Raw genomic sequence first — 57,671 nt, forward strand, 5'->3', positions numbered from 1 at the left:
GGCGGGCGCCAATACCCGCGACAAACATATTCCGGGCCTGCGTGCGCAGCCGGGCGTGGAGGTGTTGAGCGTGGTGAACAGCTCGCGCGCCTCGTCGGAGAAGGTGGCTCGCGAACTGTCCATCCCGCAGGTGGCGGACAGCTGGCGCGCGCTGGTGGAGGATTCCGGCATCGACGCGGTGATGATCGGCACCTGGCCATACCTGCATTGCCCAATCACGCTGGCCGCATTGGCGGCGGGCAAACACGTGCTGACAGAAGCGCGCATCGCCATGAATGCGGCCGAGGCGCGCCAGATGTTCGTGGCGGCGCAGGCCCGGCCTGACTTGATCGCCCAGGTGGTGCCGGCGCCTTACACGCTGGGCGTGGATCGCACGGTGCAACGTCTGCTGCGCGAAGGTTTTCTCGGTCGCTTGCTGACGATTGAAGTGCGCGTGGCTGACGGCAAATTCCTCGATTCCGCTGCGCCGCTGAACTGGCGGCAGGATGCGGATCTGTCCGGCCTGAACATGATGAGTCTGGGGATCTGGTATGAAAGCGTGATGCGCTGGGTCGGCGAGGCCAATTCGGTGACCGCCAAAGGCCGGACTTTCGTCACCCAGCGCGTCGATGCGGCAGGGCGTCTGCGTGCCGTGCGGGTGCCGGAACACGTGGTGGTGCTGGCTGACATGGTGTGTGGCGCACAGGCTACTTTCACGGTATCGGCCGTTACGGGCCTGATGAAATCCAGCGAGATCGTGCTGTGCGGCTCGGAAGGCACGCTGCGCTTTGCGGACGGCCACCTGTATGGCGCACGCAAGGGCGATGCGGCCTTGCAAGCCGTGCCGATTCCGGCGGACGAAGCCGGGGGCTGGCGTGTGGAAGAGGAGTTCATCAACGCGATTCGTGGTATCGAGCCGGTCAGCCACACCTCGTTTGCCGACGGCGTGAAATACATGGAGTTCACCGAGGCGGTGGTGCGCAGCATGGCGGAAGGGCGCGAGCTGGCGGTGCCCTTGTCTGGTTGAATGCATGAAAATTCATTTATGCAGCATGTTTGCCGTTAAACAAGGGCTGTCATGTTTTGAAATTCCATGAAGGGAGTCTTGCCCCATGTCGTTCGAATCTGCGGAAAAGCGCCATCTGAGGATTCCTCTGCATGTGCTGGCGGCGGCGGGCTCCACCTTTTTGCTGCTGATGGTGGCCTTGGTGCTGGCGTGGAATTCCTACCGCAGCACGCGCGAGGTGATTTCCTCGGCGGTGGACGAATCGATCCGGCACGTCTCGCGCTCCTTGAAAGACAAGATCCGCGGCATTCTCCTGCCGGCCGAAAACCAGCTTGAGCTGCTCGCCTACCATCAGATCACCCGTGCCACGAACCTGCCCGAACGCTTGCAGGCGGTACCGATGGCTGCGGCCGTGCTGGCGTCCAATCCCCTGATGGATGCCTGGTATACGGGCTACGCCAACGGCGAGTTCATCCTGTACCGATCCTTGCGCGAAGCGAGCTTGCGTCAGGTGTATCGGGCTCCGGCCGAGGCCAGCCTGATGGTGCAGGCCCTGAGCCTGCAGGGCGATGGCGCGCGGCTGGGTGAATTCCTGTTCTATGACAAGGCCGGGCGTCTGCTGCGGCGCGAGCGGCGCCCCACCTATGCTTTTGATCCGCGTGAGCGAAGCTGGTACACGCGGGCAATGCAGGAGCAGGAGGCGATCATTACCGATCCCTACCTTTTCTACACCACGCGCCAGGTCGGTGCGACGCTGGCACGTCAGGCCAAAAGTGGCGGCGCCGTGGTGGGGGCTGACGCGACCCTGCAGGATCTGGGGCGCGAGATTGCCGATCTGAAAATCACGCCTGGCTCGCTGGTGGCGATCATTGACGCCGATGAACGGGTCGTGGCGCTGGAGGATGCCAAGCGGCTCGTGGCCGTAGAAAATGGCGGGGCCTTGCGCCTTGCTCAGGTGGGTGATCTGGCCATGCCGGCCTTGAGCGCGGCGGCGGCTCTGCCGGCCGATAGCGTGCAGCGTTTGCATTACGTACAGGGCTCGCGTGAGTGGGAACTGATCTCCGTGCCGCTGGCGCTGCGTGCCGACGGGCGCGCCTTGCGGGTACTGATGGCGGTGCCCGATGAGGAGCTGTTTGGCGAGGCACGCAAGCTGTTGCAGCGTCAGTTATTCATTACTCTTGGCTTGATCGTCCTGTCGGTGCCTGCCGGTTTCTGGCTTACCCAGCGTATCGTCCAGCCTCTGCGTCTGCTGGCTGAAGAAGCCAAACTGGTGGCGAGCTTCGATTTTCGGCCTTCGCGCCTGAGCCGCTCGCGGATTGCCGAAGTGGATCTGCTGACCAATGCTACGGCCCAGATGCGCTCAACGATTGCGCGTTTTCTGGATGTCAGTGCGGCGCTCAATTCCGAAATGCGTCTGGAGCGCCTGCTCGACGTGGTACTTGATGATGTCGCGCTGGCGACCCAGGCGCGTTCCGGTGCGCTTTATCTGTACGAGCCGGACGCGCGGGTGTTGCGCCGCTCGCAGGATCGTTCGGATGCGGACAGCCGCGTCGACTATGCCCTGAGTCTGGACTGCGATACCGATCATGCGCACCCCGTGGTGCAGGTTGCGATCCGGCGCAGCAGTTTTGCCGGGCGGATCGGCGCTGATGGCCCGGAATTGTTCGCGGTGGCACTGGAAACGCTGGGGAAAGAGTTTGTCGGGGTGCTCGTGCTGGAGCTCGCCCGCCCGATCGAGCCGGAGCGCAAGGGCCGGCGTGATCCGCTGGTGGCCTTTATCGAGGCACTGTCTTCCACTGCTGCGGTGGCCATCGAAACCCGGCGTCTGGTGGATAGCCAAAAAGCGCTGCTCGAAGCCATGATCCAGTTGCTTGCCGGCGCTATAGATGCGAAGAGCCCTTACACCGGCGGCCACTGCCAGCGCGTGCCGGTGCTCACGCGCATGCTGGCCGATGCCGCGGTTGAGGCCAGCGATGGCCCCTTCCGCGATTTCCAGCTCAGCGCAGAAGACCGTGAAGCCGTTCATATCGGCGCGTGGCTGCATGATTGCGGCAAGGTCACGACGCCGGAATATGTGGTCGACAAGGCGACCAAACTTGAATCTCTCTACAACCGGATTCACGAAGTGCGCATGCGTTTTGAGTTGCTCAAGCGCGAGGCGGAAGTGGCATTCTGGAGGGAGCAGAGTGCTCACACGCCTGCGCCGGCTGCACTGGCGGGTCTGCACGCCGTATGGCGCACGCTGGATGAAGAGTTCGCTTTCGTCGCCGAATGCAACAAGGGCGGCGAATTCCTGGATGCCGACAAGATCGAACGTCTGCGCCTGATCGCACAACGCAGCTGGCAGCGCACGATTGACGATCGGCTCGGCTTGTCGCGTGAGGAAGAGCGCCAGCTGCAGAACGTGCCAGCGGTCAGTCTGCCGGCTCTGGAGCCCTTGCTGGCCGACAAGCCCGAACATCTGGTGCCGCGCCCGCCCGGCGAGATCATCCCGGCCGACAACCTCTGGGGCTTTCATCTGGAGGTGCCGTTGTACAAGTTCAATCGTGGCGAGGTCTACAACCTGTCGGTCTCACGCGGCACCCTGACCGACGAAGAGCGCTACATCATCAATGATCACATCGTGCAGACCATCATGATGCTTGAGCGCCTCCCTTTCCCCCGACACCTCAAAGGCGTGCCGGAGATTGCTGGCGGTCACCACGAACGCATGGATGGACGTGGCTATCCGAAGCGGCTGACCGGCGCGCAGATGAGCATCCCGGCGCGGATCATGGCAATTGCCGATGTATTCGAAGCGCTGACGGCGGCGGATCGCCCTTACAAACCCGCCAAAACCTTGTCCGAATCCCTGCGCATCATGGCCAGAATGGCGCGCGAGCAGCATCTGGATGCCGAGCTGTTTGCGCTCTTCCTGCACTCTGGCGTGTATCGGGACTACGCAGAAAAATTCCTGCTGCCTGAGCAGATCGATGCGGTGGATATTCAAGCGCTGCTGCCGCCTTTGGCCGAGTGCTGAGTGCGGCTGCCCGCGGCAGAGTGCTGAGCAATGAGTTCTGAGTGCTGAGGGGATGTGCTTGAAGAGGCGCGCCCGATGGGCATGAGCGGGCAAGGGTTCTGGAGAGTCTTGATGGTATTGAGTCTTCGGCATGCCGGCCCGAAGAGTGACCATGCGCGAGGGTTTGGGGGCTTTCTACAAAGAACACGCGCCGGCATAGCCGGCGGAAATGTTAACTCAGCACTCAGCACTCATTGCTCAGCACTCTGCCAAAGGCAGCCGCACTCAGTCCGCCGCAGGCGGTAGCGGCGCCAATCCTCTAGCCCGCAACCATGCAGTCAGCGCGTCAGCCGACAGGGGTTTGCTGATGAAGTAGCCCTGGATCGAGCGGCAGCGGCGTTCGATCAGGTAGTCGCACTGGGCCTGGTTTTCCACGCCCTCGGCGACCACGTCCATGCCCAGGTCGCGGGCCATCGACAGCGTGGCAGAGGCAATCGCCGCATCTTCTGCATCGCCGGGCAGATCCTTGACGAAGGAGCGGTCGATCTTCAGGCGTTCAATGGGCAAACGCTTCAGATAGGCCAGGCAGGAGTAACCGGTACCGAAATCGTCGAGTGCCAGCGTGACGCCCAGTGCGCGCACGCGTTCGAGTTGCGCGACCAGTTCGTCGGTGGAAGCGAGCAGAGCGCTTTCGGTGATTTCGAGTTCGATTTCGCGCGGATTTGCGCCGGTTTCGCTGATGATGCGCGCAACTTTTTCAACGAAATCAGCTTGCTGGAATTGCAGGGCGGAGATGTTGATGGCCATGCTCAGATGGATGCCTTCGGCCGCCCAGCGCGCTTGTTGCAGGCAGGCTTCGCGCATGACCCAATCGCCCAGCGGCAGGATCAGGCCGGATTCTTCGGCCAGCGGGATGAAGTCCATGGGAGGAATCATGCCCTTGACCGGATCCTGCCAACGCACCAGGGCTTCGCAGCCGCTGATATGTCCGTTACTCAGCTCCATTTGCGGTTGGTAGTGCAGGATCATTTCGCCGCGTTCGATGGCGCGGCGCAGGGCGGATTCCATCTGCAGGCGAACCATCGCGCGCTGGTTCATTTCGGGTACGAAGAACTGGAAGTTGTTGCGCCCGGCCTGCTTGGCGCTGTACATCGCGACGTCAGCATGTTTGAGCAGGGTTTCGATGTCGTCGCCATCGCTGGGGTAGTGGGCGATGCCGATGCTCACGGAAATGGTCAGTTCGTGGCTCTGCAGTTGCAGCGGTGCTGTCAGGCTTTTTACCAGTTTGCTGGCGACATTGCCGATTTCCTCGAAATTGCTCAGACGCGGCAGTAGCACCACGAATTCATCGCCGCCCTGGCGCGCCAGCACGTCTTCGGCGCGCAGACAGTGTTTGAGGCGGCTCGCAACACCGGCGAGTAATTCGTCGCCGACGGTGTGGCCCAAGGAGTCGTTGATGGTCTTGAAGTGATCCAGATCGAGGAAGAGCACGGCTGCCTGATCTTTGTGGCGGCGCGCCGAGCTCAAAGCGGTGCGAGCCAGTTCCTGCCAGTAGCTGCGGTTGGGCAGGCCGGTGAGTGAGTCGAAGCGCGCCAGATACTGGATGTGCGCCTCGGCCTGGCGTGCAGCAGTGACGTTCTGCACCGTGCCATGCACGCGCAGCAGACGGCCCATCATCCATTCGCTCTCGATCTGGAAGTGCAACACCTGAGTCTCTGCCCCACTGGCGATCGTGCTGCAATCCAGCGAAAAAGTTTCGGGCGAGCGGCAGGCATCCTTGATGGCCTCTTCGAGACGGCTGCGATCACTCAGTTGCAGGCGCATCAGCACGTCGCCGAGCAGGATGCGGCCAGCGGCGGGCAAATCGAGCAGGCGACGGAATTCTTCCGAGCAATGCAAATTGCTCGCGCCGCTGCTGATCTCCCAGCTGCCCATGCGCGCAATCCGCTGGGCCTGGGCCAGTGAGGCTTTCTGATCACGCAACTGGGCCGTGGCACTGGCCAGTTCCGTGGTGCGCTGGGCAACTTGTTCTTCGACGCGGCGGGTGCGCCCGGTCATCAGCAGCAGGAAGGCGCTGAGCATGCCCGCGAAACATAGCGCAGTACCGAGCGTGGCGCTGGAGGCCCAGTTCCTCGAAGCCGTGCCGTATTGATCATCCGCGCGCAGCAGGATCTGCCATTCACGGTCAGCGAAACGCACCTGACGCATCAGGAACAGGCGTTTCTCCAACCAGTTTGCGCTGCTGCAGCCGGGCGGACCATACAGGCGTTGTCGTTCGGTTGCGTTGCTGCGGTCGGCCAGGCACAGTTCGATATCGCCGCGTGGCAAGGTTTCGCGCGAGAAATTCACGATATTTTCCAGCTGCAAAGCCATTGAAACAATGCCACGCAGTGGCGTGGCCGGATCCCCTTGCCGCTCGAAAATTGCCTGGTAGACCACTACGCTGTGCGGCGCATCAAGCACCTGTACCAGGCGCACGGCTTCAGTTGCTGCGGGGGAGCCCGTTTCGCGCGTCATCTGGATGGCTTTTGCCAGCAGGTCGTAGGACGCGGGGTTGAGGCCCAGCGCGGCCTGATTGCCGGCCAGGGGTTCCAGATAGGTGATCGGCAGATAGTCTGGTGCATCTGCCGCCGGGCTGCGTTTGCCCGCGGCATCGCGATCCATGATGCGATAGTCAGGCCAGCCACTGGCACGTTGGCGTGCTTCAAAACGTGCCCGTTCCGCGTGCACAACGAGAGGATTCCAGGTCAGATTTTGCGTGCCGGGATAGCGTTCCAGCCAGGGTGTCGTGACCAGTTTCCAGTCTTCGCGGGAGAATTTTTGTGAAACCGAAGTGAAGCGTTCGACCGCCATCAGCATGTCGGTCTGGGCCGCCAGACGGGCCTGCAGCGTGTTGGCAAGATGCTCGGCATTGCGCTGGAATTCATCGGCAATGCGGTTTTTTTCGCGCTGGTGCACGAACATCAGCGCGCCCGCCAGCACCTGGGCACAGATCAGTAAGGGGAGCGCCACACTGCGCCCGCGCCCGCGCCAGTTCTGGACTGGCAGGCCGATGATGGCCAGACAGATCGGCGTGAACAGCAGCACACCCAGCGTGTCACCGGCCCACCAGGCGCTCCAGTTGGTGAAGGCGAGAGTCCAGTTTGAGGCGCCCGCAGCAAAGAGGACGGGTGTTGCCACGCTGGCACTGATCAGGCTGCTGAGCGGTGCGGCGACGCACACGAAGAGCAGCGTGCAACGCGGACTGTCCAGTCCGCCCGGCCAGATTTTCAGCCAGCGCATCAGCCAGGCCCCAGCCAGTGCCTGCGCCAGCGGCCCGAAACCGCCCAGCACGAGCATCGTGGGGTGAATCGTGATCGCCCCTGCATGTATATGCGCCATGTATTGCACGAGCACGGCGCCCACATACAGCCCGACACTTACGCGCCAGCCATACACCAGCACTGCAGCCAGGGCGATGCCTGCAGGCGGAAACAAAGGTGAAACGAAGCCCGGCGGCAAGGCGACAAGCAGCGCCAATGCGCCACCGCCGACGTATGTGAGCGCCAGGAGAAAGTTCAGACGAAGGTTTTCGCGCAAGTGAGGTGACATGAATCCAGTGAGCTTGGCGTGCAGGGCCCGACAGGCGTGCGGGCAGCTTTACAGCCAGTGCGTCAAGCCATATCAACGGCGGATTCGAGCGAAACTTGTGTTGATCCTTCGGGCAGGGGCGCGCGCTAAGAGCGCTTGCGTCGAGGGCTGAGAGATTTTAGATCTGTCCAGAAATCGAGTCCCATTTCCTGGGAAAGGCGGGGCGCGCTTAAGTGGCGGTAGGTTCGAAGTTAGGTGTTGTTAAAAGGTGCAGGCTCTGCAGGCGTGTGCCCGAAGAGCCGCTCCGGTATTAGATGTGCAAACACCCTGCTTGTACAGCCTTGATGCATAAGGCTGTACAAGCAGGGTGTCTGTAAAGGCTTGCTGCGTGCGGCTTTGCAGGCAGCAAGACTTTGACTTGCTTACCAGCCCTTTTTGGGTTTGCCCGGCTTGCCGGCGAAGCTGCTCTTGGCGCCGGAAAAACCGGTTTTGGGCTTGTCGCCATGACTGAAGGGTGGCTTCGAAAAGCCTTCGCGCGGGGCGGCCGGGCGCTCGTCGAAGCTGCGGCGTGGAGCCTCGTCACGCGGGGCAAAACTGCGCTTGGGCGGTGTGTCACCGAAACTGCTGGCGGACGGGCCGCTGAAGTTGCGCTTGGGACCGTCAAAGGGCTTGCGCTCCGCGCTGTCACGCGGCGGGTAAGGGCGACGTTCGTCGCTCTGCGGGCGACGGTCTGCGTTGCCACTGTTGCTACCGAAGCGATCACCGCCTTCACGCGGACGTGGCGGACGATCATCGAAACTGCGACGCGGCGCTTCGTTGCTGAACGGGCTGCGCGGACGATCATCGCCACCACGCGGCGCGGCAGGGCGGCTGGTGTCGCCTTGCCAGGGCTTGCGGGCCGTATCGCCACCGAAATCGCGTGGCGCGTCGTTACGGAAATCACGCGGCGCGCCACGGTTTTCGGAATTGCCGGCGTAAGGGCGACGTTCTTCACGCGGCTCGCGCGGGGCGCGGGCGGGGCGCTCGTAGGCTTCACCTTCGGCCAGGGGGCGGATGTTCAGCGGCAACTGGCGCACGCGGGTGCGCTTGAGGACGCCAAGCAAGGGCTCGGGCAGGACGGGCAGTTCGACAATGCTGAAGTCGGGGAAGAGATCGATCTGGCCAATGAAGCGCCCGTCGATGCCGCCTTCATTGGCAATCGCACCGACGATTTCCTTGGGCGAAGCATTCTGGTTGCGACCGACTTCGATGCGATAACGCTGGGTCGCGCTCGCGGCGCCGCCGAAATCGTATTTCGGCGCACGTTCGCGCTGCGGGCGATCGCTGTGTTCGTTGCGATCCCCACGCTCGTTGCGCTCCGGATAGCCGCGTTCGCCAAACTTGGGCTGCGCTTCGGCCGGTGCTGTGGCCACTGCCCAGCCGGAACCTTGTTCGTCAACTTGCAGCGGACGATCTTTCTGCACCATGAAGAGCAGCGCTGGCGCGATGTCTTCGACGCTCAGATCGTTCTCTTCGGCCAATTGATCCAGCACTTCCGAGAAATACTGCATGTCCTCGGCATTGATTGCTTCGAGGACCTGTTGTTTCAGTTGTGAAACGCGGCGGCCTTCGACATCTTCACGCGTCGGCAGCGAGATCTGCTCGATGGGCTGACGCGTCGCACGTTCAATGGCGCGCAACATGCCGCGCTCGCGCGGCGCGACGAACAGGATGGCGTTGCCCACGCGGCCGGCACGCCCGGTGCGGCCGATGCGGTGCACATAGGCTTCGGTATCGTAGGGAATGTCGTAGTTGATGACGTGGGTGACGCGCGGCACATCGATACCGCGGGCCGCCACGTCGGTGGCGACCAGAATGTCCAGGGAACCGGCTTTGAGTTGTTCGATCACCCGTTCGCGCATGGCTTGGTTCATGTCGCCATTGATCGCGGCAGCGGCGTAACCACGCGCTTCGAGCTTGTCGGCGAGTTCTTCCGTGGCAATTTTGGTGCGCACGAAGATGATGGCCGCGTCGAAATCCTCTTCGACTTCCAGAATGCGGGTCAGGGCGTCGAGCTTGTTCACCCCGCGCACCTGCCAGTAACGCTGACGCGTCGTGGCGACCGTGCTGGTGGAGGCCTTGATCTTGATTTCCTGCGGCGTCTTCAGATACTTGTGGGCCACGCGGCGGATCACATCCGGCATGGTGGCGGAGAACAGGGCGGTCTGACGCGTATCCGGCGTGTGTTGCAGGATCCATTCGACGTCGTCGATGAAGCCCATGCGCAGCATTTCATCGGCTTCGTCGAGCACCACAGCTTTCAGGCTGGAGATATCGAGGCTCTTGCGCTCCAAGTGATCCATGACGCGGCCGGGGGTGCCGACGATGACTTGCGCGCCGCGACTGAGCTGGCGCAACTGAACGACCATGCTCTGGCCGCCATAGATCGGCAGCACATGGAAGTCGCGTAGATAGCGCGCATATTTCTGGAAGGCTTCGGCCACCTGAATGGCCAATTCACGCGTCGGCGTGAGGACCAGAATTTGCGGGCGACGCTCAGCCGGATCGAGGCGCTCCAGCAAAGGCAGGGCGAAGGCAGCGGTTTTGCCGGTGCCGGTCTGGGCTTCGCCCAGAATGTCGCCACCTGCAAGCAGAATCGGGATGCACGCAGCCTGAATCGGGGACGGAGTCTCGTAGCCTACGTCAGCCAGTGCCTGCAGTAGCGACGCAGAGAGTTTCAGGTCGGCGAAAGTTTCGACGGTGTCGGTCATGGTTTTTGTACCGGAATAGGGCGCAAGAATGCTGCCCGGGGAAGGGATAGCCCGCTATTGTCCTCTACTTATCGGATTATTCCGAGTCAGCTGAAGAGTTGGGCTTGTTTGAATCTTGAGTTTTCAGGCGGCGCACGAACCAGAAGGTCCATAAGCCGATGGCGCCTGCGACGGCGTAGCCCAGCGTCGGGGCGATGGCCACAACGCGCTCGGTGGGCCAGTGGAAGGCCATCCAGGTCCGCACAATAGCTTCGCCCGTGAGGCCGACGCCCCAGACTGCGGTAATGCCGCGAATGGCACGCTGCGCGGCGGGTTCTTCAAACCAGTCATGAAAATCGTTTGCGCCATGCTCCGCGTCTTGGCGGACTACGGTGGCGCGAGCGAGATAGAACACCAGCGGGCGTTTGAGCGGCAGAGAAAGCAGAAAAGCCAGACCGATCAGGCCGGAAATCAGGGACTCCCGGATCAACAGCAGGCGCGTATCGCCCCCCAGTGCCATGGCCAGCACGGACAAGCCGATGCCGCCAAGGACCAGCATGCTCAGCGCGTCGACACGGCGATGCCAGGCCAGCTCGACCAGACTCCACAGCAAGGGCGGAATGGAGGACGCGACCAGAGCACCAAACTCGCCGTAATGCGGTTTGGCCAGGGTATAGGCCAGCCAGGGCAGGAACAGATTGACGGCAAGTTCTGCCATCAGGCGCAAGTGCTTCTTCATGCGGAAGGTTTCGAGCAAAGGACGCACATTTTCGCCTGAAACGCGCTAAAAGTCTGCCTCCGCATGGAATTCGCAGGGCTCGCCACTGAGCGGGTGGGGAAAAGCGAGCCACTCGGCGTGCAGCAGAAGGCGAGACGCTTTTGCGCGCGCCGCCGGGTCGGCGTAGAGGCCGTCGCCAATGATCGGGTGGCCCAGACTCAGCATATGCACCCGCAATTGGTGGGTGCGTCCGGTGAGCGGATCGAGTTCGACGCGACTGACATCCTGCACCGCGTCGTAGTCCAGGCGCAGATAGCGGGTTTGCGAGGGTTTGCCATTCTGATGATCAACCATGTGGAGGGGGCGATTGGGCCAATCCACATTCAGGGGCAGGTCTACCTCGCCGCTTTCCGGCAGCAATTGGCCGTCGACCACCGCGACGTAGCGCTTGCTGACCGCACGCTGCTCGAAAAGCATGCTGAGCTGGCGATGCACTGCGGCGCTACGGGCCATGACAATCAGGCCGGAGGTTTCCATGTCGAGCCGGTGCACAATCAGGGCGTCCGGAAAGTGTTGCTGGACGCGGCGGATCAGACAGTCGGCCTTTTCGGCGCCACGTCCGGGTACGGACAGCAGACCGCTCGGCTTGTCGAGGACGAGCAGATCCTGGTCTTCAAAAATGATCCTCAGGCCTTCGTTGGGCGGCGGTTGATACGCCTGGAGAGTGTTGTTCATCAAGTTCGGATTCGTTCGCGTTAGCTATGTGGGCAATGGGGTTTTAATGGTTGACTGATTTACTCGGGGATTGTAAGCTTGATAAAAATAATCAAGTATTGCCAAGCCAGCCCGGCGGCAGTCTAAAAAACACACCACAGCAGAGATTGGAGCATCAAATGCGCCTTACTACCAAGGGTCGTTTCGCCGTCACCGCCATGATCGATCTGGCGCTGCGCCAGGAAAAGGGTCCGGTTACGCTGGCTGGCATCAGTGAGCGTCAGAGTATTTCCCTGTCTTACCTTGAGCAGCTGTTCGGCAAGCTGCGCCGACACGGTCTGGTTTCCAGCGTGCGCGGCCCGGGTGGCGGCTATTGTCTGGCGCAAACCTTGGGTGAAATTTCAGTGGCTGACATTATCGTTGCCGTTGATGAGCCACTGGATACCACGCAATGTGGAGGCAAGGAAGACTGTCAGGGGCGTCCGCAGCAGCGCTGCATGACTCACGATCTGTGGAGCAATCTGAATCGTCGTATGTTCGAGTATCTCGAGTCCGTGAATCTCGAAACCCTGGTCGAGCAGATTCGCGCACGCGAAAATCCGCACGAAGTGGTTGTTCTGTGTGACGAGTTCCGCCGCTCCACCAGCAAGAACGAGATCGAAGCCACGGTCTGATCGGCTATTGCCATGTTTGCGCCTGCTTATCTCGACCACAACGCCACCACGCCACTTGATGAGCGCGTGCTGGCGGTGATGCTGCCTTTCCTGCAGGAGCGTTGCGGCAATCCGTCGAGCCGGCATGAATATGGACGCAAGACCCGTGATGCGATAGACCGGGCGCGGCAGCAGGTGGCCGCGGCGGTGAATGCGCATCCGACTGAGGTGGTGTTTACCAGCGGTGGCTCCGAGGCGAACAATCTGTTTCTCAAAGGTGCGGCCGTCTGTCTCAAGCCCGGGTGTATTGCGATTGGTGCGAGCGAGCATCCGAGCGTGCGGCAGCCAGCGCGACAATTGCAGGCGCTGGGCTGGGAATGCATTGAATTGCCGATTGATGCACAAGGATTGCTGGCGCAGGAGGCCACTGCCGGGCTGATTCAGCGTAGGCGCCCGAGTATTGTTTCGGTGATGCTGGCGCACAATGAAACGGGTGTAATCAACGATGTTCTGACTTTGGCCAAAAGCGTACGCGCTGCTGGCGGTTATCTTCACGCAGATGGTGTGCAGGCTTTAGGCAAGATGAGGCTGGATTTTCGCGAGCTGGGTGTGCAGGGCTTGAGTCTGTCGTCGCACAAGGTGTATGGCCCGCTTGGCGCAGGCGCTCTGGTGCTGGATAAACGCGTTGAGCTGCAGGCGCAGATCGAGGGTGGCGGGCAGGAGCGTGGTTTGCGTTCCGGCACAGAAAATGTCGCGGCAATTGTGGGTTTTGGTATGGCCTGCGAGCTGCTGGTCAGTGATCTGAATGCACAGATTGCGCGGATGGCCAGTCTGCGCGAACGGCTCGAACAAGGCATGTCCCGCTTGGGAGCGACAATTTTTTCGCACGAAGTGCTGAGGCTGCCGAATACAAGCTTTTTTGCCTTCACCGGGATTGATGGTGAAACCCTGGTGGGCAAACTGGATCGCGCTGGATTTGCTGTGGCCAGTGGTTCGGCCTGTTCTTCAGCCAATCCGGAGCCCTCACGTACCCTGCTGGCAATGGGCGTGGCTCCGGAACTTGCGCGTGCCGCCGTACGGGTCAGCGTCGGGCGCAATACGCAGCAGGCAGAGATTGATGGCTTTTTGCTGGCATTGGGCCAGACCATGAGTGATTTGAAACATCTGACCGCAATGGCGGTCTGAACAATAACAAAGCAGCCCCCAGGAGTCTTAAATGAAGTTTCCGATTTACCTCGATTATTCTGCGACCACTCCGGTTGATCCGCGCGTGGCCGCAAAGATGATTCCTTGGCTGACCGAGCATTTCGGCAACCCGGCCAGTCGTTCGCATTCCTATGGATGGGAAGCCGAAGCTGCGGTTGAAGAAGCGCGCGAACACGTTGCTGCCTTGGTGGGCGCTGATGCCAAGGAAATCGTGTGGACCAGCGGCGCGACCGAGTCCAACAACCTTGCGATCAAGGGTGCCGCGAATTTCTATGCGGGCAAAGGCAAACATCTGATTACTCTGAAGACCGAGCACAAGGCCGTGCTCGACACCATGCGCGAGTTGGAGCGTCAGGGTTTTGAGGTGACGTATCTGGATGTGCTGGAAAATGGTTTGATTGATCTGGACGTTTTCAAGGCGACTTTGCGCCCGGATACGACTCTGGTTTCCGTGATGTTTGTAAATAACGAGATCGGCGTAATCCAGCCCATCTCTGAGATTGGTGAACTCTGCCGCGAGCGCGGGATCATCTTTCACGTCGATGCGGCTCAGGCCACAGGCAAAGTGGAGATCGATCTGAACAAGCTCAAGGTCGATCTGATGTCTTTTTCGGCACACAAGACTTATGGCCCGAAAGGCATGGGTGCCTTGTATGTGCGGCGCAAACCGCGTGTGCGTATCGAGGCCCAAATGCACGGCGGCGGGCACGAGCGCGGCATGCGCTCCGGCACGCTCGCGACGCATCAGATCATTGGCATGGGTGAGGCTTTTCGTCTCGCCAAGCTCGAAATGAGCACTGAAAACGAGCGTATCCGTGGGCTGCGGGATCGTCTGCTTGCTGGTCTGAGCGACATGCCCGAAGTTTTCGTGAATGGCGATCTGGCACATCGTGTGCCGCACAATCTGAACATGAGTTTTGCTTACGTTGAAGGCGAATCGATGGTCATGGCCGTCAAGGAAATTGCAGTTTCGAGCGGCTCGGCCTGCACGTCGGCTTCGCTGGAGCCTTCCTATGTTTTGCGCGCCCTCGGCCGTGAAGATGAATTGGCGCACAGTTCGATCCGCTTCTCGATCGGACGCTTTACCACGCAGGAAGATGTGGATTTCACCATCCATCTGATGCACAAGAAAATTGGCAAGTTGCGCGAACTCTCTCCTCTGTGGGAGATGTTTCAGGATGGTATCGATCTGAACACCGTGCAGTGGGCTGCACACTGAAATTCGGTGAGGAGTGAGGAGTGAAGGGTTTAATACAGCGGGTGGCAAAGCCGCCCGAAAACTTCAACTCCTCACCCCTTACTCCTCGCCCCTCACACAACGGAGTTGAAAATGGCATATAGCGACAAAGTACTGGATCACTACGAAAACCCGCGTAACGTGGGTTCTTTTGACAAGAATGACACCTCCACGGTCGGTACCGGCATGGTCGGTGCGCCGGCTTGCGGCGATGTGATGAAATTGCAGATCAAGGTCAATGCGGCGGGTGTGATCGAAGACGCGAAGTTCAAGACCTACGGCTGCGGCTCGGCTATCGCCTCCAGTTCGCTGGTAACGGAGTGGGTCAAAGGCAAGACGCTGGACGAGGCCCTGAACATCAAAAATACGCAGATCGCCGAAGAACTGGCGCTGCCGCCGGTTAAAATCCACTGCTCCATTCTTGCCGAAGACGCGATCAAGGCGGCGGTGGAGGATTACCGCAAGAAGCACGACGCTTCCGTTGAAACCACGAACTGAGTTCAATCATGGCCGTTACCCTGAGTGAAGCCGCTGCGCGGCACATTACAAAATTCCTTGCCAAGCGTGGCAAGGGAATTGGCATCCGTTTGGGCGTCAAGACCACTGGCTGCTCGGGCATGGCTTACAAGCTGGAGTACGCCGACGAGGCCGAGGCTGAGGATATGGTCTTTGAGAGTCAGGGCCTGAAGGTCATAGTCGATCCGAAAAGCCTGCCTTATATCGAGGGCACTGAGCTCGACTTTGCGCGCGAAGGCCTGAATGAAGGCTTCAAGTTCAACAACCCGAACGTGAAGAACGAATGTGGTTGTGGCGAGAGCTTCAATATCTGAACGTCCGACGGAATCCTCCCTGTCTTCCCGGGCCGCGATGCGGTCCGGTTATTTTTAGCGACTGATGCACGAGTATTTCTCCCTCTTCGGATTGGCTGAGCGTTTTACCATTGATCCGGCACAACTGGATGTGGCTTATCGCCAGGTTCAGGCGCAGGTGCATCCGGATCGCTTCGCCCATCGGCCGGAAGCCGAGCGGCGCGTAGCCATGCAATGGGCTACTCTGGCCAACGAGGCGTTCCGTACCCTCAAAAATCCTCTTGCGCGTGCGCGCTATCTGCTTGGGCGTCGTGGCGTAGAGATTGATGCCGATCGCAACAATGGCATGTCGCATGCCTTCCTGATGCAGCAGATGGAGTGGCGCGAAGCGGTCGAAGACTCAATGGCAAACCCCGATGCGTTGCAGCGACTGGAACGTGATCTCGCGCGCGACGAACGCGTCATGCTGGATGATCTCAAACACACTCTCGATGTCGAAGTGGATTTGACGCAGGCCTCCGAGCTGGTGCGTCGACTCATGTTCATGGAAAAATTGCGTCGCGAAATCGACGAAGCTTTGGCTCAATTGGAAACCTGATGGCTCTTCTGCAGCTCTCCGAACCGGGTGAATCGCCCGACCCTCATCAACAGCGTCTGGCCGTCGGGATCGACCTCGGTACGACCAACTCACTGGTGGCGACCGTGCGCAACTCCATCGCGGAGTGCCTGCCGGCCGAGGATGGCGGTGTCATCCTGCCCTCGGTTGTGCGTTACTACAAAGATGGACATACAGTAGTCGGTCAGGCCGCACTGGCCGCTCAGACCATCGATCCGCGCAACACCATAGCTTCAATCAAGCGGCTGATGGGGCGTGGCTTGGCTGATACCGATGCAGGCATGCGTAGCCGTTACGATCTGGTGGATACCGGCGATATGGTCCGCGTCAATACGGTTGCCGGATTACGCACGCCGGTCGAGATCTCCGCTGAAATTCTCAAGGTTCTGCGCGAGCGTGCTGAAGCGACGCTGGGCGACGAGCTGGTCGGCGCTGTGATTACTGTGCCGGCCTATTTCGACGACGCTCAACGTCAGGCAACCAAAGACGCGGCGCGTCTGGCCGGTCTGAATGTTCTACGTCTGCTCAACGAGCCGACCGCAGCGGCGATTGCCTATGGCCTTGATGAAGGTGCTGAAGGCATTTACGCCGTCTACGATCTGGGCGGAGGCACCTTCGATTTTTCCATTCTGCGTTTGTCGCGTGGCGTATTTGAGGTGATGGCGACCAGTGGCGACTCATCGCTGGGTGGCGATGATTTTGATGAAGCTTTGGCAGACTGGCTACACAAAAAAGCCAGTGGTGTGGATCTGGATTGCTCCAAGTCGCGCGCACTCTTGGTTGAGGCGCGGCGCGTCAAAGAAGCTTTGACGGAAAATGCACTGTGTGTGGCACGTGTGCCGGTGGCGGCCGATGGCATCAAGGACATTCCCGTCAGTGTTGAAGAGTTTCACGAGCTGACACGCAAACTGGTCGAGCGCAGCTTGTCGCCGGTGAAGAAGGCCTTGCGTGATGCCGCGCTGAAAGTCGATGACATCCAGGCGGTAGTCATGGTTGGCGGTGCTACTCGCATGCCGCATGTGCGCAGTGCCGTGGCCGCCCTGTTTGGCCGTGAACCGAATATCGATATTGACCCGGAAAAGGTTGTCGCGATCGGCGCAGCGACGCAAGCCAATATCCTGGCTGGTAATCGTCGCGCGGGTGAAGACTGGCTCTTGCTGGATGTGATCCCGCTGTCGCTCGGTCTCGAAATGATGGGTGGGCTGACCGAAAAAATCATCACTCGCAACTCAACCATTCCTGTTTCCAAAGCGCAGGATTTCACGACCTACAAGGACGGCCAGAGTGCGATGGCTATCCACGTCGTGCAGGGTGAGCGCGAGCTGGTCGCGGATTGCCGATCGCTGGCACGTTTCGAGCTGCGTGGCATTCCGCCGATGCCGGCCGGTGGCGCACGTATCCGGGTGACTTTTCAGGTGGATGCTGACGGCCTGCTTGCCGTTAGCGCGCGTGAGCAGACTACCGGCGTGGAGGCACACGTCAGTGTGAAGCCCAGTTATGGCCTTTCCGACGAAGAAATCACCGGCATGCTGAAGTCAGGGTTTGAACATGCCGCCAATGATATGCAGGCGCGCTCATTGCGCGAACAGCAAGTCGAGGCGGGTCGTCTGATCGATGCGACTGAGCAAGCCATCAAGGAAGATGCAGATCTGCTTTCTGCAACTGAGCAAGCCAGTGTTTTGGCGGAAATCGAGCGTGTGCGGCTCTTGCTGCAGGGACTTGATCACCTGGCGATCAAGGCAGGGATTGATGCCTTGTCCGCCAAGACCGGTGATTTCGCTGCACGGCGCATGGATAAAGCCATTCGCCTGGCCTTGACCGGCAGCCGGATCGACAAGCTGCCTCTGTAAAAAGGAATTTTGCATGACCCAGATCGTCGTTTTACCCAATGCGCAACTCTGTCCGGATGGGGCCGTTATCGAAGTCGAACCGGGTCAGACGGTTTGCGATGCCTTGCTCGCGAATGACATCGATATCGAGCATGCCTGTGAAAAATCCTGTGCCTGTACGACCTGCCATGTCATCGTGCGCGAAGGATTTACTTCCTTGGCGGAGGCTGACGAGCTGGAGGAGGATCTGCTCGACAAAGCCTGGGGGCTTGAGCCGCAGTCACGCCTGTCCTGTCAGGCGGTGGTCGCGACAACCAATCTAGTAGTTGAAATTCCGCGTTACACCATCAACATGGTCAGCGAGGGTAAAAAATGAAATGGACCGACACACAGGAGATCGCCATTGCGCTGGTAGACGCTCATCCAGACGTAGACCCGACGCGGATCAACTTCGTTGATCTGATGAATTGGGTGAGAGCACTGCCGGGCTTTGATGATGATCCCAAGCATTGCGGCGAGCGCATTCTTGAGGCGATTCAGGCAACCTGGATTGAAGAGGCCGAGTAATCAGGAATCAACCAGTTCATTCAGGCTGAGCCAGTACGCGCCCAACTGGCCAACTGTAGTCAGAAAACGCTCAAAATCCACGGGTTTGCGGATATAGCTGTTGGCGCCGAGGCTGTAAGCCTGCTGGATATCCTGCAATTCGCGCGAAGTCGTCAGGATCACGACCGGCAGCAGTGCTGTGCGCGAATCAGCTCGAATCCGGCGCAGTACCTCTAGACCGTCGATGCGCGGTAACTTCAGATCGAGAAACACAACCGCCGGCTGAATCGTCGTGTCACGTCCCGCGTGCCGCCCCGTTCCGAACAGATATTCGATGGCATCCACGCCGTCCCGGGTGACGATGATCTGATTGGTAATCTTGTTTTTACTGAAGGCGCGCAGAGTCAGCGCTTCGTCGTCCGGATTGTCTTCAACCAGCAGAATGGGTCGATCAGTAGCCATTAGTGTTTACTCGTAATTTGCTTAGGCCCATCCATTATCGGCGCGGGCGTCCTTGAGTTGAGACTTTGCTACAAAGCTGCTGTGGTCAGTACAAAAACCGGATCAGTGCACGGCGTCAGGCGCTGAAGATGAAAGGCCGATTCTACCCGGTTTGTCTAAAACAGCGAATTCGCTTGTCGTGACACTTGCCTATTCAGGCAGTTGCCGCCCCCACAGCCGCAGCGAGCCAACGGCCGGGTTGGTGAGAGTCCAGTAGATCGTTTCGTGGTTCCATACCGGCGCTACGGTGTAGGCCTGCAGGCAGCCAGCTTCGACCTCACTTGCGCTGGCTCCGACCAGCGGGCGCAGGGTGGCCATCAGGTCGTCCCAGCGACGAAAGGAGTTGCGCAGCAGGTTGCTGTGCTCCCAGCCTTCCTGTGGCTCGAATTCATACGGCTTGGAATTGTCGCGGACAAAGGGGCTGGACTGCGCAAAATGATTGGTTTGCACCAGCAGGCCATCTTGGGCGTAGCGCACGTTCTGGCGCCCGTCGTGAGCGATTTCAACGACTGCGGCATTGTCTGAAGTGTCGCTGCACAGACTGATGAAGACCGGGCTGGAGAAGCGTTGTGTGGCGATGAAATCCAGTGCCGTTTCAAGCGTATTGATGCGGCTGTCTTCAATCAGGTCGCGCAGCACGAAGAGCGGGTCGCTACGAAAGCGGGCCGGTGCGAGGCTATGGCGCTTGGGTGCAAAGTTGATTGCGCCGCACAGGCCGGGGCGCGAGAAAGTCAGCACGCCGACCATGCCCTGTACTCCAGCAGTATGGGTGATAACACCCTGCGCATCAATGTAGTCGGCTGCGCGTACGGCGGGGGCCATCACGGGTACGTTGCCCCAGTCCAGGCTGCGCATCATGCGCCAGCCCTCACTTGAGCGCACACAGCTGGTGGTGCAGCCGGGAATGAAGTTGTAGGCCACGTGTGCCCAAGTGTACTGACGCTGCATGATCGCCATCTGCGCGCGCGAAATCAGCCCGGTTGCATCTGCCAGATAGTCGCTGCAGGCGATATAGCGGCCAGAGTGGTCATACACCAGTTTGTACACCAGCCAGCACAGAGCGCGTGCGATGAAGGTACTGAAGTAGGCTTTCTTCAGGGCCAGGCACATGGCCTTGAAAGCATCCATGTCTGGCGGCGAATTTACCAGCGCGGCCCAGCGAACTGCGGGCTCTTTCTGCAGATAGTCGATCCTCAGGGCTGGGCGTTGGTCCTCAAGCATCATGCGGGAGTCCCCTGTGCATGCCGTTCGTCTATGGGCGATACCACCGCAAACCCGCTTGCCAGTTCGGCCAGTTCCGGCAGCAAGGCCTCTATCTGTGCAAGCTGGCGCAGCACGCGCTGTGCGGTTTCCGTCATGTCACTGGAGAGTGGCTCCAGCTGGACTTCTTCATGGGCTATTGCTTGTACAGGCAAGCTGCGCGCGGCCAGAGCGGAGGCGATGGCTTGCAGGCCAGTCTGGATGCGGCTCTCAGGGATCTGGATGCTTGGTGACTGCAGACCATCCCGATCCTGCTCGCGGTGTGCGCCGAGCGCCGAGATGTAGCCGAGCAGGGTGTGACTGGCGCACAAGAAGCGATAGGCCGCATCAGGCCGCAAGCTATAGCGTTCGGGTTCCTTGAGCATGCTGGCGAGTGTGGCGGAAAGCTCGGCATCGGCGTTGTGGGCATCGCGCCGGGCAATCCGGTAGGGTAGATCGTCGCGTGGGCCGCTGCGGTACTGGTTGAGAATTTCTGCGAGATAGATGCTGCTCAGGCTCAGGCTACGCGACATGGCGTGGTGCACCCGTTTGCCGTGCCATTCAGGCAGGATCAAGGCCACCGCAGCAATGGCCAGCAGGCAGCCGAGCAGGGTGTCGAGCACGCGCGGGCCGATCAGGGCGTAGCTGCTGCCGAACTGGTTGAAACAGAGCATGACCAGCACGGTGATGGAGGCGGTGGCGAGTGCGTAGCGCTCGGCACGGAACACAAAGAAGCCAACACCGGCAGCCAGGATCAGGGCGAGCTGGGCGTGTTCATGCGGGAAGGACGAGATGAACAGGCTCGCGAACAGCAGTCCGGCAAAGGTGCCGCCCATGCGCTGGCCCAGACGCAGCCAGGTGCTGCTGAAGTTGGGCTGGCATACGAAAACGGTGGTGAGCATCACCCAGTATCCCTGCGGCAGATCCAGCACGGTCAGCAGGGCGTAACCGGCCGTCAGTGCCGCCGCCAGGCGCAGACCGTGACGGAAGCGGCGGGAGGCCGGCGTGAATTGCTGGCGCAGGCTGCGCCACATTTCACCCAGGGTTTGCGGATTACTGTCACGCAGACTGCTGTCGGTGACAGCCTCGAATTCGCCGGGCCGGGCTGCACGCGCGAGGCGCAGTTCGATGCTGCTGATGTTGCGCACAAGATCGGCCAGCGCGTTGATCAGCGTCTTGTCCTGTTGCGTGTTGGCCTGAGCGTAGCCCAATGCATTTCCCAACTCTTCCAGCGCCAGCGCACCCTCCTGTCCATATTCGAATACTTCGCCTTGCGCGATGGCTTCGCCCAGTCGCGTGCAGGCCGCAGCCTGCAAGGCCATCAGGCGCTGGCAGCGAAACAGCACGTCACTGCGGGCGAAGGCTTCACTCAGCGCTTCATAAGGATGGTGCGCCGAGCTGGCGCGTTCATGGACTTCCTGCGCAAGGAAATACCATTGCAGATGGCTGCGGCTGCCTTGCGCCGGATGGGAAGATTTTGCCCACAGCAACAGGATCTGGCGTGCCCGGTTCATGTCGCCGACAAGCCGCCCGTTCTGCGCGGCCAGGGCCAGGCGCAACGCCTTGACGTCCTGGCCCCGCACCGGTTCGAGCAGCGCGGATTTGATCTCCAGATAACGTGCCAGCGCTGCAAAAACTTGTGCCACCGCCTGACGGGGCGGACGGTTTTCAAACATGGCCGCAGCGAGCAGCGAGATGCCGCCATACCAGGCTGCGCCACCGAGCAGCAACAGCGGTTCGCGCCAGAAATTGACGCTGTCGATGCCATGTTGATCGACCCCCAGCATCGCGTAGATCGCCAGAATTACCGAGGCTGTGGCGATGGTGGCGTAACGCTCGCCCAATGCACCCAGCATCACGAAGCCGAAGGTGGATGTCGCCAGCCCCAGTGCGAACAACCAGGGGTAGGCGAAGAGCACGCGTACGGATATCGAGGCCACGCCGAAGCAGAGCAGGGTAACTAGGAGTGCCTTGAGGCGACCAGCAAAACGATCCGGCGTTTCCGCCAGCGCGGCGGCAATCACGCCGAGGATCAGGCCGATCAGCCAGCTTTCGTGGTCATTGCCGAAGCAGAAGGCGAGGATGCCACCGAAGGCCAGCGCGACCTTCAGACTGTCGAGCGTTTTGTCGTGCGACCACAGGCGGCGCAATGAGGCGGAATCAATCATGGTGTGATTATACGGCCATCATTCCGAACGGCGCCGTCTTGCTGCGCTGAGCGGCGTGTCTGCTTGTACAGCCAGGCTGGGAGCGGCTGTACAGGCAGGGCGGTGAGCGTCAGGGTTGTTGCGCGGCGACCGGCTTCACGTAGCCCATGAGTGCCGGCACTTCGTGTGCCAAGGCCTCGGCGACCATGCGGCCCAGCACGTAGGAGCCCTTCAGATTGAAGTGGGTCTTGTCCGGTACGATCGTGCCATTGGGGCCGGCCTTGGTCGCGCCGAGCTTGTGCGCTTCGGTCTCGCCGAGTTGCTCGAAGTAATCCTGGCTGATCTGGTGCAGATCAATCAGCGGCACGTCCATATCGGCGGCAACCATTTTCATGGCAGCCACATGACCGGGCAGATCATCGATGATCTTGCCGTCGGGCTGGAAGTAGCGCCGCGCAATCGGCGTCACCAGAATCGGCTTGATGCCGGCGGCACGGGCTTCGCTGACATAACGGCGCAGGTTGGCTGGATATTCGGTTTTCAGATCGGTTTCGCGATCACCATGCGCGGCACTTTGCACATCGTTGTGGCCGAACTGGATCAGCATCCAGTTGGGCTTTGGCCACTGCGCGGTGTCCCAAAGGCCATCACGTCGATAGGTCTTGGTACTGGCGCCGCCCTTGGCGCGGTTGATGCAATCCGCCATGGCGGTCAGGTTCGCGCAGAAACCGGTGCCGTAGCCCTGGCGCTCGGTCTGGGTGGAGTCGCCCACCAGCGTGATGCGAACGCCCTCTTTGGGTGGGCTGGAAGCACAGCCTGCCAGCAGCAGAGCGGGGAGCAGGGCTAACAGGGTACGGCGCAGGAGACTCATCTTTTGGTCTTTCATTGAAATGGCCGACATGCTTGTCGGCAGGAGTGGCGCCAGTCTACACAACACGGTGCTGGCGAGCTGACTGCAATTGCGATATTGATCCAGTTTGCTTGCTACTCGAAGAGCGGCAGCCCGCCTTGCTCTCCGGGTTGCATGCTTGCAGACTCAATGTCCGCGCGGCTCTCCAGGTGCCCGACGCGTACGCCGAGCAAGCGGAGCCGGCGTTGCAGCGGCACGCGCTTGAGACATTCGCCCGCCGCGCGGCGAATCGTGGCCGCGTCCGCCGTGGCCTCCGGCAGGGTGATGTCGCGCGTGATGGTGCTGAAATCGTCGTAGCGCAGCTTGATGCCGATGGTCTTGCCGAGAACTTCCTTGCGCATCAGGTCCTCGGCCACGCGCACGCACAAGCGGGTGAAAATTTCGGAGAGCTGGCTGCGATCCTGACGCGCATGCAGATCGTGTTCGAAGGTGGTTTCGCGGCTTACCGATTTGGGCTCGGAATGAGTGACGATGGGTCGCTCATCAATGCCATGCGCAGCTTCGTGCAACCAGCTGCCGTAGCTGCGGCCGAATTGTTCCTGCAGCCACAGCGGATCGGCGGCGGCCAACTCGCCGATGGTCTTGATGCCCAGCGCCGCGAGTTTCTCGTCGGCCTTCGGCCCGATGCCATTGATCTTGCGGGCGGGCAGGGGCCAGATACGCGTCGGAATGTCTTCCCTGCCCAGCAGCGTCAGACCATCCGGCTTATCCAGATCGCTACAGATCTTGGCCAGCAGCTTGTTGGGGGTCACGCCGATCGAGCAGCTCAGGCCGGTCGCTGCACGTACTGCATCCTTGATGCGCTGGGCCAGTTCGCGCGTCTCGCCCGGTACGTCAGTCAGATCAAGGTAAATTTCGTCGATGCCGCGATCCTCCATCAGCGGCGCAATGCTGGCCGCTGCCGCCTTGAAGAGTCGCGAGTAATGCCGGTAGGCGTCAAAATCCACCGGCAGCAGCACTGCATCCGGCGCCAGCTTCGCGCCTTTCATGATCCCCATCGCGGAACCAAGGCCCAGCGCACGCGCCTCATAGGTTGCGGTGGTGATCACCCCACGCCCGACGTAATCGCGCAGCCGCGCATAGCGCCAGCTGCCGTCCGGCAAGTGTTTGGGAGCATCCACGCTGCGCCCGCCAATCACCACCGGCTGACCGCGCAATTGCGGGTAGCGCAGCAATTCGACGGAGGCGTAGAACGCGTCCATGTCGAGATGGGCGATGCGGCGGGGAAGAGTCATGCGGTCTTCAGAAAATTGCTGAGTCCCGATTGTAGTCCTGGATGAGTGCCGGCCTAGAAGTCCACGGCCGGGCGGCTGGCTTCGGGATGGACAAAGCGCCAGCGCCCGACGGTGCAGCCCATGACAATGGCCGCCATGGCCGCCACGCCCACCATCAGCAGGGGAAACGCCCAGGCACCTTCATAGGCGCCGAACATGCTGGCCTTGAGCGCGCGCACCACCCAGGTCAGCGGCAGCCAGGGGCTGATGCCCATGAACAGGCCGCCACTCAACTCGATCGGCACGATACCGCCAGAGGATGAAAGCTGCACCGCCAGCAGGATCATCGCCAGCCCCTTGCCGGCATCGCCAAAAGCGCGGGTCAGGGCAAACACGATGAGCATAAAGGTGAGCGAGGCAACGCCCAGACTCAGGGCGAAAGCCGCCGGATGGATGACATGAATCTTGAGGATGAAGAGCACGGTCACAAAAATCAGCGCAGCTTGCAGCAGAACCACTAATGCAGGGAAGAAAATCTTGCCGAGCAATTGCGCGGGGCGCGAAAAGCTCTTGGCCTCATGCGGCAATACGCGCACATGCAGCAAGAAGGCTGCGATCCCGGCTCCCAGCCACAGGGCGCCGGGGATCATGTTGGGCGCAAAACCGCTGCCACTGTTGGCGACGGCTGCAGCCATTTCCAGTTCCGGTTCAACCGAATTTGCCAGTCCGCGCGGGCTACCGTCGAGTTTCTCGATCCTGGCGGGCAGGGCTGCCGCCAATTGCTCGATGCCGGAGACGAGTTTCTGTGAGCCTGAGGCCAGTTGCTGTGTCGCGCTGGACAAGTGCGACGCTCCGGAAGCCAGACCGCTGGCGCCGGTCGCCAGATCATCCAGCAAGGCTTCCTCGGGCAACTTGCCGGCGGCGGTTTGCAAGCCGGTATCCAGTGCCAGCATGCCATTGGTAAGTGAGCCGACGCCAGTGCTGAGCAGACTCGCGCCCTCACTGAGTTTTTGCTGGGCATTGCTGGCAGCCGTTAGCCCGGAGTCGATCTGGAACATGCCGTCGGCCAGTTGTTCGACGCCGTCCACCGCTGCCGCCGGGATGAAAATGCTGCCCCGGGCTTCCTCGCGCAGACTTGTCATGCCGGTGTTCAGACGGTTTGAGCCATTTTGCAGATCCACCATACCTTGCGTCAGTTCGCCATGGCCGGCCGCCAGCGCTTCTGCGCCGGACTGCAGGCGGATCAGGTCGGTGCGCGGGGGCAGGCGTGCCTCCATGGTTTTCAGGCCCGCACCGAGTTGCTTCATGCCGACCGTCAACTGGCCTACGCCCGCATTCAGACGTTCATTGCCATCGGCAACCGCATGCGCCCCCGCCGCAGTTTGCTTTGCCCCTTTTTTCAGCTGCTTCGCCCCCTGACTGAGCTGGCTGAGCCCTTCGTGCAAGCGCTGCACCCGGTTCTGTGCAGAGGCAGTGCCATCGAGTACCAGCGCCCAGCGCCGTTCATTCAGGCTTTCATTGATCTGGTGTCCCAGACTCTCGGCGAAGTGCCGGGCAATCGCCGCGCTTTCGAAATTATTGCCTTCGGAGGTAAACACCAGCGGCTTGCCGGCGCCGGCATGCATGCCCGGTATCGCGTTGGCGCTGAAATCACGTGGAATGATCAGCGCAAATGCCAGCTTGCCCTGACGCACGTGCAGGCGTGCCGCTTGTTCGTCGCTGTAATCCATGAAGCCGAAGCGGCCGCCGGTTTTGAGCTTGCTGATCACCTCCTGGCCCACATTGAAAACCTGGCCCTGATAAGTCATTCCCTGATCCTGATTGACCAGCGCGACAGCCAGCGCGCCTGTTCTGGCCGCTGGATCCCACACACTGGAAAGGTAAATCACCGCATACAGGGCCGGGATCAGGATGACCGCCGCGGCAGCCAGAAACAATTTGGGATAACGCGCGAAGAATTGCCCTTCGATGCGCGCAATGATGAAGATCTGGGAAGGCAATTTCAGGAGGCTCATCGCGCCGGGGATCCGTTGAGGTTCAAGAAACGCGCTGATGTGCAGCCAGCGCGACAAGACTCTAACGGCAAGCGCTGGCTCGGCTGCATAGCCCTTGTGGGAAAGAAGGGTATTTGGGGCTATTGATTCGTCCCGATTCAAGTTTGAAACCTAGGTGCGACCCTTCGACAGGCTCAGGAGAGCCTTCAGTCGCACATCACGCTCGGCCGGCCGACTGAAGTCGGCCCTACTCCAGCACGTGTCATTATTTGCGTGCCCAATCAATAGTGCTCGGGGAAATAGCCAGGTTGATATGCCAGCGCAGCATGCCTGGAGAGGCTTATCCCGCCTCGCTTTGCGGCATGCCTGGCTGGAGAGCCATGGGCAGAGCGGCTCTTCAGACAGGCATGTTTCAAGCAAAGAACGGCAAACTGTTGGCTCAGTTGTAAGCTGGCGCGAACATTTTCTCCGGATCGGCCACCGGGCCGGCTTCGCCCCAGTAGGGCGAGATCTTGCGCAACTGCGCAATGATCGGCGGCACCGCTTCGATGACGCGTTCGACTTCCTCCAGCGTGTTGTAGCGAGACAGCGAGAAGCGGATCGTGCCGTGGGCGGCGGTGTAGGGAATGCCCATGGCGCGCATCACGTGCGAAGGCTCCAGCGAGCCCGAGGTACAGGCCGATCCGGAAGACGCGGCGATGCCCAGCTTGTTGAGCATCAGCAGGATGCCTTCACCCTCGACGAACTCGAAGGCGATGCTGCTGGTATTGGGCAGGCGGTTGTGCAGATCACCCGTGGGGTAGGCGCGCGGCACCTTGGCGAGGATGCCTTTCTCCAGCTTGTCGCGCAGGTAGCGCACTTCGTTGTTCTCGGTTTCGAAATGCTGCATGACCAGCTCGGCGGCCTTGCCCAAGCCCATGATGGCGGGCGAGTTCTCGGTGCCGGGGCGGCGGCCGCGTTCCTGCTGGCCGCCGTGGATCAGGCTGCGAAAACGCGTGCCACGGCGCAGGTAGAGTACGCCGAGGCCCTTGGGGCCGTGCAGTTTGTGGCCGGACAGTGAAAGCATGTCGATCTTGCTGCGCTTCAGATCAATCGGAATCTTGCCGACGGCCTGCACCGCATCGGTGTGAAACTGGATGCCGCGCGCATGGGCGATCTCGGCCATTTCCTCGACCGGGAAAATGGTGCCGGTTTCGTTATTGGCCCACATCACCGAAACGATGGCGACGCGGTCGTTCAGCAGTGCCTTGTACTCGTCTATATCCAGGCGGCCACGCCCATCGACGCGCAGCTTGTGCACCACGTAGCCATCTTTCTCCAGCCGGTCGCACAGGGCCAGCACGGCCGGATGCTCAACTACCGTGGTGATGATCTGGTTGCGCTCGGGCTGGGCTTTCAGGGCCGAAAGGATCGCAGTGTTGTCGGACTCGGTGCCACCCGAAGTGAAAATGATCTCGGAATCCTGCTCTGCGCCCAGCAACATCTGGATCTGCGTGCGGGCAGTCTTCAGCGCCAGGCCGACCTGATTGCCGAAGCTGTGGATCGAGGAGGCGTTACCGAACTGCTCGGTGAAGAAGGGCAGCATGGCTTCAACCACGGCCGGGTCGCAGGCGGTGGTGGCGTTGTTGTCGAGATAGATGGGTTTCATGGCGATGCCTCTCTACGGGGTGTTTCATGAACGCGTGCTGCGTTCGTGCTGTCTTCCGTTATTCCCGCCTTCGCGGGAACGACGATGAATTATTGTTGTGCCATTTCCATCATGCTGGCCGGCAGCAAGCGCACGTATTCGCCCAGTTCCTCGAACAGCTTCTGCTGGATGCCACCGAGTGTGGCCGCTTCCAGCGCGCAGCCCATGCAGGCGCCTTTCAGATTGACGTAGATGTTCTTGCCGATGATGTCGACGATCTCGATGTCGCCGTGGTCGCGCTGCAGCGTGGGGCGCACGGATTCGATGATTTCCTCGATCCTGCGCATGCGCTGGATGTTGGTCATCTTCGGCTTCTCAGCACTTACGGCCGGTGCAGGGCGTGGCTCAAGTGCTGGCGCCGGAGCGTCGGCTTTTTCCAGCATCGGCGCCTTGCCCATATCTTTGAGGATGCGTTCCAGCGCGTCTTCAATCTTCTCGTGACAGGCCGCACAGGCGCCGCCCGCCTTGGTGTAGTTGGTGACCTCGGCAACGGTGGAGAGGTTGTTCTCGCGCACCACATGTTCGATCAGTTTCGAGTCAATCGCATAGCACTTGCAGATCAGCTCGCCTTCCTCGTGATCGTCCTTCCATTCCACCCCGCGATAGTTCGAGATGGCAGCCTGCAGCGCTTCGCGGCCCATCACCGAGCAATGCATTTTTTCCGGCGGCAAGCCGTCCAGATATTCGGCGATGTCCTGATTGCTGACCTTCCAGGCTTCGTCGAGGGTCATGCCCTTGATGATTTCGGTGAGCGCCGAGCTGGACGCGATCGCGGAGCCGCAGCCGAAGGTCTGGAAGCTGGCGTCCAGAATGATGTCCGTCTCGGGCTCCACCTTGAGCATCAGGCGCAGCGCGTCACCACACTGGATCGAGCCGATGTCGCCAGTGGCATTGGCGCCTTCAAGCACGCCAGCGTTACGCGGGTTGAAGAAGTGTTCCTTGACCTTTTCGGTGTAATCCCACATGACGGGCTCCTTAGTAACAGACGGGCAGCGCAAAGAGCGCGAGGGCGATGCGGCAGGCTGCGGCGATATACGGAATCAGGGCTTGCATGATCGTTTCTCCTGCTGGACAAACACTGCAATGCAAGTGACGTGCCACGTACCGAAGGATGGCTGAAGAATGAGTCTGGATGCGGGTCTTCAGGCGATGCCTGACAGCGTTTTGTCGCACATGCGACAGCTTTGGCACGGGGCAAAGCAAGCAAAGAGGCGCCTTGCGTGAGGGCGCCCGAAGGCCTTGTTGCAAAGCCAACAAGCGTCCGCAGCAGATCAGGTTTTGGTCATGGTGAAAGCGGGCGCCTGGGCATTCGCGTGCTTGGGCGCCATGCTGGTGCGTTCCGCGTGAACGGATGAGCGAAGAGCGTTTCTGTAGGAGCTAGCGAAGCTGGCGATCCAGACGCAAATTGGGGCTCAAATCGCCAGCTTCGCTAGCTCCTACAACGTGCCCTGAGTAGGCGCGGCTTCAGCCGCGAGTCACGTGTCCATTCGCTTTCGTAGGTGCGACTTCAGTCGCACGCCACGCGTGGCTGGCCGACTGAAGTCGGCCCTACGAAAACGTGGCTTCGACAATGCAAAGAGCGGCTATTTCAGTCTTCAGCTCTTTGCCAAGCGACGCTGGCGCAGTCGCTCCGGCAGGCTGGCGATGAGGTTGCGCAGATCATCCACGTAGGTGAACACCACCGGGATGACCAGCAGGCTGAGGAAGGTGGAGGTGATCAGCCCGCCGATGATGACGATAGCCATCGGTGCGCGGAAGCTCGGGTCGGAGCCCAGACCGATGGCAATCGGCAGCATGCCGGCGCCCATGGCCACGGTGGTCATCACGATCGGGCGGGCGCGCTTGTGGCAGGCATCGAGCAGGGCGTCCCAGCGGTTCAGACCATGCTCGCGCCGCGCCATGATGGCGTATTCCACCAGCAGGATCGAGTTCTTGGTCGCCACCCCAAGCAGCATGATCAGGCCGATCATGGCCGGCATTGACAAGGCCGTATGCGTGATGAAGAGCGCCAGAATTGCACCGGGCACCGATAGCACCAGGGCGGCCAGAATGGTCACCGGCTGGACGAAATCCTTGAACAGCAGTACCAGCACGATGTAGATGCACAGGATGCCGGTGAGCATCGCGATGCTGAAGCCTTCGAACAGCTCGCCCATCGCTTCCGCGTCACCAATCGTGGCTTGGCGCACGCCCGGCGGCAGTTGCTGCAGGCTCGGCAGGGCCTGGGCTTGTTGCTCCAGATCGCCCAGCGGCAGGCCGTTGAGTTCGACATCGATATTGACGTTGCGCGAGCGGTCGTAACGGTCGATCTGGGCCGGCCCGCTGGTGATCTCGATGCTCGCCAGGCTGGCCAGCATTACCGGGCCACGGCTGCCCGGCACCATCAGGCGCGAGACGAGTTCCAGATCCTGGCGCGCATCATCCTGCAGCTTGACCACAATCGGCACCTGGCGCTGCGAGAGGTTGAGCTTGGCCAGGTTCTGCTCGTAGTCGCCCGACAGCGCGACGCGCAAGGTGTCGGCAATTGCGGCGGAAGTGACACCCAGATCGGCGGCCCGCGCAAAATCCGGGCGGATGACCAGTTCAGGGCGAACCAGCCCGGAACTGGAGGTGACATTGCCGACGCCGGGAATGCTGCGGATTTCGCGTTCAACCTGCTGTGCGTGTTCGGTCAGCACGCGTCCGTCATCACCCGAAAGCGCGAGCTGGTATTTCTCGTTCGAACCACCGAGGCCAACCTTGATGCGCACGCCGGGCAGCGATTCCAGTTCGCGGCGAAAATCGGTTTCCACGGACTGCTTGCTGATGCCACCGCGCTGCTTGCGCGGCGTCAGATTGATGGTCAGCGTGGCCTTGCGCACTTCGCTTGCGCCCTGTGGCATGAAGGGATCACTGTCAGATGCGCCACCGCCGATAGTGGTGTAAACGGTCTTGACCTGTGGGTGCTGCCTCACCCGCGCTTCGGCCAGTTCAACCGAGGCCAGAGTCTGCTGGAAAGTGCTGCCCGGTGGCAGGGTCAGGGTAACCTGGGTTTGCGACAGATCATCCGGCGGCACGAAGCCGGTCGGCAGTAGCGGCGTCAGGCCGAACAGAGTGCCGAAGAAGAACACCACAGCGATCAGCGAGGTCGTGATCCGGTGGCGCAGACACCACTCGGCCATGCGCATGTAGATCCGCTCCCAGTGGGCCTGTTCGTGGCCACGGGTATTGGGCTGGAGGATGTAAGCCGCCATCATCGGCGTGAGCATGCGGGCCACGACCAGCGAGAAGAACACCGAAATGGCTGCGGTCCAACCAAACTGGACGAAAAACTTGCCGACCACGCCGGTCATGAAGGCGGTGGGCAGGAACACGGCAATCAGCGTGAAAGTGGTGGCGACCACGGCCAGGCCAATTTCATCGGCGGCCTCCATGGCGGCCTGATAGGGCGTCTTGCCCATGCGCAGGTGGCGGATGATGTTCTCGATTTCGACGATGGCATCATCCACGAGAATCCCGACCACCAGCGAGAGTGACAGCAAGGTCACCACATTGACGGTGAAGCCCAGCAGATACATGGTGCCGAAGGTCGGGATGATCGACAGGGGCAGGGCGGCTGCCGAAACCAGCGTGGCGCGCCAGTTACGCAGGAACAGCCAGACCACGAGGATCGCCAGGGCGGCGCCTTCGTACATCAGCATCATCGAGCCATCGTAATTTTCAACGATGGGATCAACGAAATTGAAGGCTTCATCCACCTGAATGTCCGGATGCTTGGCCTTGACCTTGTCGAGCTCGGCGCGCACTCCGCTCATGACATCGACTTCGCTGGCGCCACGGCTGCGCACGATTTCAAAACCGACCACCGGCTTGCCATTGAGGAAGGCCGCGCTGCGTCGTTCAGCTGTTGTATCCGCGACGCTGGCGATCTGGTCGAGACGGACATGGCGCCCGTCCGACAGCGAAATATCCATGCGCCCCAGTTCGGCCGCTGTCTGCACCGTGGCGATGGTGCGCACCGATTGCTCGGCGCCGCCCAGATCGGCACGGCCACCAGACGCTTCTTGCTGGATCTGGCGCAACTGGCGCGAGATGTCGGCGGCGGTCGCGTTCAGCGCCAGCATGCGATCAGGGTCAAGCTCTACGCGCACCTCGCGGCTGACGCCACCGACGCGCGAAACCTTGCCGACGCCCTTCACGCTGAGCATGGCTTTGGTGATGTCGTTGTCCACGAACCAGGACAGCGCCTCGTCTTCCATGCGCATCGAAGCGACGGTGTAGGTCAGGATCGGCGTGCCGGCGATGTTGGACTTGGTGATGACCGGATCACGCATGTCCGCCGGCAGATCGGAGCGCACGCGCAGCACGGCATCGCGCACGTCATCCAGTGCTTCCTGCGTGGATTTTTCCAGGCGGAACTCGATGGTTACGGTGGCCATGCCGTCTTGCACCATCGTGTAGATGTGCTTCACTCCCTGGATGCTGGCGACGGAATTTTCGAGCTTGCGCGCGATTTCGGTTTCAAGCTGTGACGGCGAAGCACCCGGCATTGCGGCCGAAATGATGACCATCGGCATGTCGATGTCGGGCATGTTCTGGATCTTCATCGCACGGAAGCCCATCAGGCCCGTGATCGTCAGCATGATGAAGAGCATGACGGCGGGAATGGGGTTGCGGATCGACCACGAGGAAACGTTCATCGTTCAGTCCTCAGCGGGCTTGGCTGGTCGGGGCAGATGCGGCGGTAGGCGCAACCACCCGCACCAGATCACCATCCGCAAGGAAGCCGACGCCGTTGCTGACGATGGCGGCATCGGCTGCCAGCCCGCCAGTAATCGCAATCCGATCACCCGAGCGTTGCCCGATGATCACCTTGGTCTGGGTAAGGCGCTGATCGGCGCCCACGCGCAGCACATAGCTGAACCCATCGCGCAGGATCACCGCGCTTTGCGGCACGGTGAGCACGCCACCACGCGCAATCTCGATCTCGCCGCGCGCGAACATGCCCGGCTTTGCATCGCCATTGCCGATCAGATCGACATACACCAGACCGGTGCGGGTTTGCGCATCCAGCGTCGGCGCGACCATGCGCACCTTGCCACTGACCTTGCCCTTGCTCGCTGTCGTGATGCTGACCGCCATGCCCGGCTTGATCTGCAGCAGATCGGTAGCAGGCAGTTCGGCGCGCCATTCGAGGCGGTTGCGACGGATCAGGCGATACAGCTCCTGCCCGGGCTGCACAACAGCCCCCAGCGTGGCCGTGCGTGCCGAAATGGTGCCGTCATCAGGCGCCAGCACCTGGGTCTGGGCCAGACGCAACTGGTCGGCCTTGATGCGCGCCTTCAAACCATCGACGCGCGCTCGGGCGGTGGTCTCGCCGGTCAGGTATTGGGACACCAGCTGGGCGCTGAATGCCCCCGTGCCGTCCAGCTGTCGTGCCCGCTCCGCATTGGCATGCGCCTCGGCCAGATTGGCTTCAGCTTCAGCCAGGCTGGCAAGGGTCTGAGCCAGTTCGGCTTCGGTAGTGGCGCTTTGCAGACGCGCCAGGACCTGGCCTTTGCGCACCTGATCGCCGGTGTTGACCAGCACTTCGATAAGACGCAGGCCCGCGATTTCCGCCCCCACGATGGCTTCCTGCCAGGCCGTGATGCTGCCGTTGGCACTGAGGCGCACCGGCCAGTCAGCCCGCGTCGGCATGACGGTATTCACACTCAAGGCCGCCTTGGCCGGCGGGCTGGCGGCTTTGTCGGCAGCACTGCTGATCAAGGGCAGGGCCAGCAGGGCGGCAACAAGACTCGTGCTCAGGATGCTCTGGCGAAGGAGGGGGCGGACAGCTTTCATGGGCACAGTCTGATTCATGGTTTCGGTTCGGGGGCAGGGCTAATATGTTTTTGTAGGAGCTAGCGAAGCTGGCGATTCGAGCGTGAATGAGATTTCGGTTGGAGTGCCATCGCCAGCTTCGCTAGTGTAGTGCTCCGCAAATTCCTGAATAGCCCCTATGCGCCGTCATTCCGGACTTGATCCGGAATCCAGTCCCCCTCGCAGCCAGTCTTCTGGATTCCGGATCAAGTCCGGAATGACGAGTCCGGGATGTCGGGGTTTCAACGTGGGCTTATCAATTCAGAAGCATGCCAGCAAGCTGCCTTCCTGTCTCGCACTAGACCGGTCGGAAAAGCGTAAAGGTCTGCATCTGGAACCTTCGCGCACAGCCTCTGCATGATCCGCTCAGGATGATGTTGGCGGATTGTAGAAGCACAGCGTTGCAGAAATTTCTCCACAAGGTAAAGAAAGATGAAGTTCAGGGGACTTTGTGTTTTCTGGCGGCGCGAGCTGATGGCCGAAGAGCAGCTTGTCGTCCCCTTGGTTATGAATGGCCGCCCTAAATTCCCGACCGACCGGATCGGGTTGTCTTCGACCATTCAAGGTCCAAGTTGAATGATTTGCGTAGTTTGGATGAGCTGCAGACCTGATTCGACGCATGTCATCCACGCCAACATGTCGGATCAGGCTTCGCTCATATAGGCTGCATCTGGCTGCCAGCTTCGCAAATGCCCGTACCGCGCATGGAAACACTATGCACAGGCAGCACTGGCTCGCTAATCAAGCAGACCGGACGGGGGCGCGCATGTGATCCGATTTTGCATGCCATGCCCATTCGGCGGCGGATTCTGCACTTCAGCGGAAGTCGCTTAACCATAAGTTCGAGTGCGTTACAAAATGCGTCGGCTTAAATGGATGGCATTTCTTTGGGGCAGCAGAAACGAGCCCCCTGCATGCTGATGGATTTGATATTTCTGGAGAATTCGATGATTCTTAAAACCCTGTTTGTCGGGCTGACTGCGGCATTGCTGAGCACCTCGGCGGCGGCGGCAAACCGTCCGTCTGGTTACAAAACGATCTGTAAAGAAGGCAAAGCCTGCTCCGTGCCTGTCGTGAGCAAAGTGGCCTTCGGTCGCGCCGGCATGTTTCTGTATAAATCCTTGAACGGTCAGTTCATGTGTAACGAGGCCACCTTCGGCGGCCGTGTCGGCGGTGGCGTGAATGAGTGCTCCGTTGCGATCAATGCCGCAGGTTCCAGCTCATCTTCGAGCTCCTCCAGCAGCTCCAGCTCTTCGAGCAGTTCAAGTTCTTCGAGTAGCTCATCCAGCAGCTCGAGTTCTTCGAGCTCCTCCTCCTCCTCCTCGTCGAGTTCTTCTTCGTCCAGTTCTTCGTCTAGCAGCAGTTCCTCGTCCAGTTCGTCGTCGTCGTCCAGTTCGTCTTCCAGTTCCAGTGGCGGTGCAGTTGCCCAGTGCACACCTTATTCCGCGCCGGCTTACACGCCGAACCTGAACTACGACATCAAGACTGATACGACCAACGCCACGGTGAATCCGGCCAATTTCAAGCTGTATCTGGGTTGTAACGCGAGTCTGGTGGCCGGCTACAAAACCTCCGGTCGTTTCGCCTTCATCTGGGGCAAGAACCGCAACCCTGCGATTACCGATGCGCATATCGATGCGCTGCTCGCCAACATGAACAAGGATGCCGATTACATCCACAACGTCATGGGCTGGCCGGTCGACAAGCTGCAGCAGCAGGGCTACTTCAGCAACGTCTATCTCTTCGGTTCCGGCCTGTGTACGGACAGTGCCAGCAACACCGAAATGGGCGGCTGGCAGAGTGGCATCAATGGCTACCCGATGGTGCTGCTGTCCTACTACCCGGTAACCAATACGAGTCAGTTCGGTGGCGTCACTCATGAGTACATTCACGCCATCATGGCGAGCATGGGCGGCAAGGCAGCCTGGTTCAACGAGGGCTCCAATACCTGGCTGCAAATGACCATGGAAGGCAACCGCACCGGCAAGCGTGGCGTGGGCTTCCTTGATGGCGCACCTTTCCTGGCGCCGCATATGCCGATCGAGAACTACAGCGGCTGGCTGCAGGACGGCACTTTCGGTGGCCCGAATGCCGAGGGCGTGCACATGGAGACGACTGCAGGCCTGCAAATCGGCACCTGGCGTGAGTACCTTGGCGGCAATCAGTACAACTCGGTCTTCTCCCACTTCATCGCGCTCTACCTGTCCAAGGGTTCCAACGCCTGGATCTGGAAGAAAGGCACGAAGAACAACATCCTCGCCTCGCTGGCTGACGGCTTGGGCGACGCCCAGACGCGCAGCCTGATCGCCGACTACCGTGCCCGCCAGGCCATGCTTGATTTTGGCGACTGGACTGCCGGACTGAAGGTGCCGGTCAATGACAACTGGGGCCGCACCATTGTCTCGGAGAGTTCGGCCGGTGGCATGAACAAGCAGACCAGCCACAAGCTGAGCTTCTACGCAGCGACGGTGCAGAGCGGCACGACGCTGATTCCGGCGACCGACACCCTGCCGGGCTGGACGGGTGCCAACCAGATTCCGCTGAAGGTTACGGGCAACAAGGTGCGCGTCAACTTCCAGCCGCTGGGTAACAACATGCGCTTCCAGCTGGCTTACCGTGCTGCCGATGGCACGGCGGTGTACAGCACGCCGGTCCAGAGTGGCGAGTCCTGCCTCGATCTGAGCAAGGCGCCGAAGAACGGCGTTGTGGTGGGCGTGGCGACCAGTACGGATTACATCTTCAACGGCGATGTCACGCGCAAGGCCAAGTACGACTACCGCGTGCATCTGCTGGAAGGCGTGACGGGTACGGCGCCGCTGTACGAGAAGTACTACCAGTAAGCTTCTCGCTGTTTGAGGCCTCGGCCGTTTGCTCGCGATTGCGGCAAACGGCCGTTTTCATTGATGGGCGCAGGAATTCTCTGGTGCGGAGCGTGCTTGAAGAGCCGCTTCTGTATTGGGTCTGCAGCCTGCCATGCTGGAGAGGATTGCTGGATGCGTGTGTTCAGCCGATCAGGTGTTCGTAAGCCAGGCGTAGCAGTGCCAGCTCTTGCGTCGTCGCGCCCTGTGCTTCGGTGATGGCGATGAAGCGTGCGCCGTGCTGCTTTGCCATCTCGAAGGGCGGATCAATGCTCGTAAAACAGGCGAGCAGGATGGGGATGTGCACGCCGCCAAAGCGCAGGCTGGCTTCGGCGTGGAAATCGGTTTCCACGCGCAGATCACTTGCGTCCATGCCAAGTCGATCTGTGGTGTAACGCGCCCAGGCTGCAGGGTGTGCCTGTATGCGGGTGTGCGGCAGGCCGATGCTGATCCGGCTGGCGCTGGGTAGTGGATCGAAGGCGAGCAAGCCGTGGGTGAAACTCAGGAAACGCAGACGCGCGCTGCTCATCTGCTTGTGGCAGAGGATCAGGCGCGGAGCGTTGGGGCTGTTGCTGATGTCGGGCATGAGGTGCGTGAAGTAGTTCAGTCAGGCTTTCGAAATAGAAATCCCGTCATTCCCGCGAAGGCGGGAATCCAGCGACGTTCGCAAAGCCACTGGATTCCCGCCTTCGCGGGAACGACGTCAGAGTGGCTGTTGCGCCTTGGCTGAACTGAATTTGCATGAGGTGTGTAGATTTTCGCGGGAGCGGCCGAAAGCCGCTCCTGCAAAAATCAGGCTCAGGCCGCCAACGGCAAAGGCGAATTGGTGAAGCAGTTCTTCGGACAGACGCGCGAACAGGCGCCGCAGCCCGTACAGTCGCCGGGGTTGGCCAGTGACATGACGGAGGCCATGCTTTCGCTGTCGTCTTCGTCGTCATCTTCCGGCAGGTCTGATTCACTGCGGTCGATCAGTTCAAGGACGTCGCGGGTGCACACCTTGTAGCAACGGCCGCAACTGATGCAGGTTTTGGCGTTCAGTTCCGTGACGAATTCGGGGGTCCAGACGGTGCCGTCTCGGGTGATGCAGGTAATGTTGTCCATGATCAAGCTCCAGATATAGGTGGTGTATTGAAAGTGGGTGTTGCTAATTCAGGGTGTCTCAGTGGGTGCTGCGTCCCGCTGGGCCTGGATCAGACGCGCGTTGGCGTCGGCCCAGGCCTTGCAGGCTTCGTAGGTATGGTTCGAGATTTCGTGGATTTCGGCATAGGCGGCGGGCAGGCGGTCTTCGACCAGATCGTGAAGTTGGCCGGCCCATTCGGAGGCGATCCGCTTCAGGCGTTTCACGTCCTTGTCCAGTTCGCGCAGGCTTGCGTCGTCCATGATCGTGCTCCTCAGAGGCCGGCGACTTCGGCGTAGCGGCCGACGATTTCGATGGCCACGCCAAGCTGCTTGTCGGCCTCGGTCTTCATCTTCGAGAAACTCTCGAAGCCGAAACGATGCGCATCGCGCAGCGGACGATCCAGCACCACCAGCTTGCCAACCGTGATCAGCACACGGCCGAAGCCTTCATTCGACAGATGCACCAGCGGTACGGCCATCTGCCCGCATTCCTTTTCGATCAGCACCGCCAGCGCGTTGTAGAAAGCGCGCACACGCGACAGGGTGACCGGATCGGGATCGCCAATGATCGGAATGGCGGCGCGGGCTTCTTTGTTCAAAATGAAAGGGGCGAGCAGTGTTTCGGCGTTCTTGCCGTCATGTATGCCGTAACTATCCAGCGCGCGCACCTGGCGCAGCATTTCCTTCATGAAATCGGTGTCGAACAGCGGATCGGCGGTGGTGGTGTTCATGGTGCGGTGCTCCCGGTTTTGAAAGAAGGTGTCTGAAGACAGGCGTGGATACTGGGCTGCAGCTCGGCATCACTGAAGATGCCCGCCAGCAGGCGCGCTGCGAGCAGGCCGGTAGCCAGGCCAAGCGCAGAGCCGATCATGGCGCTGCCGTCGGTGTGGCCCAGGCTCTGGCCGATCTGGGCGCCGAGGATCAGGCTGATCGCGGGCAGCAGATAGGCGAGCAGGGCAGAGCGGGTGATGGTGCTCGATTCCATTTGCAGCGCGACGTGTTCGCCCACGCTCAGGCCCGGCTGTAGCGGCAAGCTGAAAACGTTTGCAGCGGAATCGCCCTGACAGGCCTTGCGTGCACCGCAGGCCGAGCAGGCGGCTTCTGGCTGCACGGCAAGCTGAATGCTGTCGGCGTGAATGGCGATGATTTTGGCCTGGCGTTCGATCATTCAGTCCATCCTTCCTCAGCCATGCGTTCGAAGCGGCCGGCATCCTCGTCCTTGCGCAAAACCTTGTCGATCCAGGCTACGCCGCCCTCGCGCACGCCGGCGCTGATGGCCTGCAGGATCGGCTCGATGGCTTCGGCTTCGTCCAGCTTCATCGGCTGGATGCCAGCGGCAAGCAGCTGGCGCACCGCCGAGCCGCCGACGGCCAGGCAATACATCGCAGCGCAACCGGAAAGTGCTGAAATCTTGTCGGCGAGCTTGTTCTCGTTGCCGTCCATGGCCTCGGCCGCGAACTCCAGCACGCCCGCCAGCCGGGCACGCTCAGCGTCGATCGCGTAGAGGACGAAGCCCTCTGCGGCACCGAAATGCTGATCGACGTGCGCGCGATCACGGCTGGCAAACGCGACCAGCAAAGATCCGCGCGGCGTGCCCGGCTTCGGGTCAGTGGCGGACCAGGCCAGCGTGAGCTTGCGCAGCGAGGGAGGAGACTTCGCGCTCACGGGGGCCGCCAGACCAGAAGACGGAACGGTAGGCTGGTGTGTCATGGTGATGCTCCAGGACGAGATTGGCGATATCGAACAGGGCTTGGCGCGCAGCGCGATAGCCCACCCAGGGCCGGGCGAAATCGCCGAGCCGGTCATACAGCGGAAAGCCCGCGCGCAGCAGCGGAATCTCCAGGCGTTGTGCGCTTTGCACAGCATGCGAACTGCCGATCAGCAGTTGCGCGAACTGGCTCTTCGCGGCCAACTCCAAATCCTGCAGATCACCGATGTGAACTTGAGCGATGGGCAGACGCTTCAGCACCTCGGCACTGATCGGCGAGGCAGCTGCAACGACTTCGGCCCCGCAACCTGTAAGCAGCACGCTCATCCCGGCGAGCAGATCCGGCTCTGCGGCGATAGCGACGCGCAGGAAGCCGGTCATGAAATGCGAATCCACCATCGCGTCCTGCAACTGGGCGCGCTGACGTTCGATCTTTGCGGGCACCGCCACGCCGGCCAGTTCGGCCAAGGTTTCGGTGAACAAATCACAGGCGTCCAGACCCATCAGGTGATCGAAACGGTAATCCGGCACGCCGGTGCGCGTGCGCAAAGCATCGGCCGCCCGGCTCAGCGAGGCACCAATGACCAGCGTGCCAATCGATTCACCCATCGAAGCGATTTCGTCGCGCGGCGTGCCACCCAGAGTCAGCGGGGTGTGTTCGGCTTCGATCAGATGACCATCGAGCGAATCGCCGATATCCGGCAGCATCACGGCGCGCAGGCCGAAAGCTTCGATCCACTCACGGATGACTTCTGCATCGCCCGGCGTCAGCGCGGCCGAGGCCAGCACATTGACTTGCCGACGGCGCCGTCCGACACAACTCGATACCGGCACCAGCACATCGATGATCGCTTCCAGCGCCTGGGCGAATCCGGTTTCGAGGCTGCCCGTGAAGTCCGGTGTGCTCACCGGTACGATGGCGATGTGATCAAACTGCGGGCATTGCGTGCGGAAGTCGCGCACCAGCCGCAGCACGTCGCTGCCCTGGGTTTCCGACAGGCCGGTGGTCGGCAGGCCGATGACGTCCGGGTTGCTCTTCTCGCACAGGGTGCGCAGACCTTCGATCACGTTTTCGTCGGCACTCATGACCGTGGCGACGTGATCCATGGCCGTGGTCTGCAGCGGAATCGGTTCGCGGAAATGGCGCACGAAGAAGACCTTGCCGAAAGCTGTGCAGCCCTGCGAACCATGCATCATCGGAATCGCCCGACGCAGGCCAAGGAAGGCCAGCGACGCGCCCAGCGTGGAACTGGCCTTGAGTGGATTGACCGACAGCGCCTTGCTGCGTTTGATGATTTCAGTCATGAGTCACTCCCACGCCCGCAGGGCGCTCGATGCTTTCCTCTCCACTCGGGGGAGAGGGATTGAGGGAGAGGGCTGAGTCGGCCACCGGCGTCCCGGCCGCTTTGGATTTCGCCCAGGGCGCCGGCCGCCTGACGGCTTCCCACACAGGGCTTTCCATGGACAGCGCGAGTTGCCTGGCCAGCTCCAACATGCCGCTATAGCCGGCGTAGCCGAACTCGCGTTCCTGATTGATGTCGAGGAAGGGAATGCGCGCTTTCAGCGCGGTGTAGAGATTGCGGCCGCCGGCGATCAGGATGTCGGCACGCAAGTCTTTGTAGGCCGTGAGCAGCGCCTTGGGGCTGCCCTCGTCAATCATCACCGCCTCTTCGCCCATCAATTCGAGAATGCGTGCCTTGTCTTCCGCCGTGGACTTCTTGGTGCCGGTCGCCACTACGGTCATGCCCAGATCCTGCAGGGCCGAGACGATGGACCAGGATTTCACGCCGCCGGTGTAGAGCAGTACGCGCTTGCCTTTCAGACGTTCGCGCCAGGGTTGCAGCGCGGCCTTGATCAAGGCTTCTTCGCGTGCAATCAGCGCTTCGGTACGATCACTCAGATCACCATCGCGCAGCAGACTGGCGAAATCGCGCAGGGCTTGCGAGGTATCGGCAACCCCATAGAAGCTGCCTTCGAAAAAGGGAATGCCCCATTTTTCGTTGAGCTTGCGCGCCACGTTCAGCAAGGCTTTGGCACACACCACCATGCTTGCTTCGGCGCGGTGCATGGTCTGGATTTCGCGATAACGCGCGTCGCCCGATAGCGTGCCGAGGATGCGCAAGCCCAACTCGTCGAAGAGCGGGGCCACACTCCAGAACTCACCGGCAATGTTGTATTCGCCGATCAGGTTGATGTCATGCACGCGCATGCCCGGGAAGTAGGGTGCGGGTTCCGGTTCGCGCGTGCCGATCACATGCTTGAGCATGGTTTCGCCAGCGATGCGGTTGCCCAGATTCTTGCTGCCGTAAAAGCCGGCGCAGTCGACCGGCACCACGGGTACGCCCCAGCGAGCTTCGGCGGCTTTGCACACTGCAGCGGTGTCGTCGCCGATCACGGCGGTGACGCAGGTGGTGTAAACGAACACGGCGGCCGGCGCATGTTCGTCGATGGCTTGTTTGATGGCATGAAACAGGCGCTTCTCGCCGCGCCCCATGATCACATCCTGCTCGGTCAGGTCGGTCGTCATGCCGATGCGATACAGCGTGGGACCGGAAGAACGCGTGCCGCGGTTATCCCAGGAGCTGCCGGAGCAACCGATGGGTCCATGCACGATGTGGGCGACGTCGGCAATCGGCAGCAGCGCGATCTGCGCGCCATCGAAAGTGCAGCCGCCGGCCGTAGCGCCCGGCTTGGGGCGTGCGCAGCCGGCCTTCTCCTCCTTGTTGTGGGAGCAGGCGGGTTCGTTTTGCAAGGCAGTGATTTCGGAGGCTTTCACGGCACATCCCCATTAGTGGTCACTGCCCCTGTCGCAAAGCCTGTGCCTGCCCGGAAAGCCTTGATTTACATGGCTTGTTGCAGGGAAACAGGCTGTAACGAAGCCGACAAAATGTCGGGATCAGTACTGAATACAGCAGAGAGAGAAGCTTGTTCGAGGCCGCGCCGCACGGCTTTACTCAGTCCTCAGTCCTCAGTGCTCAGTCCTTTTTTCGACTGGCCCGCTCCTTGCAACGCCCATGGCGGAGGATTCGCCATGAACGCACCCGACTTGTCCCTGTCACGTCTGATTGCTGCCCAGCCGCCACTGGAAAAACTGGTGATCGCCTGCGTGCTCGCGGAATCACAGCGCGTCGGTGCACAGCCGCTGATTCGTGGTCTTGGCCCTGCTTCTTTCTCGATGCTGTGCGCTACTTGTCTGGCGGGGCTGGAGCTTGATAACGGAACGGCGCCCGCGCCCGTATTCGATGAATTCGACGAACTGTTCGAGCTGCTGGTTGAACACGCCGCGCCGCTGGATCAGATGAGCCTGTGGCTGGCGGCCGCGATTGCCACGGCTGCTCAGCGCGACAATCATTTGTGGCAGGACATGGGCTTGCCCTCGCGACGCGAGCTCAACGCCATCCTGCGCTTGCGCTTTCCGGGTCTGGCGGTACTGAATGTCGGCGATATGAAATGGAAGAAATTCTTCTATCGCCAACTGTGCCAGAGCGCCGGCGTGCCGATCTGCAAGTCACCCACCTGCGGGGTGTGTGTGGATCATGCGGAGTGCTTCGGGCCCGAGCATTAAGTCATGGTTGTGAGCGTTCACTTCGGGCCCCCTGAAGAGTAGCGCCTGACAAGGGTCTTCAGCAGCCCTGTCTGAAGAGTCTTGCCGGATAAGCCTCTTCAAGCATCCTGCCTGTAGCGGTCTATCCCGCGCGGCTGTGCAGGATGGTCTGGGTCACGCTCTTGATCGCCGTATCTCCTAAGCTGCGTACGGAAACGCTTGTTGATCGGCGCAAGGCGCATAGCCGTGTACCATCCGTCCTTGCTCAAAACTTATAGAAGCCCTCCCTGAATGAATCCTGAAGTTGAAGTGAAGTTGAAACGCGCAATCATGGCCTCGGTGCAACTGCCGAATGTGACCGATCTGGAGTTCGAGGCCTCGCTGATGGAGTTGCGCGAGCTGGCCAAGACCCTGGGCTATACCGTGGTCGAAACCTTTGTGCAGAAGCGTACCGGCTTTGACCGCACGGGCTATCTGGGCGTGGGCAAGCGGCAAGAGATCACCAGTTACGTGAGCGGCCAGTCCGGTTTCGACGAGATGGACGGCTCGCCGCTGAGTACCGAGCCGGTGCTGGGCGAGATTGAGGTGCTGCTGGTCGATCATGAGATTTCGCCTTCGCAGGCGCGCAACCTTGAGGTGGAAGTGGACTGCGAGGTGATGGACCGCACCATGGTCATCCTCGAAATCTTCCATCGCAACGCACGCTCACGCGCCGCCAAGGCGCAGGTGGAGATCGCGCGTCTGGGTTACATGGCACCGCGCCTGCGCGAGGCGGCCAAGCTGGCCGGCCCGCAAGGCCGGCAACGCAGCGGTGTGGGCGGCCGGGGCTCGGGCGAATCGCACACCGAGCTGGACAAGCGCAAGATCCGCGACCGGGTTGCCGAGTTGCAGAAGGAAATCCTCGCCATGGAGGCTGAGCGCAAGACGCAGCGCGCGCGGCGCATGGAAAACGAAGGTCTGGCCAGCGTGGCGCTGGTGGGTTACACCAATGCCGGCAAATCCACGCTGATGCGCGCGCTGACCGGCAGTGAAGTGCTGGTGGCCAACAAGCTCTTTGCGACGCTGGATACGACAGTGCGCACCCTGTATCCGGAGGGCGTGCCGCGCGTCTTGGTGAGCGACACGGTGGGCTTCATCAAGAATCTGCCGCACGGGCTGGTGGCCTCGTTCAAATCCACGCTGGAAGAGGCGCTGGACGCATCCTTGCTGCTGCATGTGATCGACGCCAGCGACCCGGGCTTCGAGCGCCAGTTGGAGGTGACCGACACGGTGCTGAAGGAAATCGAGGCGGATGTGGTTCCGCGCCTGCGCATCTTCAACAAGATCGACTTCGTCGGCGATGAGGCCGCACAGGTCGAGTGCGAAGCCGCGCTGCGTGAAAAATACCCGGATTGCGTGGTGATGAGTGCGCGCAACCCGGCGGACGTAGCCCGCCTGCACAAGACGATCATGGCTTACTTTCAGCGGGATCTGGCCGAGGCCGAGCTGTTCCTGCCCTGGTCCGCGCAGCAGTTCCGCAAGGACATTTACGCCTGTTGTGAAGTGCTGGAAGAGCGTGCCGACGAAGCGGGTGCTTTCTTCCGGGTGCGCGGCGCGCCCGAGTCGGTGGAGAAGCTGCGCGAGCAGTTCGCCTTGCTCGGCTAAATAAATACATCAGTAAGGGAGTTGCCAGGCACTGTCAAGAAAAACCCAGTTATTGTTTTTATTGAGAACGCCTATTCCACGAATTTTCTGGGATTTGGATGCTGGAGAGCACTCTTGTGGGCGAACGGCTGGGCGAGCAAAAAGGCCACAAGAGTCCGCAGAGGGAAATGGCAAAAAAAAGGCTTTGTCTTTTCGTGAGTGATGGCCCGCCTGAAGAGCCCCATGGGGCGGACATCTTCAGGCATATGCCGCCAGGAGCCAGTCTGAGTGCGGATTTTGCAGCACACGCCTTCAAAAGCCTTGTCCAGAGGGGATCTTCAGGTATGGCGCTGGTGGCTTGGCGGCTCAACCCTTCGATAAGCTCAGGAGAGCCTTCATCCGCTGCACTTCTTGCGCTCAGTGCGAACGGCTCAATGGCTCACAAAGGCGGGCTGGCCGTTACTGCGGGCGGGGAAGCGCTGGCTGGCGGTGCAACAGCGACGGGCAATGGGGCGCTGGCGGGGGGCGGCGGCGGAGCGCTCGTCGTGGCGACGGGCTCGGCCGGGGCGGAGGTTTCGGGGATGGGCGCTTCCAGTTCCGGGGCTGAGGCATCTGCGGCAGGGGCACTGACAGCACGCGGCCAGGCAGGCAGCGGGGCAGACGTTTCTGTGGCGGGGGCGTCTGCGCCGAAGGCCTTGCCGTACCAGTTATTCAGGCGGCCGAGCAGGGTGTCGTCTACGGCTTTGGCAAAACGCGCCTCGCTGTCGATGAGACGCGCGCCCTGGGCACGGGCGAAGAAGTCGCCAATGATCGGCAGTGCGCTATGCGCGCCCTGACCCCAGTAGTCACTGCGCAGGGTGATGCGGGCGTCGTTGAAGCCGACCCAGGCGCCGCTGACCAGCTGCGGGTGCATGAGGATGAACCAGCCATCGGTGTTGCCCTGGGTGGTGCCGGTCTTGCCGGCGAGATCGCCCTTGACGCCCCAGGCGCGGATGCCGGCGCCGGTGCCGCGTGAAATGACGCCGCGCATGCCGTCCACGAGCGTATCCAGCGCGTTGGCAGAGATGCCGCGCTCCGGCGCGTTGGGCTGGAATTCGGCGAGCACTTCGCCCTTGCGGTTCTCGATGCGCAGCACCATGAGTGGCGCGCGGTAGCGGCCCTTATCGGCGATGGTGGCGTAGGCGGAGACCATTTCGTAGAGGCTTACCGGGCTGGTGCCCAGCGCCAGTGAGGGCACTTCATCGAGCTTGCTTTCGCGCACGCCCATGGCACGCGCCAGATGCGCCACGCGGGCAGGGCCGACCTGTTGCATGACTTGCGCAGTAATGCGATTGCGCGACAGCGCCAGTCCGGTAGCCAGCGTCATCGGCTCGCCGGAGGGCGGCTCGGCATCGTCGGGCCGCCAGACTTCCTTGCCCCCGAGCGGGATTTCGACCGGCGCATCGAGGAAGCTGTCGTCCGGCTTGGCGCCACGCTCAAAGGCCGCGCCATAAACGAAGGGTTTGAAGGTGGAGCCGGGCTGCCGGCGTGCCTGATGGACATGGTCCCAGGCGTCGTCGGCGAAATCGCGGCTGCCGACCCAGGCGCGCACGGTGCCGTCGCGCGGATCAATCGCGAGGAAGCCGGCCTGCACGCGGGTTTTGTCCTCGCGCAGCTGGCGCAGGAAGGCGGCGTCGTGCGACAGGCGCTTCATCACGGCTTCGGGCGCTTCACCAGCTTCAACGGCATCGGTATAGACCTTGCTCTCGCGGATCAGGGTTTCGATGAGACGGTTGCCGGCGCGCCATTGCCCGGCCCAGGCATTGTTCGCAATGCCTTGCAATTGCCGGCCGCGCTGCTCGACGGCGCGCGTGGCGTATTTTTGCAGACGCGAATCGATGGTGGTGGTGACGACCAAGCCATCGGTGTAGATGTCGTAGTCATTCTGGTCAGCCCAGTCGATGAGCCAACGCTTGAGCTGGGCGGTGAAGTGCGGGGCCTCGCCGAGCTCGACGCTCTGGCGTTCAAAATCGAGCTTGAGGGGACGTTTGGCAAGTGCCTCGTAGCGCGTGGCGGAGAGCTTGTCCTGCTGGGCCATGAGCGAGAGGACGAGGTTGCGCCGCTCGTGGGCGCGCTCGGGGTTCTTCACCGGATTGTAGTAAGAGGTGCCCTTGAGCATGCCGATCAGGGTGGCGCTCTCCAGCAGGTCCAGTTCGCGCGCGGACTTGTCGAAGTAGGTGCGCGCGCCCATGTCGATGCCGTAGGCGTTGTAGAGAAAGGGCACCGTGTTGAGATAGGTTTCGAGGATCTGCGGCTTGGTGTATAGCGCCTCGATCTTCAGTGCGGTAATCGCTTCCTTGAGCTTGCGGTTGAGGTTCTGGCGCCGGCCGATTTCCTCTGGAAAAAGATTACGTGCTAGTTGCTGGGTGATCGTCGAACCACCTTGCGTGTCGCCCTGCAGGGTGGCGATGAAGGCGCCGCCGAGGCGGTAGAAGTCGATGCCATGGTGGTTGTAGAAGCGCTTGTCTTCGGTGGCGATCAGCGCGTCGATCACGCGCGGCGAGATGGCGTCCAGCGCAACCCAGTCGCGATTGCCGCGTTTGAAGGTGGCGAGCTCCTTGCCGTCGGCGGTGAGCACGCGGGTGGGCGATTCGTCACGCGCCTTGCGAATGTCCGAGATGCCCGGCGTGAAAGGGATCAACACCAGCATCCACAGCAGCAGTAGGGCCGGGGGCAGGGCCAGCAGCACCAAAACCTCGCGCCAACCGGGGTGGCGCAGACGTTGCAGCAGAGTATGCAGCAAGGGTTGCAGCTTGGCGGTCAGCAAGGACCAGTCAATTTTCGGCAGGCGTAAGGGCACGGTGGTTTTGGCGTTGAATCGGCCTGCGCATTATGCGGAGAATCAACGAGGCCTGGCTCGAATTGTTCGTATTTGGAACTGATGCTTGTTTTCAGGCGGCAGTAGCTGAGTGCCGCTTTTCTCTTCTGAATAATTAAAAAAGCCCGGCAAACTGCCCGGGCTTCTCCTTGGCACGCTGCACCTGGCAGCGTTTGCAGACAGATTTTCTCGCGCCTATTTCAGCTTGCAGGCCGCTACGCGATTCACCGTAATGCTCTTGCCCCCGGAGCTGTCGGCCCACATTACGTCGCCATCCGGCGTGCGGATGAAGTCCTGAAAGACGTTGATCGGGGCTGTGGTGGTGACGGGGCCTTCAAGGATTGCGCCAGTGCTGGCGTTTGCCGTGGCGATCAGCAGCTTGCCACCGGACTTCCAGCCCAGCAGCAATTTGTCGCTGCCCAGCGCCGCCATGTAGGGTCGGAACGGGTAGCTGGCGTCGATCCCGCTTGCGGCGCTGATCGTTTGGTCATTGCTCAGCGCGGCGCCACTGTCGGGCAGTTTTGCGAGCTTCAGCACCAGTGTGCCGCCGCTGTTGGCCTGGATGTAGTTCATCCAGAATCCGGCCCCCTGCACGGGAACCAGTCCGCCCAGGGCGCGTTTGTCGGCGGCGCTGTCGGCCAGCCAGTTCAGATAGGCCGGCGTCGCCGTGCTCGTAGCCAGCCGCGCCAGGCGCATGGCGTTCGGATAGGCGTCGCCATGGCAGGCCGCGCCCCAGTTGCCGTTGTAGGCAAGGCGCACTGACCAGCTGTGGCTGCAGCCCCAATCCCAGCCGCCGGACTGGATGGCGCCCGCCGTGCTGACAAACTTCAGCGTATCGCCGGCATGGATATCGACTTCACCGGCCACATCCGGCCGCGCGGTGGACATGGCGCTGCGGTAATACACGCCGTAACGTGCGCCATCCGTTGCGATCCGCGCCGTGTGCCCGTACCACCAGATGAACTGTGCGCCCACGCTGTCGGCATTGCCCTTCTTGGTCAGGGTGCTGCGGAAGCGGCTGGCGCCGTTGGGATCGATGCCCACCAGATCCATCTTGGCGCACACATTCTTGTCTGTGCTGCCGGCTCCGTAGCAGTACTTTGACGAGTAGATGTCGGGATCATTACTGACCACGGCCAGCACCGCACCATTCGCGTCGGCCAGCATGTCATGGACTTCCAGACCTTCCACATCCGCCAGATAGCTCTGCAGGGTGTCAGCACTGCTCAATCTGGCGATTCTGATCAGGCTGCCGCTGCCGTCTTTCCAGGCCAGCAAGGCGCTGCCGTCGGACTTGGGCGCGATAACCGTGGGCGTGTATTCGTCATTCACTGCAGCGTTGGCCACACTGATTGTCGTGCTGCGAACCCGTTTCGACAGAACATCGCAGGCGGGATCGGCTGGCGTGCCGCCCGAGGATGAACTCGACGAGCTCGACGAACTTGATGAGCTGGAAGAGCTGGAAGAGCTGGAAGAGCTGGAAGAGCTGGAAGAACTGGAAGAACTGGAAGAACTACCCACGCCTGCCGACGAAGCATCCCCGCCACCACCGCCACCACCGCCGCCACAGCCAGCGACGAGCAAGGGCAATGTCAGCGAGGCCCACAGGGCAGATTTACGTGCTAGCTTCATTCGTCTTCTCCACAGCAAAAATATTCGGGGACTTGAGCCGTCGCCTGCCGGTTTACGTGCGCTTTACGGATTCTGGCGATGCACGTCAGGCATGGCTTTTCCAGAATAACGGGTATTGAAAATCTTTGACCCATCTGCAGAGCCGCTCTCATCAGGATATTCGGCCGACAGGTGCGGGGTGGCGATGCATGTCCAGGCCGGCTGGCAGCGTAACGCAGCGCATCAAAGCCTGAGTTGCCGTATGGCGCCGATACCCGGCAAGCTGCGGTCTGGCGGCAGGCAAAAACACAGACGCTCGCCCGACAGCCTTGAGCAGATCATCCGCGAAGGGCCATTTGCGGGCGGGCTCCGGATGCAATGGATGCCTGATCGCTAGCTGAATAGCCTCGCGGGCTGGGCTTGTGCGGGCAGGGTGGCCGAAGAGGCTTGCTGGACATGCCTCTTGGTGCCGCACCCTGAAATTTTCTGATGTTCGTGCCGCCGCGTGCCGTGAAAATCCACAAAAAAAATCACAAACCGCGAATCTTTACCTCTCCGTATTCTCTGCCGCGCCGCGCCGCGCCGCGCCGCGCTCAAGTTCATCAGACCGCGACCGTAAAACTTTGATGGGAAGGTGCTGAAAAGGTGACCGAGTTGTATTCCAGCGATGAAATTTTCGAGTCTTTATATCAGTACACCCACGCCATCTCGATTGCCCTGGATCACCGTGATCATCAGACACGCCTGCATTCCGAACGGGTCAGTGAACTGTCGGTGGAGCTGGGTCAGTTTTGCGAACTGAGCCCATGGGAAATGAGCGTGCTGCGGGTCGCGGCGTCCCTGCATGACGTCGGCAAAATCGGCGTCAAGGATGCAATTCTTGGCAAAGCCGATGCGCTGGATGCGGACGAGTGGGCCTTGATGAAAGAGCATTCAGTGATCGGCGAGAGCATCATCCTGGCCATCAACACGCCGAGTGCCAAGGAAGCCTCGAAAGTCATCCGCCACCACCACGAACACTTTGACGGCAGCGGCTATCCGGACGGGCTTTGCGGCGACGAGATCCCCTTGAGCTCGCGCATCATCAGCATCACGGATAGTTACGACGCCATGGCCGTCACCCGTTCCTACCATCGGCAGCGCAGTCACGATGAAATCATGGTGATTCTTGCCAAGGAAGCGGGCTACAAACATGACCCCCGGATTCTGGAGATATTCCGGAAGCTGATCGTCGATAGCCCGCACAGATCCGCGTAGCGGGAACTTCAAGGCATGCCTGCAGAGCCGCGCGGGATGGCCTTGTGCGGGCAGGGTGGCTGGAAAGGTCCGCCAGGAGCGGTTCTTCGAACCGTGTTGTACGTGACGAACCGACAACAAAAAGCCCGAGGCTGGCCCGGGCTTTTTGCTGTGTCCAGGAGAGTGCTTATTCCTTTATTGCCTCAACACTGAAACTCAGGCTGACGTCGTCAGAAACGTAGGGCGCGAGCTTGCCCATGCCGAAATCGCTGCGCTTGATCTTGGCGACTGCGTTGGCGCCAATGGCGTCCTTCTTCATCATCGGGTGTTGCTGCAGGGTGAAATGAGTCAGCGTCAGGGTGACCGGCTTGGTCACGCCTTTGAGCGTCAGGTTGCCCTCAACGGACACGGGCTTGTCGCCTTCGAACTTAACGCTGGTGGATTTGAAGCTGATCGTCGGGTGCGCGGCGGTGCTGAAGAAGTCTTCGCCCTGAATGTGGCCGTTGAACACTTCATAGCCGGTATTGACGGACTTGGCGTCGATCACCACGTCCACCGACGCGGTCTTGGCTGTGCGATCCAGAGTGATCTTGCCGCTGGTCTTGTCGAAGCGGTGCTCCTGATTGCTGAAGCCCAGATGGTTATATTCGAAGCGGGCGGCGGTGTGCGTCGGGTCGATGGCAAAGCTGTCTGCGGCAGCGAAGCTGCTGGCGGAGACTGCGGTGAAGACGAGCGCGGTGAGGAGTTTTTTCATGGTGGTGGTCTCTGGTTTGGGTGAGGCTGTTGTGGGTTGGAGGCTTGGTGCTGGGGCTTATTTCTTCGGGCTGGCTGCGCCCGCACTGGCGAGCAGGCGGAACTTGATCTGCACTTCATTGGCAACGGTGCCGAAATCGGCCCACATGCCTTCGCCGATGGCGTAGTCGGCACGCTTGATGGCAAACGCGCCTTCAAACACGCCGTTGGCGCCTTCCGGCTTGAAGCTGACGGGGGCGCTCACATCCAGGCTCTTGCCCTTGATCGTGAGTTTGCCGCTGACTTCAAACTTGTTGTTGCCCAATGGCTTGACCGCGCTGGAAACGAAGCGCGCCGTCGGTTGAGCCTTGGTGTTGAACCACAGCTTGCCGGCAACTTCCTCATTGCCTTCAGCCGAGCCAACATCGATGCTGGCCACATCGATGTCGAAAGCGGCCTGCGCCTTGGCGGGCTGGGCCGGATCAAAATTGAGCTGAGCCGTGAAGCGCTTGAAGGCTCCGTCCATGGGCACGTTCATCTGCTTGTAGCTGAAGGCGATGGCGCTCTTGTCGGTGAGCACTTGCTTGTATTCCACGGCCGAGACCAACGGTGCTGCGGTGGCGGCCATCAGGCCCAGGCTGGCGAGGAGGAGGCGGGTTTGCATGGAGTTCTCCGGGGCGTTCAGTGAATTAGCGGGATTGTTTTTTCAGTACGGGCAGCATGCGCGCCAGCACTTCGTCACGATCAATCAGGTGATGCTTGATCGCCGCTGCGGCGTGCAGCAGCACCAGGCCGAGCATGCCAAGGTTCAGCGCGCCGTGCAGGCTGGCGAGCTGTTTGCCGAGCTCGACATTGCGCTCCAGCAGATCCGGCAATGGCAGCAGCCCGAAATACACCGTGGGAACGCCTTTGGCTGAACTCATCAGCCAGCCACTGAGCGGGATGGCGAACATCAGCACGTAGAGCAGGCGGTGCGTCCATTCCGCTGCGCTCTGTTGCCACAGCGGCAGATGAGCGGGCGCGGCCGGCACGCCCTTGATCAGACGCCAGATCAGGCGCAGCACCACCAGTAGAAAGATGCTGACACCAGCCCATTTATGCCAGGAGAAGTACTGCAGCTTGGCCGGTGAGAATGGCAAATCGCTCATATACAGACCCAGCAGGGCCGTGCTGCCAAGGCAAAGCGCGATCAGCCAGTGCAGGGCAATCGCGGTGTGGGTGTAATGCTTGGTGGCGTGACTGGGCATGGGATTCCGGTGTATCAGAAGAACTTGGCTGCTACTGTAGCCAAAGCCCAACGAGCCCGAAACGCATGGGTGCGCAAATGGTTATTGCAGAAACTGCAATAATATCGCGGGAACTTTTGGCGATTAGCCCGCTGTGTGTTGCACGCCGCAGAGCCGTAACGGGCGGATCTGTGCGGGCAGGGTGGTTGAAGAAGTCCATTGGGAGCAGGTCTTCAGGCAGAGGCATGAAATATGGCAATGCCAGATTGTCTCTATCTACTCTCGCTCTGAGCCCATGGACGCGATGGCTTTCTGCGGTTATGCAATCGCAGTTCGCATCAAACACAGCGCTGGCCGCGCACTGACTGCATTACCCAAAAGCAAAACGCCCACCCCGCAAGGGATGGGCGTTTCATCCCCACGATTGCGTGAAGATCAGGTGTTGCTGGTACGGCGGCGAACCATCAGGCCCATCAAGCCCAGACCGGCCAACAGCATGGCGTAAGTGGCGGGTTCGGGCACGGCAGACACATTCACCGCGATCGAGCCAAAATTGTCAGCCCCGTTGCTGTCCCAGTAGAACAATTGCAGCGTGCCAGCCGATGTCGCAGTACCACCAGAATTCGTGCCCAGCGCAAAATACTGGCTGCCGATTTTGCCGACCAACCGGCCATAGGCTGCCGTAAAGCCGTCTTGAGTGTAACTGCCCCAGTTCTGACCGATCAGTGTGCCGGCACTTGCAGCAGACTCATCAGAGCCGGTAGCGAAAAGATTGGCAGTCAGGCCGTTGGCATTGGAATAACGCGGCAGGGGGCCCGCGCTCCACAGATCGGCGATCCCCGCCAATACCGTAAAGGACTCGCCCGCAGCCAAAGTGATGGTGCTGAGGGCCGTGCCGCCTGTGCTGGAATTTGCCAAAGCATCCACGTTATAGGTGGCAGCCTGCGCACCAGCAGTGCTCAGAACCAGCGCCGCGATCATTGCAGTTTGTTTCAACATGTTTGAATCCTCTCTGTAAGTGAGACCGCTTGCTTGGCTGCAGTGCTCTTGAATGAGCGCGATAGTATGCTGCGGCGTAAAATTCACCTGTGACACAGTTGGCGTTCGGCCTCATATTTTTGACTTGGATCAATACGGCGTGGTGCGCGAAGCTGTCCAGACAGATTCAGCTCCAGACACCGTGTGCAGAGCCTCTCCGGATGGGCCTGTGCGGCAGGGGCGCTGAAGAGGTCCGGTGGGGGCGGCTCTTCAGGTAGCCCTCTAAATGGTTTTCGCCTAGTCGTACCAGTTTACAAGCAATGTTGCCGTGCGATGCCCCAACAGCGGCTTGAAATCGCCGGTCCCCGGCACCCGCGCGCGAAAGTAGAAAGGCTGGGCGGGCGTGGCGCCAGCGAAGTCCTGCGTCATGCGCTCCGGCGACTTGCTCGCATCAATACAGCGCCCGCCCAGCTGGCACAGCTGCACGCTCAGGTTCTTTGGCGGGTTCGCGTAGTGCCAGCGGTACATCACGTACGTGATCTTCGCCCCCGGCTTGGCCAAGGCTCCGGTTATCGGCAGTTGCGTATCCACATCGACTTCCCGACTGTCGATACGCTTCATGGCTGTTTCGGTACTGTAAGCTCGTAGGGGCGAGCCAGGTTCGGCGGCGTAGAGCATCGCACCCCAAGCGAATGCAGTCAGGGCTGTAATGGTCTGCAGGAAAATGCGTGATTTCACTCTGTTTCCTTTTATGTTTTTCCTGCTTGGAATGTGCCTTTGGTGGACAGGCGAAGAGACATTATCCTGGAAACCGCAATTGCCCACTTCTTCTCAAGAGCAGCACCCTTTTCAATGAATGGCGCAATTCGCAGTGGCCCCTTTCGTCTGATACCAGTTGGCGCATTCACTTTCAGATATATGTCCCCAGAGCCGCACGGGGCGGGCCTGTGCGGACAGGGTGGCTGTAGACCAGCTTCAGGAGAGGCTCTTCGGGCAGGATGCGGCGTATAGACTGAGCGCTTGCTTCAGCTCCGGGATGGAATGCCGATATAGCGTCAGCCGCCAGCCACATAATCTGACCAGTTCAATGTCTGATCCCACCTCCAAAAATGCTGTCAAAGCACCTCCCGATCGCGACTGGGAGGAGCCCCTGCAGGCCTATTTGGCTCAGCCGCCGTTCTGGCTGGAGTTTCCGGCGGCGATAGAGGCACGTTTTCTGCTGCGTGGCCGCCCGGCGCGTTTGAAGCGTTTCCTGTTCTGCCTGCGCTGGTCACTGGCGGTGCTTACCGTGATGGTTCTGTGCGATGGGCTATTGCTGGGCACGAATAAGGAGTGGGCGTTCGGCTTGCGACTCTTTGCTCTGGGGAGTTGTGCTGCGGGCTTGCTGGTGTTACCGCGCGAACGCTTTGCAGCGCATCGCGAGCGCAGTATGGCTGCGCTTTGCGTGGTGATGGCGGTGTGCCAAGTGTTGATCGTCTACGCTGGCGATGGTATGGCGACCCAACTTTACGACGGGGCTCTGGTGCTGGTGCTGTTGCTATGCAATCAGGTGGCCCGGGTGCGACTCCGTCAGGCTTTGCCTTTCACCTTGATGTGGTGGCTGCTGTTCGTGTTCCAGGAGCTGTTCCATGCCGAGAGCAGTTGGCGTGAAGTGTTTTCGGGCGGCGTGTTTGCGGCCGTGATTGCTGCAATGAGCCTGAGCGCCAAGCGGGCAATGGAGCTGGATAATCGTGCCACTTTTGCCTTGAAGTCCCTCAATGCGATCAACGCCGACAAATTGGCGCATGCCAACGCTGAGTTGCTCGCTCTGGTGCACTTCGATCCGCTGACCCAATTGGCTAATCGTCGTCATTGTGGCGAGTACTACGAGCGGATGCTGCGCAATGCCGTGCGCGAACGCACTCCGCTGGCGGTCCTGTTCGTTGATATCGACTATTTCAAGCGTTTCAATGACACCTATGGTCACCACGCAGGTGATGACTGCCTTTGTTTTGTCGCAACCATGGTGCGTTACGCTGCACGTCGTCCGCTGGATTTGGCAGTGCGCTATGGCGGCGAAGAGTTTGTCGTGATTTTGGCAGGAACCGATCAGCACGACGCGATTCGCATCGCAGAGGACCTGTGCAGCCAGATATATCAAGTGCGACTGCCGCACGAGACGCATCCGCTGGGACGAGTCACCGTCAGCATCGGTGTGTGTGCAGGCCGCCCCGATGCTGCGACAGCGTCATCAAACCTGCTGAACACTGCTGATCGTGCGCTCTATCAAGCCAAGCAGGACGGGCGTAACAGGGTGGCCTTTATACCGCTTGGAGCGCCAGCAACTTCAGTGGAATGAGGATGTACTTGGGTGATGTGCACGCCGCAGGCACAGCTTGATTCCATTCGGCGGAACAGTCATCCGCGACAATCGCCGGGCGGACTCAATCCAGCGGGCCGACAGCGCGCTGCCAGAAGGCCGCGTCCAGCACCAACTGAAACGCCGCTGACGTTTGAATTACACAGGGCAATTCAACGCCAGGCCAGAGCGCCCCTACGCTTTTTCCGAGTGCATTACCGGGTGCGGCCAAGGTGGCTGAAGAAGTTCGCTGAGGCAGCTCTTCAAGCGGTCGTCTCTTCTCTTTCCTTGATGGCTTGTACGGACCGTACGGCCAGCACGGGTGCCGGGATCGGTTCAGTCAGGGGCTGGGTGACAGGCCTGGGCGTAGCGCCATCACTGAGATGGTAGGTGGCGATAACGGCAGAGTAAAACGGGTTCGTGGCGTTATTGTTGATGATGCGTTGTGCTTCGTTGTTCAGCAGATTTTGTTGTGCGAGCGTGCCGGCCGGTGCTGTTTGATTGAGGGCAGCAGGCGTGCCGGCTGGTGTGGCCGTGACGAGTGTTGGCGCAGCGACGGCAGGTGTGGTCGTTGCGGGAGCGGTGGCGTTGGTCGGCGCGATGCTTGCGGTGCTTGTTGTTGTGGCGAGCGTACTTGCGCCGGTCTGATTTTGCGCCGAGTTCGTTGTCGTGGCTGTGCTGACGGCGGCGGTCAGTGATTCATAGAGGTCGGGGCTGGCCGACTGGAGGGTATTTGCATCCAGGCCGAGGCCGGCGAGGTCGAGGTCGCTGAGTTGGACGGCGTTCGCCAGAGTGTCGGCAGACAGGTTCTGCAGCAGGCTCGTGGGAATACCGACGGCCCCGGTAGTGCCGTCATTGGCGAGTCCGTTAGTGCTGGCGGCGACAGCTTCGAAGCTGGCGACTTGTTGCAGCAGCGACCGGGTCGACTGGATGAGCCGCGTCTGCGTAGCGGCCGGATTGGCGGTGGCGGCCGCAGTCAGGGCGGCCAGGTCTATGTTCAGGGTGACGGTGGTTTGTGCCGTGGCCGGCACGACGGAAGTCTGCGCGCTGACGCCAATGCTTTGCAGGTTCGTATTTTCACCAAGGCTCGTTGCCGCGGCATTCAGTGTCTGCGATAGCTGCTTGATCAACGTCGCGCCTGATTGTGAACCGAGCAGGGGAAGGGCGCTGGCGATGGCCGTCTGGGTCTGGTTGAAGGCTGCGACGAAATCCTGAGTCGTGCTCACGAGGCTGGCGGGCGTAGCACTCTGCAGGGTTTGAATACTGTTATTGAGCAGTGAGCCTGCTGACAGTACCTGACCGGTGGCCGAGAGCTGGACGACGGTCGATGCGCTATCCACCAGTGCCGCACTGATCGTGCCAGCGGTGGCGCTCACCCCTTGAACGCTCACCGGGCTGATGGCCGTCAGGCTGGCAAAAGCGGTTTGCTGAACGGAGGGAATACTGATCATGACAGTGCCTGCAACTTTCACCGGAAGGGCTTGCCGGGACACGTGCTGCGTACTTCAAGCTTAGCACTCGGTAGCGACACGTTTTATGACAGCAGGCCGGTGCAATTGTTCCCTTTTTTAACCCGGCTGACTCTCGATCGAAGCCTTTGCTGAACATTTGCACGCTGAAGAATGGCTTCAGGCGAAGATCTTCGGACTGAGCGTGCGGGGCCGGCATCCCTCACGGAGCAAGACGCAGAGGAAGGGCGCG

The 57,671-nt window shown here is 60.8% G+C and carries 46 protein-coding genes (1 of these 46 cut by a window edge); 16 read left to right on the top strand and 30 right to left on the bottom strand.

Annotated features, from left to right (window positions below):
* Together ABXR19_RS06610 and ABXR19_RS06615 are read left to right on the top strand one after the other, a co-directional pair.
* Nucleotides 1–1,006 carry the 3' portion of a Gfo/Idh/MocA family protein gene (locus ABXR19_RS06610; protein WP_354600317.1) on the top strand. The gene continues 41 nt to the left of window position 1, outside the view, so only the last 1,006 of its 1,047 coding nucleotides appear in the window; the start codon falls outside the window, past its left edge; the stop codon is at nucleotides 1,004–1,006.
* 85 nt (nucleotides 1,007–1,091) lie between these two features.
* The gene (locus ABXR19_RS06615) at nucleotides 1,092–4,004 is read left to right on the top strand and encodes an HD domain-containing phosphohydrolase (protein ID WP_354600318.1); all 2,913 of its coding nucleotides are present in this window, start codon (nucleotides 1,092–1,094) and stop codon (nucleotides 4,002–4,004) included.
* Nucleotides 4,005–4,268: 264 nt separating this feature from the next.
* Here ABXR19_RS06615 and ABXR19_RS06620 read toward each other — a convergent pair whose 3' ends face one another.
* The 4 genes from ABXR19_RS06620 to ABXR19_RS06635 all read right to left on the bottom strand — a co-directional run bounded on the left by ABXR19_RS06620 (nucleotide 4,269) and on the right by ABXR19_RS06635 (nucleotide 11,735).
* A complete protein-coding gene (locus tag ABXR19_RS06620) occupies nucleotides 4,269–7,574 on the bottom strand; it encodes an EAL domain-containing protein (RefSeq protein ID WP_354600319.1) in 3,306 nt (1,101 codons plus the stop codon).
* Nucleotides 7,575–7,975: 401 nt separating this feature from the next.
* Nucleotides 7,976–10,303, bottom strand: coding sequence for a DEAD/DEAH box helicase (locus ABXR19_RS06625; protein ID WP_435594301.1), 2,328 nt, complete (start codon nucleotides 10,301–10,303; stop codon nucleotides 7,976–7,978).
* Nucleotides 10,304–10,379: 76 nt separating this feature from the next.
* Entirely contained in the window at nucleotides 10,380–11,048 is a 669-nt protein-coding gene (locus ABXR19_RS06630; RefSeq protein ID WP_354600320.1) for a VC0807 family protein, read from the bottom strand.
* Nucleotides 11,049–11,066: 18 nt separating this feature from the next.
* On the bottom strand, nucleotides 11,067–11,735 hold the full coding sequence (locus ABXR19_RS06635) for an RluA family pseudouridine synthase (RefSeq protein WP_354600321.1): 669 nt from the start codon (nucleotides 11,733–11,735) through the stop codon (nucleotides 11,067–11,069).
* 158 nt (nucleotides 11,736–11,893) lie between these two features.
* On the opposite strand from ABXR19_RS06635, the gene ABXR19_RS06640 reads away from it, so the two are divergent.
* The 9 genes from ABXR19_RS06640 to iscX all read left to right on the top strand — a co-directional run bounded on the left by ABXR19_RS06640 (nucleotide 11,894) and on the right by iscX (nucleotide 18,631).
* The gene (locus tag ABXR19_RS06640; protein ID WP_354600322.1) at nucleotides 11,894–12,388 is read left to right on the top strand and encodes a Fe-S cluster assembly transcription factor; all 495 of its coding nucleotides are present in this window, start codon (nucleotides 11,894–11,896) and stop codon (nucleotides 12,386–12,388) included.
* 12 nt (nucleotides 12,389–12,400) lie between these two features.
* Nucleotides 12,401–13,552, top strand: coding sequence for a cysteine desulfurase family protein (locus ABXR19_RS06645; protein WP_354600323.1), 1,152 nt, complete (start codon nucleotides 12,401–12,403; stop codon nucleotides 13,550–13,552).
* A gap of 31 nt (nucleotides 13,553–13,583) precedes the next feature.
* A complete protein-coding gene (locus ABXR19_RS06650; protein ID WP_354600324.1) occupies nucleotides 13,584–14,792 on the top strand; it encodes an IscS subfamily cysteine desulfurase in 1,209 nt (402 codons plus the stop codon).
* A gap of 111 nt (nucleotides 14,793–14,903) precedes the next feature.
* On the top strand, nucleotides 14,904–15,308 hold the full coding sequence (gene iscU / locus ABXR19_RS06655) for a Fe-S cluster assembly scaffold IscU (RefSeq protein ID WP_354600325.1): 405 nt from the start codon (nucleotides 14,904–14,906) through the stop codon (nucleotides 15,306–15,308).
* An 8-nt stretch (nucleotides 15,309–15,316) separates the two neighbouring features.
* Nucleotides 15,317–15,640 (top strand): iron-sulfur cluster assembly protein IscA, encoded by a 324-nt coding sequence (gene iscA / locus ABXR19_RS06660; RefSeq protein WP_354600326.1) that lies wholly within the window; start codon nucleotides 15,317–15,319, stop codon nucleotides 15,638–15,640.
* 64 nt (nucleotides 15,641–15,704) lie between these two features.
* Complete coding sequence (gene hscB / locus ABXR19_RS06665; protein WP_354600327.1) at nucleotides 15,705–16,217, top strand: Fe-S protein assembly co-chaperone HscB; 513 nt, start codon at nucleotides 15,705–15,707, stop codon at nucleotides 16,215–16,217.
* On the top strand, nucleotides 16,217–18,085 hold the full coding sequence (gene hscA / locus ABXR19_RS06670; protein WP_354600328.1) for a Fe-S protein assembly chaperone HscA: 1,869 nt from the start codon (nucleotides 16,217–16,219) through the stop codon (nucleotides 18,083–18,085). The genes hscB and hscA overlap by 1 nt, the downstream gene beginning before the upstream one ends.
* Before the next feature lie 13 nt (nucleotides 18,086–18,098).
* Entirely contained in the window at nucleotides 18,099–18,440 is a 342-nt protein-coding gene (fdx, locus tag ABXR19_RS06675) for an ISC system 2Fe-2S type ferredoxin (RefSeq protein ID WP_354600329.1), read from the top strand.
* Nucleotides 18,437–18,631 carry a Fe-S cluster assembly protein IscX gene (gene iscX, locus ABXR19_RS06680; RefSeq protein WP_354600330.1) on the top strand — a complete coding sequence of 65 codons (195 nt, stop codon included), beginning with the start codon at nucleotides 18,437–18,439 and terminating at the stop codon, nucleotides 18,629–18,631. Before fdx ends, iscX begins: the two co-directional genes overlap by 4 nt.
* Here the strand turns inward: iscX and ABXR19_RS06685 are convergent, their stop codons facing one another.
* The 10 genes from ABXR19_RS06685 to ABXR19_RS06730 form a co-directional block, all read right to left on the bottom strand.
* Nucleotides 18,632–19,072: a response regulator gene (locus tag ABXR19_RS06685; RefSeq protein ID WP_354600331.1), complete on the bottom strand. Its 441-nt coding sequence runs from the start codon at nucleotides 19,070–19,072 to the stop codon at nucleotides 18,632–18,634.
* Nucleotides 19,073–19,261: 189 nt separating this feature from the next.
* A complete protein-coding gene (locus ABXR19_RS06690; protein WP_354600332.1) occupies nucleotides 19,262–20,335 on the bottom strand; it encodes a C45 family peptidase in 1,074 nt (357 codons plus the stop codon).
* Nucleotides 20,332–22,518 carry a YccS family putative transporter gene (yccS, locus tag ABXR19_RS06695; RefSeq protein WP_354600333.1) on the bottom strand — a complete coding sequence of 729 codons (2,187 nt, stop codon included), beginning with the start codon at nucleotides 22,516–22,518 and terminating at the stop codon, nucleotides 20,332–20,334. The genes ABXR19_RS06690 and yccS overlap by 4 nt, the downstream gene beginning before the upstream one ends.
* Nucleotides 22,519–22,627: 109 nt before the next feature.
* Complete coding sequence (locus ABXR19_RS06700; protein WP_354600334.1) at nucleotides 22,628–23,368, bottom strand: rhamnogalacturonan acetylesterase; 741 nt, start codon at nucleotides 23,366–23,368, stop codon at nucleotides 22,628–22,630.
* A 113-nt stretch (nucleotides 23,369–23,481) separates the two neighbouring features.
* A complete protein-coding gene (gene dinB, locus ABXR19_RS06705) occupies nucleotides 23,482–24,642 on the bottom strand; it encodes a DNA polymerase IV (RefSeq protein WP_354600335.1) in 1,161 nt (386 codons plus the stop codon).
* 53 nt (nucleotides 24,643–24,695) lie between these two features.
* Complete coding sequence (locus tag ABXR19_RS06710; RefSeq protein WP_354600336.1) at nucleotides 24,696–26,636, bottom strand: YhgE/Pip domain-containing protein; 1,941 nt, start codon at nucleotides 26,634–26,636, stop codon at nucleotides 24,696–24,698.
* Between the two features lie 418 nt (nucleotides 26,637–27,054).
* Nucleotides 27,055–28,263 (bottom strand): cysteine desulfurase NifS, encoded by a 1,209-nt coding sequence (nifS, locus tag ABXR19_RS06715; RefSeq protein ID WP_354600337.1) that lies wholly within the window; start codon nucleotides 28,261–28,263, stop codon nucleotides 27,055–27,057.
* An 89-nt stretch (nucleotides 28,264–28,352) separates the two neighbouring features.
* Entirely contained in the window at nucleotides 28,353–29,267 is a 915-nt protein-coding gene (nifU, locus tag ABXR19_RS06720) for a Fe-S cluster assembly protein NifU (protein ID WP_354600338.1), read from the bottom strand.
* A 630-nt stretch (nucleotides 29,268–29,897) separates the two neighbouring features.
* Nucleotides 29,898–32,981 (bottom strand): efflux RND transporter permease subunit, encoded by a 3,084-nt coding sequence (locus ABXR19_RS06725; protein ID WP_354600339.1) that lies wholly within the window; start codon nucleotides 32,979–32,981, stop codon nucleotides 29,898–29,900.
* A 10-nt stretch (nucleotides 32,982–32,991) separates the two neighbouring features.
* Nucleotides 32,992–34,122 (bottom strand): efflux RND transporter periplasmic adaptor subunit, encoded by a 1,131-nt coding sequence (locus tag ABXR19_RS06730; protein ID WP_354600340.1) that lies wholly within the window; start codon nucleotides 34,120–34,122, stop codon nucleotides 32,992–32,994.
* A gap of 932 nt (nucleotides 34,123–35,054) precedes the next feature.
* Here ABXR19_RS06730 and ABXR19_RS06735 point away from each other — a divergent pair.
* A complete protein-coding gene (locus ABXR19_RS06735) occupies nucleotides 35,055–36,980 on the top strand; it encodes a hypothetical protein (RefSeq protein ID WP_354600341.1) in 1,926 nt (641 codons plus the stop codon).
* 163 nt (nucleotides 36,981–37,143) lie between these two features.
* Here ABXR19_RS06735 and ABXR19_RS06740 read toward each other — a convergent pair whose 3' ends face one another.
* From ABXR19_RS06740 to nifE, 8 genes are all read right to left on the bottom strand, one after another.
* Nucleotides 37,144–37,584: a hypothetical protein gene (locus ABXR19_RS06740; RefSeq protein WP_354600342.1), complete on the bottom strand. Its 441-nt coding sequence runs from the start codon at nucleotides 37,582–37,584 to the stop codon at nucleotides 37,144–37,146.
* Nucleotides 37,585–37,796: 212 nt separating this feature from the next.
* Nucleotides 37,797–38,099, bottom strand: coding sequence for a ferredoxin III, nif-specific (gene fdxB / locus ABXR19_RS06745; protein ID WP_354600343.1), 303 nt, complete (start codon nucleotides 38,097–38,099; stop codon nucleotides 37,797–37,799).
* Between the two features lie 48 nt (nucleotides 38,100–38,147).
* The gene (locus ABXR19_RS06750; protein WP_354600344.1) at nucleotides 38,148–38,378 is read right to left on the bottom strand and encodes a CCE_0567 family metalloprotein; all 231 of its coding nucleotides are present in this window, start codon (nucleotides 38,376–38,378) and stop codon (nucleotides 38,148–38,150) included.
* A gap of 11 nt (nucleotides 38,379–38,389) precedes the next feature.
* A complete protein-coding gene (locus ABXR19_RS06755) occupies nucleotides 38,390–38,848 on the bottom strand; it encodes a NifX-associated nitrogen fixation protein (RefSeq protein ID WP_354600345.1) in 459 nt (152 codons plus the stop codon).
* Nucleotides 38,845–39,285 carry a SoxR reducing system RseC family protein gene (locus ABXR19_RS06760; RefSeq protein ID WP_354600346.1) on the bottom strand — a complete coding sequence of 147 codons (441 nt, stop codon included), beginning with the start codon at nucleotides 39,283–39,285 and terminating at the stop codon, nucleotides 38,845–38,847. The genes ABXR19_RS06755 and ABXR19_RS06760 overlap by 4 nt, the downstream gene beginning before the upstream one ends.
* A complete protein-coding gene (locus ABXR19_RS06765) occupies nucleotides 39,282–39,782 on the bottom strand; it encodes a NifB/NifX family molybdenum-iron cluster-binding protein (RefSeq protein ID WP_354600347.1) in 501 nt (166 codons plus the stop codon). Before ABXR19_RS06765 ends, ABXR19_RS06760 begins: the two co-directional genes overlap by 4 nt.
* Nucleotides 39,724–41,130, bottom strand: a complete 1,407-nt coding sequence (gene nifN, locus ABXR19_RS06770; RefSeq protein ID WP_354600348.1) for a nitrogenase iron-molybdenum cofactor biosynthesis protein NifN — start codon at nucleotides 41,128–41,130, stop codon at nucleotides 39,724–39,726. Before nifN ends, ABXR19_RS06765 begins: the two co-directional genes overlap by 59 nt.
* Nucleotides 41,123–42,601 carry a nitrogenase iron-molybdenum cofactor biosynthesis protein NifE gene (gene nifE, locus ABXR19_RS06775; protein ID WP_354600349.1) on the bottom strand — a complete coding sequence of 493 codons (1,479 nt, stop codon included), beginning with the start codon at nucleotides 42,599–42,601 and terminating at the stop codon, nucleotides 41,123–41,125. The genes nifN and nifE overlap by 8 nt, the downstream gene beginning before the upstream one ends.
* A gap of 255 nt (nucleotides 42,602–42,856) precedes the next feature.
* Between nifE and ABXR19_RS06780 the strand changes: the two genes are divergently transcribed.
* Both ABXR19_RS06780 and hflX read left to right on the top strand, forming a co-directional pair.
* Complete coding sequence (locus tag ABXR19_RS06780; protein WP_354600350.1) at nucleotides 42,857–43,390, top strand: nitrogen fixation protein NifQ; 534 nt, start codon at nucleotides 42,857–42,859, stop codon at nucleotides 43,388–43,390.
* A gap of 270 nt (nucleotides 43,391–43,660) precedes the next feature.
* On the top strand, nucleotides 43,661–45,013 hold the full coding sequence (gene hflX / locus ABXR19_RS06785; protein WP_354600351.1) for a GTPase HflX: 1,353 nt from the start codon (nucleotides 43,661–43,663) through the stop codon (nucleotides 45,011–45,013).
* Between the two features lie 418 nt (nucleotides 45,014–45,431).
* Here hflX and ABXR19_RS06790 read toward each other — a convergent pair whose 3' ends face one another.
* Entirely contained in the window at nucleotides 45,432–47,831 is a 2,400-nt protein-coding gene (locus tag ABXR19_RS06790; protein ID WP_354600352.1) for a penicillin-binding protein 1A, read from the bottom strand.
* Nucleotides 47,832–48,044: 213 nt separating this feature from the next.
* Nucleotides 48,045–49,481, bottom strand: a complete 1,437-nt coding sequence (locus ABXR19_RS06795) for a hypothetical protein (RefSeq protein ID WP_354600353.1) — start codon at nucleotides 49,479–49,481, stop codon at nucleotides 48,045–48,047.
* Nucleotides 49,482–50,105: 624 nt separating this feature from the next.
* Here ABXR19_RS06795 and ABXR19_RS06800 point away from each other — a divergent pair.
* Nucleotides 50,106–50,717 carry an HD-GYP domain-containing protein gene (locus ABXR19_RS06800; protein WP_354600354.1) on the top strand — a complete coding sequence of 204 codons (612 nt, stop codon included), beginning with the start codon at nucleotides 50,106–50,108 and terminating at the stop codon, nucleotides 50,715–50,717.
* Nucleotides 50,718–50,883: 166 nt separating this feature from the next.
* On the opposite strand, the gene ABXR19_RS06805 is transcribed toward ABXR19_RS06800, so the two are convergent.
* From ABXR19_RS06805 to ABXR19_RS06825, 5 genes are all read right to left on the bottom strand, one after another.
* Nucleotides 50,884–51,450 (bottom strand): YceI family protein, encoded by a 567-nt coding sequence (locus ABXR19_RS06805; RefSeq protein ID WP_354600355.1) that lies wholly within the window; start codon nucleotides 51,448–51,450, stop codon nucleotides 50,884–50,886.
* Nucleotides 51,451–51,507: 57 nt separating this feature from the next.
* Nucleotides 51,508–52,092: a YceI family protein gene (locus tag ABXR19_RS06810; RefSeq protein ID WP_354600356.1), complete on the bottom strand. Its 585-nt coding sequence runs from the start codon at nucleotides 52,090–52,092 to the stop codon at nucleotides 51,508–51,510.
* Nucleotides 52,093–52,117: 25 nt separating this feature from the next.
* Entirely contained in the window at nucleotides 52,118–52,726 is a 609-nt protein-coding gene (locus ABXR19_RS06815) for a cytochrome b (RefSeq protein WP_354600357.1), read from the bottom strand.
* A 363-nt stretch (nucleotides 52,727–53,089) separates the two neighbouring features.
* Nucleotides 53,090–53,653, bottom strand: coding sequence for a PEPxxWA-CTERM sorting domain-containing protein (locus tag ABXR19_RS06820; RefSeq protein ID WP_354600358.1), 564 nt, complete (start codon nucleotides 53,651–53,653; stop codon nucleotides 53,090–53,092).
* Between the two features lie 276 nt (nucleotides 53,654–53,929).
* The gene (locus ABXR19_RS06825; protein WP_354600359.1) at nucleotides 53,930–54,370 is read right to left on the bottom strand and encodes a flagellar protein FlhE; all 441 of its coding nucleotides are present in this window, start codon (nucleotides 54,368–54,370) and stop codon (nucleotides 53,930–53,932) included.
* Nucleotides 54,371–54,590: 220 nt separating this feature from the next.
* On the opposite strand from ABXR19_RS06825, the gene ABXR19_RS06830 reads away from it, so the two are divergent.
* Nucleotides 54,591–55,970, top strand: a complete 1,380-nt coding sequence (locus ABXR19_RS06830) for a GGDEF domain-containing protein (protein WP_354600360.1) — start codon at nucleotides 54,591–54,593, stop codon at nucleotides 55,968–55,970.
* A gap of 263 nt (nucleotides 55,971–56,233) precedes the next feature.
* Here ABXR19_RS06830 and ABXR19_RS06835 read toward each other — a convergent pair whose 3' ends face one another.
* On the bottom strand, nucleotides 56,234–57,421 hold the full coding sequence (locus tag ABXR19_RS06835) for a hypothetical protein (RefSeq protein ID WP_354600361.1): 1,188 nt from the start codon (nucleotides 57,419–57,421) through the stop codon (nucleotides 56,234–56,236).
* Nucleotides 57,422–57,671 lie beyond the last annotated feature (250 nt).

This window comes from Uliginosibacterium flavum, assembly GCF_040566545.1.
GTDB classification, from domain to species: Bacteria; Pseudomonadota; Gammaproteobacteria; order Burkholderiales; family Rhodocyclaceae; genus Uliginosibacterium; species Uliginosibacterium flavum.

Bases quoted from the DNA above. Each gene is read 5' to 3' on its own strand.
- ABXR19_RS06615 (WP_354600318.1), top strand. From the start codon at position 1,092: ATGTCGTTCGAATCTGCGGAAAAGCGCCATCTGAGGATTCCTCTGCAT.
- ABXR19_RS06620 (WP_354600319.1), bottom strand. From the start codon at position 7,574: ATGTCACCTCACTTGCGCGAAAACCTTCGTCTGAACTTTCTCCTGGCG.
- ABXR19_RS06625 (WP_435594301.1), bottom strand. From the start codon at position 10,303: ATGACCGACACCGTCGAAACTTTCGCCGACCTGAAACTCTCTGCGTCG.
- ABXR19_RS06635 (WP_354600321.1), bottom strand. From the start codon at position 11,735: ATGAACAACACTCTCCAGGCGTATCAACCGCCGCCCAACGAAGGCCTG.
- ABXR19_RS06640 (WP_354600322.1), top strand. From the start codon at position 11,894: ATGCGCCTTACTACCAAGGGTCGTTTCGCCGTCACCGCCATGATCGAT.
- ABXR19_RS06645 (WP_354600323.1), top strand. From the start codon at position 12,401: ATGTTTGCGCCTGCTTATCTCGACCACAACGCCACCACGCCACTTGAT.
- ABXR19_RS06650 (WP_354600324.1), top strand. From the start codon at position 13,584: ATGAAGTTTCCGATTTACCTCGATTATTCTGCGACCACTCCGGTTGAT.
- iscU (WP_354600325.1), top strand. From the start codon at position 14,904: ATGGCATATAGCGACAAAGTACTGGATCACTACGAAAACCCGCGTAAC.
- iscA (WP_354600326.1), top strand. From the start codon at position 15,317: ATGGCCGTTACCCTGAGTGAAGCCGCTGCGCGGCACATTACAAAATTC.
- hscB (WP_354600327.1), top strand. From the start codon at position 15,705: ATGCACGAGTATTTCTCCCTCTTCGGATTGGCTGAGCGTTTTACCATT.
- hscA (WP_354600328.1), top strand. From the start codon at position 16,217: ATGGCTCTTCTGCAGCTCTCCGAACCGGGTGAATCGCCCGACCCTCAT.
- fdx (WP_354600329.1), top strand. From the start codon at position 18,099: ATGACCCAGATCGTCGTTTTACCCAATGCGCAACTCTGTCCGGATGGG.
- iscX (WP_354600330.1), top strand. From the start codon at position 18,437: ATGAAATGGACCGACACACAGGAGATCGCCATTGCGCTGGTAGACGCT.
- ABXR19_RS06685 (WP_354600331.1), bottom strand. From the start codon at position 19,072: ATGGCTACTGATCGACCCATTCTGCTGGTTGAAGACAATCCGGACGAC.
- ABXR19_RS06690 (WP_354600332.1), bottom strand. From the start codon at position 20,335: ATGATGCTTGAGGACCAACGCCCAGCCCTGAGGATCGACTATCTGCAG.
- yccS (WP_354600333.1), bottom strand. From the start codon at position 22,518: ATGATTGATTCCGCCTCATTGCGCCGCCTGTGGTCGCACGACAAAACG.
- ABXR19_RS06700 (WP_354600334.1), bottom strand. From the start codon at position 23,368: ATGAGTCTCCTGCGCCGTACCCTGTTAGCCCTGCTCCCCGCTCTGCTG.
- dinB (WP_354600335.1), bottom strand. From the start codon at position 24,642: ATGACTCTTCCCCGCCGCATCGCCCATCTCGACATGGACGCGTTCTAC.
- ABXR19_RS06710 (WP_354600336.1), bottom strand. From the start codon at position 26,636: ATGAGCCTCCTGAAATTGCCTTCCCAGATCTTCATCATTGCGCGCATC.
- nifS (WP_354600337.1), bottom strand. From the start codon at position 28,263: ATGAAACCCATCTATCTCGACAACAACGCCACCACCGCCTGCGACCCG.
- nifU (WP_354600338.1), bottom strand. From the start codon at position 29,267: ATGTGGGATTACACCGAAAAGGTCAAGGAACACTTCTTCAACCCGCGT.
- ABXR19_RS06725 (WP_354600339.1), bottom strand. From the start codon at position 32,981: ATGAACGTTTCCTCGTGGTCGATCCGCAACCCCATTCCCGCCGTCATG.
- ABXR19_RS06730 (WP_354600340.1), bottom strand. From the start codon at position 34,122: ATGAAAGCTGTCCGCCCCCTCCTTCGCCAGAGCATCCTGAGCACGAGT.
- ABXR19_RS06735 (WP_354600341.1), top strand. From the start codon at position 35,055: ATGCTGATGGATTTGATATTTCTGGAGAATTCGATGATTCTTAAAACC.
- ABXR19_RS06740 (WP_354600342.1), bottom strand. From the start codon at position 37,584: ATGCCCGACATCAGCAACAGCCCCAACGCTCCGCGCCTGATCCTCTGC.
- fdxB (WP_354600343.1), bottom strand. From the start codon at position 38,099: ATGGACAACATTACCTGCATCACCCGAGACGGCACCGTCTGGACCCCC.
- ABXR19_RS06750 (WP_354600344.1), bottom strand. From the start codon at position 38,378: ATGGACGACGCAAGCCTGCGCGAACTGGACAAGGACGTGAAACGCCTG.
- ABXR19_RS06755 (WP_354600345.1), bottom strand. From the start codon at position 38,848: ATGAACACCACCACCGCCGATCCGCTGTTCGACACCGATTTCATGAAG.
- ABXR19_RS06760 (WP_354600346.1), bottom strand. From the start codon at position 39,285: ATGATCGAACGCCAGGCCAAAATCATCGCCATTCACGCCGACAGCATT.
- nifN (WP_354600348.1), bottom strand. From the start codon at position 41,130: ATGACTGAAATCATCAAACGCAGCAAGGCGCTGTCGGTCAATCCACTC.
- ABXR19_RS06780 (WP_354600350.1), top strand. From the start codon at position 42,857: ATGAACGCACCCGACTTGTCCCTGTCACGTCTGATTGCTGCCCAGCCG.
- hflX (WP_354600351.1), top strand. From the start codon at position 43,661: ATGAATCCTGAAGTTGAAGTGAAGTTGAAACGCGCAATCATGGCCTCG.
- ABXR19_RS06795 (WP_354600353.1), bottom strand. From the start codon at position 49,481: ATGAAGCTAGCACGTAAATCTGCCCTGTGGGCCTCGCTGACATTGCCC.
- ABXR19_RS06805 (WP_354600355.1), bottom strand. From the start codon at position 51,450: ATGAAAAAACTCCTCACCGCGCTCGTCTTCACCGCAGTCTCCGCCAGC.
- ABXR19_RS06810 (WP_354600356.1), bottom strand. From the start codon at position 52,092: ATGCAAACCCGCCTCCTCCTCGCCAGCCTGGGCCTGATGGCCGCCACC.
- ABXR19_RS06820 (WP_354600358.1), bottom strand. From the start codon at position 53,653: ATGTTGAAACAAACTGCAATGATCGCGGCGCTGGTTCTGAGCACTGCT.
- ABXR19_RS06835 (WP_354600361.1), bottom strand. From the start codon at position 57,421: ATGATCAGTATTCCCTCCGTTCAGCAAACCGCTTTTGCCAGCCTGACG.